The sequence below is a fragment of the Burkholderia sp. Ac-20345 genome (assembly GCF_017104825.1).
GTDB classification, from domain to species: Bacteria; Pseudomonadota; Gammaproteobacteria; order Burkholderiales; family Burkholderiaceae; genus Burkholderia; species Burkholderia lata_B.
Genome location: NZ_JAAGPO010000069.1, coordinates 1 through 50,226, shown reverse-complemented (window position 1 = coordinate 50,226; position 50,226 = coordinate 1). Strand labels below are relative to the sequence as shown.

Annotated in this window: 45 protein-coding genes, 3 pseudogenes and 1 other annotated feature; of the genes and pseudogenes, 25 read left to right on the top strand and 23 right to left on the bottom strand. The window is 63.6% G+C overall.

The window, feature by feature from the left end:
* From G3O06_RS24050 to G3O06_RS23995, 12 genes are all read left to right on the top strand, one after another.
* Nucleotides 1-1,032: thiamine pyrophosphate-dependent enzyme (locus G3O06_RS24050; RefSeq protein WP_241020218.1), on the top strand; the 1,032-nt coding region annotated here is incomplete at its 5' end.
* A complete protein-coding gene (locus G3O06_RS24045; RefSeq protein ID WP_205817746.1) occupies nucleotides 1,029-2,501 on the top strand; it encodes an aldehyde dehydrogenase family protein in 1,473 nt (490 codons plus the stop codon). The genes G3O06_RS24050 and G3O06_RS24045, both read left to right, overlap by 4 nt.
* A gap of 149 nt (nucleotides 2,502-2,650) precedes the next feature.
* Nucleotides 2,651-3,748: an extracellular solute-binding protein gene (locus G3O06_RS24040; protein ID WP_174987093.1), complete on the top strand. Its 1,098-nt coding sequence runs from the start codon at nucleotides 2,651-2,653 to the stop codon at nucleotides 3,746-3,748.
* Complete coding sequence (locus tag G3O06_RS24035) at nucleotides 3,678-4,676, top strand: ABC transporter permease (protein WP_205817745.1); 999 nt, start codon at nucleotides 3,678-3,680, stop codon at nucleotides 4,674-4,676. The genes G3O06_RS24040 and G3O06_RS24035 overlap by 71 nt, the downstream gene beginning before the upstream one ends.
* Complete coding sequence (locus G3O06_RS24030; RefSeq protein ID WP_205817744.1) at nucleotides 4,673-5,515, top strand: ABC transporter permease; 843 nt, start codon at nucleotides 4,673-4,675, stop codon at nucleotides 5,513-5,515. Before G3O06_RS24035 ends, G3O06_RS24030 begins: the two co-directional genes overlap by 4 nt.
* A gap of 40 nt (nucleotides 5,516-5,555) precedes the next feature.
* Nucleotides 5,556-6,626, top strand: coding sequence for an ABC transporter ATP-binding protein (locus G3O06_RS24025; RefSeq protein WP_174968738.1), 1,071 nt, complete (start codon nucleotides 5,556-5,558; stop codon nucleotides 6,624-6,626).
* A 40-nt stretch (nucleotides 6,627-6,666) separates the two neighbouring features.
* Entirely contained in the window at nucleotides 6,667-7,491 is an 825-nt protein-coding gene (locus tag G3O06_RS24020; RefSeq protein WP_205817743.1) for a transporter substrate-binding domain-containing protein, read from the top strand.
* Nucleotides 7,492-7,534: 43 nt separating this feature from the next.
* Complete coding sequence (locus G3O06_RS24015; protein WP_205817742.1) at nucleotides 7,535-8,299, top strand: amino acid ABC transporter permease; 765 nt, start codon at nucleotides 7,535-7,537, stop codon at nucleotides 8,297-8,299.
* Nucleotides 8,296-8,952, top strand: a complete 657-nt coding sequence (locus tag G3O06_RS24010; RefSeq protein WP_205817741.1) for an amino acid ABC transporter permease — start codon at nucleotides 8,296-8,298, stop codon at nucleotides 8,950-8,952. The genes G3O06_RS24015 and G3O06_RS24010 overlap by 4 nt, the downstream gene beginning before the upstream one ends.
* A 38-nt stretch (nucleotides 8,953-8,990) precedes the next feature.
* On the top strand, nucleotides 8,991-9,716 hold the full coding sequence (locus G3O06_RS24005) for an amino acid ABC transporter ATP-binding protein (protein WP_205817740.1): 726 nt from the start codon (nucleotides 8,991-8,993) through the stop codon (nucleotides 9,714-9,716).
* Nucleotides 9,717-9,765: 49 nt separating this feature from the next.
* Nucleotides 9,766-10,692: a LysR substrate-binding domain-containing protein gene (locus tag G3O06_RS24000; protein WP_205817739.1), complete on the top strand. Its 927-nt coding sequence runs from the start codon at nucleotides 9,766-9,768 to the stop codon at nucleotides 10,690-10,692.
* A 132-nt stretch (nucleotides 10,693-10,824) separates the two neighbouring features.
* Nucleotides 10,825-12,840: a glycoside hydrolase family 3 N-terminal domain-containing protein gene (locus G3O06_RS23995; protein WP_205817738.1), complete on the top strand. Its 2,016-nt coding sequence runs from the start codon at nucleotides 10,825-10,827 to the stop codon at nucleotides 12,838-12,840.
* A gap of 504 nt (nucleotides 12,841-13,344) precedes the next feature.
* Here the strand turns inward: G3O06_RS23995 and G3O06_RS23990 are convergent.
* The gene (locus G3O06_RS23990) at nucleotides 13,345-14,235 is read right to left on the bottom strand and encodes a LysR family transcriptional regulator (RefSeq protein ID WP_205817737.1); all 891 of its coding nucleotides are present in this window, start codon (nucleotides 14,233-14,235) and stop codon (nucleotides 13,345-13,347) included.
* Nucleotides 14,236-14,367: 132 nt separating this feature from the next.
* On the opposite strand from G3O06_RS23990, the gene G3O06_RS23985 reads away from it, so the two are divergent.
* Nucleotides 14,368-15,144 carry an alpha/beta hydrolase gene (locus G3O06_RS23985; RefSeq protein WP_205817736.1) on the top strand — a complete coding sequence of 259 codons (777 nt, stop codon included), beginning with the start codon at nucleotides 14,368-14,370 and terminating at the stop codon, nucleotides 15,142-15,144.
* 225 nt (nucleotides 15,145-15,369) lie between these two features.
* Here G3O06_RS23985 and G3O06_RS23980 read toward each other — a convergent pair whose 3' ends face one another.
* The 8 genes from G3O06_RS23980 to namA form a co-directional block, all read right to left on the bottom strand.
* Nucleotides 15,370-16,284, bottom strand: a complete 915-nt coding sequence (locus tag G3O06_RS23980) for a LysR family transcriptional regulator (protein ID WP_346779551.1) — start codon at nucleotides 16,282-16,284, stop codon at nucleotides 15,370-15,372.
* Between the two features lie 52 nt (nucleotides 16,285-16,336).
* Nucleotides 16,337-17,260 (bottom strand): LysR family transcriptional regulator, encoded by a 924-nt coding sequence (locus tag G3O06_RS23975; RefSeq protein WP_205817735.1) that lies wholly within the window; start codon nucleotides 17,258-17,260, stop codon nucleotides 16,337-16,339.
* A gap of 48 nt (nucleotides 17,261-17,308) precedes the next feature.
* On the bottom strand, nucleotides 17,309-18,283 hold the full coding sequence (locus G3O06_RS23970) for a quinone oxidoreductase (RefSeq protein ID WP_174987114.1): 975 nt from the start codon (nucleotides 18,281-18,283) through the stop codon (nucleotides 17,309-17,311).
* Between the two features lie 233 nt (nucleotides 18,284-18,516).
* Nucleotides 18,517-18,792, bottom strand: coding sequence for a YciI family protein (locus tag G3O06_RS23965; RefSeq protein WP_205817734.1), 276 nt, complete (start codon nucleotides 18,790-18,792; stop codon nucleotides 18,517-18,519).
* Between the two features lie 90 nt (nucleotides 18,793-18,882).
* The gene (locus G3O06_RS23960) at nucleotides 18,883-20,418 is read right to left on the bottom strand and encodes a CoA-acylating methylmalonate-semialdehyde dehydrogenase (protein WP_205817733.1); all 1,536 of its coding nucleotides are present in this window, start codon (nucleotides 20,416-20,418) and stop codon (nucleotides 18,883-18,885) included.
* Nucleotides 20,419-20,515: 97 nt separating this feature from the next.
* Nucleotides 20,516-22,129, bottom strand: a complete 1,614-nt coding sequence (locus tag G3O06_RS23955; protein WP_205817747.1) for an MFS transporter — start codon at nucleotides 22,127-22,129, stop codon at nucleotides 20,516-20,518.
* 231 nt (nucleotides 22,130-22,360) lie between these two features.
* Nucleotides 22,361-23,251: a 3-hydroxyisobutyrate dehydrogenase gene (mmsB, locus tag G3O06_RS23950; protein ID WP_205817732.1), complete on the bottom strand. Its 891-nt coding sequence runs from the start codon at nucleotides 23,249-23,251 to the stop codon at nucleotides 22,361-22,363.
* A 271-nt stretch (nucleotides 23,252-23,522) separates the two neighbouring features.
* The gene (namA, locus tag G3O06_RS23945) at nucleotides 23,523-24,569 is read right to left on the bottom strand and encodes an NADPH dehydrogenase NamA (RefSeq protein ID WP_205817731.1); all 1,047 of its coding nucleotides are present in this window, start codon (nucleotides 24,567-24,569) and stop codon (nucleotides 23,523-23,525) included.
* A gap of 125 nt (nucleotides 24,570-24,694) precedes the next feature.
* On the opposite strand from namA, the gene G3O06_RS23940 reads away from it, so the two are divergent.
* Entirely contained in the window at nucleotides 24,695-25,078 is a 384-nt protein-coding gene (locus tag G3O06_RS23940; RefSeq protein ID WP_205817730.1) for a helix-turn-helix domain-containing protein, read from the top strand.
* Complete coding sequence (locus G3O06_RS23935) at nucleotides 25,075-25,281, top strand: hypothetical protein (protein WP_205817729.1); 207 nt, start codon at nucleotides 25,075-25,077, stop codon at nucleotides 25,279-25,281. The genes G3O06_RS23940 and G3O06_RS23935 overlap by 4 nt, the downstream gene beginning before the upstream one ends.
* A gap of 120 nt (nucleotides 25,282-25,401) precedes the next feature.
* Here the strand turns inward: G3O06_RS23935 and G3O06_RS50020 are convergent.
* Nucleotides 25,402-25,494: pseudogene (locus G3O06_RS50020) on the bottom strand (hypothetical protein); the annotation flags it as partial.
* Between the two features lie 213 nt (nucleotides 25,495-25,707).
* Between G3O06_RS50020 and mmsB (G3O06_RS23930) the strand changes: the two are divergent.
* Nucleotides 25,708-26,613, top strand: a complete 906-nt coding sequence (mmsB, locus tag G3O06_RS23930; protein ID WP_205817728.1) for a 3-hydroxyisobutyrate dehydrogenase — start codon at nucleotides 25,708-25,710, stop codon at nucleotides 26,611-26,613.
* Between the two features lie 14 nt (nucleotides 26,614-26,627).
* Nucleotides 26,628-26,918 carry a DUF1330 domain-containing protein gene (locus G3O06_RS23925; protein ID WP_174987130.1) on the top strand — a complete coding sequence of 97 codons (291 nt, stop codon included), beginning with the start codon at nucleotides 26,628-26,630 and terminating at the stop codon, nucleotides 26,916-26,918.
* A gap of 267 nt (nucleotides 26,919-27,185) precedes the next feature.
* On the opposite strand, the gene G3O06_RS23920 is transcribed toward G3O06_RS23925, so the two are convergent.
* The 3 genes from G3O06_RS23920 to G3O06_RS23910 all read right to left on the bottom strand — a co-directional run bounded on the left by G3O06_RS23920 (nucleotide 27,186) and on the right by G3O06_RS23910 (nucleotide 29,698).
* Nucleotides 27,186-27,788: a TetR/AcrR family transcriptional regulator gene (locus tag G3O06_RS23920; RefSeq protein WP_205817727.1), complete on the bottom strand. Its 603-nt coding sequence runs from the start codon at nucleotides 27,786-27,788 to the stop codon at nucleotides 27,186-27,188.
* A 590-nt stretch (nucleotides 27,789-28,378) separates the two neighbouring features.
* Nucleotides 28,379-29,239: a hypothetical protein gene (locus G3O06_RS23915; RefSeq protein WP_205817726.1), complete on the bottom strand. Its 861-nt coding sequence runs from the start codon at nucleotides 29,237-29,239 to the stop codon at nucleotides 28,379-28,381.
* Nucleotides 29,240-29,326: 87 nt separating this feature from the next.
* Nucleotides 29,327-29,698, bottom strand: a complete 372-nt coding sequence (locus G3O06_RS23910) for a hypothetical protein (RefSeq protein WP_205817725.1) — start codon at nucleotides 29,696-29,698, stop codon at nucleotides 29,327-29,329.
* A 298-nt stretch (nucleotides 29,699-29,996) separates the two neighbouring features.
* On the opposite strand from G3O06_RS23910, the gene G3O06_RS23905 reads away from it, so the two are divergent.
* From G3O06_RS23905 to G3O06_RS23880, 6 genes are all read left to right on the top strand, one after another.
* Nucleotides 29,997-30,902, top strand: coding sequence for a hypothetical protein (locus tag G3O06_RS23905; protein ID WP_205817724.1), 906 nt, complete (start codon nucleotides 29,997-29,999; stop codon nucleotides 30,900-30,902).
* Nucleotides 30,893-31,723 (top strand): hypothetical protein, encoded by an 831-nt coding sequence (locus G3O06_RS23900; protein WP_205817723.1) that lies wholly within the window; start codon nucleotides 30,893-30,895, stop codon nucleotides 31,721-31,723. The genes G3O06_RS23905 and G3O06_RS23900 overlap by 10 nt, the downstream gene beginning before the upstream one ends.
* Before the next feature lie 173 nt (nucleotides 31,724-31,896).
* Nucleotides 31,897-33,768: a hypothetical protein gene (locus G3O06_RS23895; protein ID WP_205817722.1), complete on the top strand. Its 1,872-nt coding sequence runs from the start codon at nucleotides 31,897-31,899 to the stop codon at nucleotides 33,766-33,768.
* Between the two features lie 33 nt (nucleotides 33,769-33,801).
* A complete protein-coding gene (locus G3O06_RS23890) occupies nucleotides 33,802-34,638 on the top strand; it encodes a hypothetical protein (RefSeq protein WP_205817721.1) in 837 nt (278 codons plus the stop codon).
* 138 nt (nucleotides 34,639-34,776) lie between these two features.
* Nucleotides 34,777-35,661, top strand: a complete 885-nt coding sequence (locus tag G3O06_RS23885) for a lysozyme inhibitor LprI family protein (RefSeq protein ID WP_205817720.1) — start codon at nucleotides 34,777-34,779, stop codon at nucleotides 35,659-35,661.
* Between the two features lie 63 nt (nucleotides 35,662-35,724).
* Nucleotides 35,725-36,381 carry a hypothetical protein gene (locus tag G3O06_RS23880; RefSeq protein ID WP_205817719.1) on the top strand — a complete coding sequence of 219 codons (657 nt, stop codon included), beginning with the start codon at nucleotides 35,725-35,727 and terminating at the stop codon, nucleotides 36,379-36,381.
* A gap of 265 nt (nucleotides 36,382-36,646) precedes the next feature.
* On the opposite strand, the gene G3O06_RS23875 is transcribed toward G3O06_RS23880, so the two are convergent.
* Together G3O06_RS23875 and G3O06_RS23870 are read right to left on the bottom strand one after the other, a co-directional pair.
* Complete coding sequence (locus G3O06_RS23875) at nucleotides 36,647-36,847, bottom strand: hypothetical protein (protein ID WP_241020217.1); 201 nt, start codon at nucleotides 36,845-36,847, stop codon at nucleotides 36,647-36,649.
* Nucleotides 36,848-36,978: 131 nt separating this feature from the next.
* Nucleotides 36,979-37,460 (bottom strand): annotated as a pseudogene (locus tag G3O06_RS23870) (transposase); the annotation flags it as partial.
* Nucleotides 37,063-37,179 (bottom strand) — a sequence feature (AL1L pseudoknot). (Overlaps the previous pseudogene by 117 nt.)
* Nucleotides 37,461-37,705: 245 nt before the next feature.
* On the opposite strand from G3O06_RS23870, the gene G3O06_RS23865 reads away from it, so the two are divergent.
* On the top strand, nucleotides 37,706-38,134 hold the full coding sequence (locus tag G3O06_RS23865; RefSeq protein WP_205817718.1) for a hypothetical protein: 429 nt from the start codon (nucleotides 37,706-37,708) through the stop codon (nucleotides 38,132-38,134).
* Nucleotides 38,135-38,474: 340 nt separating this feature from the next.
* On the opposite strand, the gene G3O06_RS23860 is transcribed toward G3O06_RS23865, so the two are convergent.
* From G3O06_RS23860 to G3O06_RS23830, 7 genes are all read right to left on the bottom strand, one after another.
* On the bottom strand, nucleotides 38,475-39,989 hold the full coding sequence (locus G3O06_RS23860; protein ID WP_205817717.1) for a tryptophan 7-halogenase: 1,515 nt from the start codon (nucleotides 39,987-39,989) through the stop codon (nucleotides 38,475-38,477).
* Complete coding sequence (locus G3O06_RS23855) at nucleotides 39,986-41,398, bottom strand: radical SAM protein (protein WP_205817716.1); 1,413 nt, start codon at nucleotides 41,396-41,398, stop codon at nucleotides 39,986-39,988. Before G3O06_RS23855 ends, G3O06_RS23860 begins: the two co-directional genes overlap by 4 nt.
* Nucleotides 41,388-42,251, bottom strand: a complete 864-nt coding sequence (locus G3O06_RS23850) for a hypothetical protein (protein WP_174968764.1) — start codon at nucleotides 42,249-42,251, stop codon at nucleotides 41,388-41,390. Before G3O06_RS23850 ends, G3O06_RS23855 begins: the two co-directional genes overlap by 11 nt.
* A complete protein-coding gene (locus G3O06_RS23845) occupies nucleotides 42,241-43,677 on the bottom strand; it encodes a hypothetical protein (RefSeq protein ID WP_205817715.1) in 1,437 nt (478 codons plus the stop codon). The genes G3O06_RS23850 and G3O06_RS23845 overlap by 11 nt, the downstream gene beginning before the upstream one ends.
* A 9-nt stretch (nucleotides 43,678-43,686) precedes the next feature.
* Nucleotides 43,687-45,213: a ferritin-like domain-containing protein gene (locus G3O06_RS23840; RefSeq protein WP_205817714.1), complete on the bottom strand. Its 1,527-nt coding sequence runs from the start codon at nucleotides 45,211-45,213 to the stop codon at nucleotides 43,687-43,689.
* Between the two features lie 213 nt (nucleotides 45,214-45,426).
* Nucleotides 45,427-47,418: a hypothetical protein gene (locus G3O06_RS23835; RefSeq protein WP_205817713.1), complete on the bottom strand. Its 1,992-nt coding sequence runs from the start codon at nucleotides 47,416-47,418 to the stop codon at nucleotides 45,427-45,429.
* Nucleotides 47,419-47,451: 33 nt separating this feature from the next.
* Nucleotides 47,452-48,648: an FAD-dependent oxidoreductase gene (locus tag G3O06_RS23830; RefSeq protein ID WP_174968768.1), complete on the bottom strand. Its 1,197-nt coding sequence runs from the start codon at nucleotides 48,646-48,648 to the stop codon at nucleotides 47,452-47,454.
* A 355-nt stretch (nucleotides 48,649-49,003) separates the two neighbouring features.
* Here G3O06_RS23830 and G3O06_RS23825 point away from each other — a divergent pair.
* A pseudogene (locus tag G3O06_RS23825) lies at nucleotides 49,004-49,192 on the top strand (IS3 family transposase); the annotation flags it as partial.
* A 51-nt stretch (nucleotides 49,193-49,243) separates the two neighbouring features.
* On the opposite strand, the gene sctC reads toward G3O06_RS23825, so the two are convergent.
* On the bottom strand, nucleotides 49,244-50,226 hold a 983-nt coding region (gene sctC, locus G3O06_RS23820; RefSeq protein WP_205817712.1), incomplete at its 5' end, for a type III secretion system outer membrane ring subunit SctC.

The window sequence follows — 50,226 nt, the reverse complement described above, 5'->3', positions numbered from 1 at the left end:
CTCGCGCACGCGCGCCGGCCGCTGATCCTGGCAGGCGGCGGCGCCATCCACGCGGCGGCGGAATTGCGCGAGCTCGCCGAACGACTGCACGCGCCCGTCGCGCTGACGATCAACGCGAAAGGCCTGCTGCCGGCCGGCCACCCGTTGCTGATCGGCTCGACCCAGTCGCTGCCGGCCACCCGTGCGGCGATCCGCGATGCCGACGTGGTGCTCGCCGTCGGCACCGAGTTGGGCGAAACCGATTACGACGTCACGTTCGACGGCGGCTTCGCGATCGACGGCCGCCTGATCCGCATCGACATCGACGCGCAGCAGCTGATGCGCAACGCCCGCGCCGAAATCGCCATCGCCGGGGATGCACAGCTGGCGCTCGGCGCGCTGTCGACCCGCCTGCACGAAACGCCGGCCCCGACACCCGACGCCGACTGGGGCGCGCTGCGCGTGGCCGCCGTGCGCGCCGCGATCGCAGCCACGCATGACAGCGCCGCGCAGTCGCAGGCGCTGCTGATCGACACGATCGTCGCCACGCTGCCCGGCGCGATCATCGCCGGCGATTCGACGAGCCCCGTCTACGTCGGCAATTTCACCCACGATGCGCCGGCGCCGCGCAGCTGGTTCAACTCGTCGACCGGCTACGGCACGCTCGGCTACGGGCTGCCCGCCGCGATCGGTGCCAAGCTCGCCGCGCCCGCGCGCCCGGTCGTGTGCCTGATCGGCGACGGCGGCCTGCAGTTCACGTTGCCGGAGCTCGCGAGCGCGGTCGAGGCACGGCTGCCGGTGATCGTGATCGTCTGGAACAACCGCGGCTACGGCGAGATCCGCAAATACATGGTTGCGCGCGACATCACGCCGGTCGGCGTCGATCCGTATACGCCCGATTTCCAGGCGCTCGCACGCGGCTTCGGCTGCGCGGCGCACACGGCCGCGACACCCGGCGCGCTGGCCGCCGCGCTGCGCGATGCCGCGGCGCGCACGATCCCGACCGTGATCGAAATCGACGAGGCAACCTGGTTCGAACAGGTGCAGCGATGAGCACGACACCCGATCTCGCATTCGATCCGCCGCTGCACACGCGCCACTTCATCGACGGTACCTGGCGTGCGAGCGTCGACGGCGCGACGTTGCCCGTCGTCGATCCGTCGACGGAAGCCGTTCTCGCCAACGTCAGCGCAGGGGGCGAGGCAGACGTCGAACACGCCGTGCAAGCCGCGTCGCGCGCGTTTCCCGGCTGGAAACGCACGACGGGCGCCGCGCGTGCGGCGCTGCTCCGCGCGATCGCGCGCGGTGTCGACGCACGTCGCACGCGGCTCGCCACGCTGCAGTCGCTCAACAACGGCAAGCCGTTCACCGAAGCCGAGATCGACGTCGCGGACGTGATCGCCACCTTCGACTACTACGCGAGCCTCGCGGAGCGCCTCGACACCGACGGCGAAACCGAGATCGCGCTGCCCGACGCAGACCATCGCGCGTGGATCCGGCGCGAGCCGGCCGGCGTCGCCGCGCTGATCGTACCGTGGAATTTCCCGATGGTGACGACGGCATGGAAGCTCGCACCCGCGCTCGCGGCCGGCTGCACCGTCGTGCTGAAGCCGTCCGAGATCACGCCGCTGCCCGAGCTCGAACTCGCCGCGATCGCCACCGAAGCGGGGCTGCCGCCCGGCGTGCTGAACGTCGTGACCGGCACCGGCCACGACGTCGGCGCCCGCCTGTGCGCGCATCCGCTCGTCGCGAAGGTGTCGTTTACCGGCAGCACCGCGGTCGGTGCGCAGGTCATGAAGACGGCTGCGGACACCATCAAGGGCGTCGGCCTCGAACTCGGCGGCAAATCGTCGATTGTCGTGTTCGACGACGCCGATCTCGATCACGCGGTCGAACTCGTCACGGGCGGCGGCCTGTTCAACGCCGGGCAGATGTGTTCGGCGACCTCGCGTGTGCTCGTCGCCGCGCCGCTTGCCGGCGACCTGATCGCGCGCCTCGCGCAGCGCATCGACGCGATCGTCGTCGGCCCGCCGTTCGCCCCCGGCGTGCAAATGGGCCCGTTGACGAATCGCGCGCAATACGAGCGCGTGCAGCGCCACATCGCGCAGGGCCGTGCCGACGGCGCGCGGCTCGTGACGGGCGGCAATGCGCTCGACGGCCCCGGCTACTTCATCCGTCCCGCGCTGTTCGCCGACGTGCCGGCCGACAGCGCTCTATGGTGTGAAGAAATCTTCGGACCGGTGCTGTGCGTCCGCGCATTTGACACCGAGGACGATGCGATCGCGGCCGCCAACGACACCGAATACGGTCTCGTCGCAACCGTCGTCACGCGCGACACGGCACGCGCCAGGCGGGTGGCCGGCGCGCTCGAGGCGGGCGTCGTGTGGATCAATACGCCGCAACTGATCTATCCGCAAACCTCATGGGGCGGCTACAAGCGCAGCAGCATCGGACGCGAGCTGGGCCCGTTCGGGCTCGCCGCGTTCCAGGAGATCAAGCAGGTCATGATGCCGGCCGGCTGAGGTCGCCAGGCCATGCGTTTATGTCATGCCGCGCATGCGGATATTTCGTTTGTTGCGGAAATTTGACCTCCCTACAGTTCATCCACACCCCGCGCCGCAGTTCGGCGACCGGCATCGGACCACACGGCATCGTTCATCAGGAGACGGCCATGCAACACTTCAAGGCGGGAAGAAGGCAGGTGATCAAAACCCTCGGCACGGCACTCGCTGCATCCGCCCTTCCGATGCCATTCATCAGTACTGCGAAGGCACAGACGACCAGCTTCGCGGGCAAGACGCTGCGCCTGCTCACGTGGTCCGACGATACCGGCGCGGCCGCGCTGCGCAACATCGCGGAGAGTTTCAGCAAGCAGACCGGCGCACGCGTGATCGCCGATCGCGCGGACGGCACGTCGGGGATGGTCGCGAAGGTCAAGGCCGCGGGCGAGCGGCCGACCTACGACGTCATCACGCTCGCCGGCGTCGGCGCGGCCGGTCTCGCTGACGCGGGCCTGCTCGCGAAACCCGACCTGAACCGGCTGCCGAACCTGAAGGACGTCGCGCCGCAATACCGCACCGGCGCGAACGGCTTCGGCATCGGCTACCTGCTGTGGTCCGACGGGCTGATCTACAACACGGCGACCGTGAAGAGCGCACCGTCGAGCTACGAGGCCCTGTGGGATCCGAAGTATGCGGGCCGCCTGTTCCTGCCGCCGCCCGAGTGGGCCGAAGCGGTCGACCTCGCGATCATCGCGGCGAAGCTGGCCGGCGGCTCGCAGCAGAACATCGATCCGGGATTCAGGAAGCTCGCGCAATTGAAGGATCGCGTGATGACCCTCGGCGAAAACCCGAACCAGATCGCCGACCTGTTCCGCACGGGCTCGCTCGACATCGGCGGCATCTATTCGCCCGCGTTCTTCCCGGACCAGATCCGCAAGCCCGACTACAAGATGGGCGTGACGTACGGGATGAAGGAAGGCTTCGCGACGCAGCTGATGTTCACCGTGATCCCGAAGGCGCACCCGGGCGACCTCGACCTGATCCACGCGTTCATCAATCATTCGCTCGACGCGGGCGTACAGGGCCGGATGGCGGCCGACGTCCTGAACGGCCCCGTAAACGGCAAGGCCGTGATTCCGGCGGAAAGCCGCGCGTTCGTGCCGTCGCCGCAGCAGATCGCGGAGAAAGCCGTGCTGCATGACGACAAGGCGCTCGCGGCCGTCCAGCCGGCATGGATCAAGCGCTACACCGGCCTCTTCTCGGCATAACGACATGGCCTCCCTGTCCTCTCCCCACGATGCAGGGCCGGCCGTCGCAGGCGCGGCCGGCGCGGGTGCCGATGCGCCCGCGCTGCCCGGCGTACCGCCCTGGCTGCTGCTCGCGCCGATCCTCGCGTTCCTCGCGGTGCTCGCCGCCGCGACCGTCACGGTATTGCGCATGAGCGTCGGCGTGTCCGGCGACGAATGGCGGACCTTCACGCTGCAGAACTACCTCGACCTCGCGGACCCGTACTTCACGAAGTCGCTGTGGCTCACGCTGCGCCTCGCGTTCCAGAGCATGGTGTGTGCGGTGCTGCTCGCGATCCCGGTGGCGCTCGCGATGGCGCGGACCGAATCGCGGCTCGCGCGCCGGTTGCTGCTCGCCGGCGTCCTGTTGCCGCTGCTCGTGAACCTGCTGCTGCAAGGCTATGGCTGGCTCGTGATGCTCGGCCCGGCCGGGTTGCTCAACCGCGCGCTGCTGGCCACCGGCGTGATCGGGCGGCCACTGCAGTTGCTGTACCGCGAGCACGGCGTGCTGCTCGGACTGATCCAGACCGCGTTCCCGCTCGCCGTGCTGCCGCTGTCGAGCGCGCTGCGCGCGGTGTCCCGCGCGTACGACGAAGCCGCCGCGACGCTCGGCGCGAGCCGCTGGCAGACGCTGCGGCACGTCACGTTGCCGCTCGCGATGCCCGGCCTCGTCTCCGGCGCGCTGCTCGTGTTCGCATACAACGCCAGCGCGTTCGCGGTGCCGCTGCTGCTTGGCGGCCGGCGCGCGCCGATGCTCGCGGTGCTCGTGCACGACCAGGTCGCACCGCTGCTCAACTGGCCCGCCGCCTCGGCATCCGGCGTCGTGCTGATGGGCGCGACGCTCGTCGTGATGGCGGTGTCGCAGCGCCTCGTGCGCACCCTGCAACGTGCCGACGAGGTGAACCGATGAATGCCCTGCTCCTGCGCGCGCCGATGCCCGGCCGCCTCGGACGCGTGACCGGCGGGCTCGCGACGCTCGTGCTGTTGCTCGCGGCGCTGCCGATCCTGACGATGATCACGATGTCGTTCGGCGCATCGGGCACGCTCGAATTCCCGCCGCGCGAATTCAGCCTGCACTGGTATCGCGCTGCGTGGCAGACGTTCGTGTCGTCCGATGCGGGCAGTGCCCAATCGATGGGCGCCGCGTTGACGACGAGCCTCGTCGTCGCGGTCGCGACGATGCTGATCGCGACCGCCGTGTCGGTACCCGCGGCTTACGCGCTGTCCCGCTACCGCTTCCGCGGCAAGACGCTCGTCGAGCAGCTCGTCGCGTTGCCGATCGTCTACCCGCTCGTGATGCTCGGCCTCGCGCTGCTGATCGTGTTCAACGCGCTGCCGGTCGAGCTCGGCATCGTACGGCTCGTCGTCGCGCACGTGATCCTGACGCTGCCGTTCACGGTGAAGAACTGCGCGGCCTCGGTCGCGTCGATCGGCCCCGACTTCGAGGAAGCCGCGTGCCTGATGGGCGCGAGCCCGCGCCGCGCGCTCGTCGACGTCGTGCTGCCGCTGATGCGGCCCGGCATCCTCGCGGGGATGCTGTTCGCCTTCATCGTGTCGTTCAACGAATTCACGGTGACGTTCTTCCTGTACAGCATCGACACGATGACCCTGCCGGTCTGGCTCTACAGCCGCACCGTCTCGTCGCTCGACCCGACCGTGTTCTGCTTCGCCGTGTTCACTGTCGCGATCGATTTCGCGCTGATCTGGATGCTCGAAAAACTCGTCGGCGACAAGGGTGTCGCGCTCTGACGCGCACGCCGCCCCGCCCTCGCCCGTGCAAGGAACCCTCATGAACCAGCTCATCCTCCAGAACGTGACGAAGCGCTTCCATCAGGCGTATGCGGTCGATCACGTCGATCTGTCGGTACCGGACGGCAAGCTCGTCTGCTTTCTCGGCCCGTCCGGCTGCGGCAAGACCACGCTGATGCGGATCATCGCCGGCCTCGAAACGCCGACTTCCGGCACGCTGACGTTCGCCGGCCGCGACCTCACGCACGTGCCCGCCAACCGGCGCGACTTCGGCATGGTGTTCCAGTCGCTCGCGCTGTTTCCGCACATGACGGTCGCGCAGAACATCGCGTATCCGCTGCGGCTGCGCAAGACGGACAAGGCCGCGCAGGCACGGCGCGTGGCCGAGCTGCTGGAGTTGATCCAGCTGCCGCACATGGCCGACCGGCTCGTCACGCAACTGTCGGGCGGGCAGCGCCAGCGCGTCGCGATTGCGCGTGCGATCGCGTCGTCGCCGCGCCTGCTGCTGCTCGACGAGCCGTTGTCGGCACTCGACGCGAAGCTGCGCGAGGCGATGCAGGTCGAGATCCGGCTGCTCCAGCAACGGCTCGGCATCACGACGATCATGGTCACGCACGACCAGCGCGAAGCGATGACGATGGCCGACGAGATCGTCGTGATGGAGAAAGGCCGGATCCAGCAGGTCGGCCGGCCGCTCGACATCTATCGCGATCCGGTCAACGAATTCGTCGCCGACTTCATCGGCCTCGGCAACATCCTGCCGGTCGCGTGCGACGGCGACGACGCCATCGTCCTGCCGGGCGGGCAGCGTCTCGCGATCCGGCGCGCGCCGGACACGCCACGCGCGACCGACGACGTGCGTCTGCTGATTCGTCCCGAGGATGTCTGCGTGCGTCCTGGCCAGCCGGCTTCGGCACCGAATACGCTGGCCGGCACGATCACGTTCGTGCGCGACGTCGGCGCGTCGATCGAAGCGACGATCGACTGCCGGGGCTTCACGCTGACGGCCGCGACGACGCCGCGCGAGACGCCCGACCTCCATGTCGGCATGCCGGTACTCGCGGAACTGCCTGCCCATGCCTGCAAGCTCATCGCCGCCCGCGGCGCCTGATGTCTGTTCCTTTCTCCAGCGCAGCAACGAGGATCTCACCATGAACGCAACGTCCCAAGCCACCCGCCACGTGCAGCGCCTGCTCGCCCGTACCGCCCTCCTCTGCGCCTGTGCCGGCACCGCGGCCCTGGCCGCGTTCGCGCCGCTCGCGCATGCCGATGCACTCGACACGATCGCGAAATCGGGCGTCGTACGCATCGGCGTGTTCGAGGATTACCCGCCGTTCGGCTCGATCGGCCCCGACATGAAGCCGCAAGGCTACGACATCGACATGGCGAACCTCATCGGCAAGGCGCTCAACGCGAAAGTCGAACTCGTGCAGGTCACCGGCGACAACCGGATGGCCTATCTCGCCGACCGCAAGACCGACATGTTGCTGTCGGTCGGACAGACGCCGGAACGCGCGAAGGTGATCGACTTCTCGAACGCGTATGCACCGTACTACCTCGCCGTGTTCGGCCCGAAGTCGCTGGCCGTGAAGGGCAACGCCGATCTCGCCGGCAAGTCGGTCGCGGTCGCGCGCGGCACGCTCGAGGACCTGAGCGTCAGCAAGGTCGCGCCGCCGAGCGCGACGATCAAGCGCTTCGACGACCCGAACGGCGCGATCGCCGCGTTCCTGTCGGGACAGGCGCAGTTGCTCGTGGTCGGCAACGACGTCGGCGCAACGATCATCGCGCGCCATCCGTCGATCGACCCGGAGCAGAAGTTCTCGCTGTTCAGCTCGCCCGATCACGTCGGCCTGAACAAGAACGAGCCGCGCCTGATGCAGAAGGTCAACGACGCGATCGCCGGCGCCCGGAAGAGCGGCACGCTGAATACGCTGTCGCAGAAGTGGCTGCACGCGGCACTGCCGGCCGACCTGTAATGCGCACCGCCCCCGCCCCGCATTCACGACGAAAGGCATCGCGATGACCTACGTGTTCGACTTCAGCGATTTCGGCCTGTACGCCGGCATGCTCGCGCGCGGCATCGCCGTGACGCTCGGCCTCACCGCGGCCTCCACCGTGCTGGGCGGCCTGATCGGCACCGCCGGCGCGTGGGCCGCGCTCGCCGGGCCGCGGTGGGCGCGCGCGCTCGTCGCGTCCTACGTCGAGCTGATCCGCAATACGCCGTTCCTGGTCCAGCTGTTCTTCATCTTCTTCGGGCTGCCCGGGATCGGCGTGCACATCGACGAAGCACAGGCAGCCGTGCTGGCGATGACGGTCAACCTCGGCGCGTACGCGGTCGAGATCCTGCGCGCCGGCATCGAATCGGTGCCGCACGGGCAAGTGCAGGCCGCGCGCGCGCTCGGGCTGCACGGCCGGCAGGTGTTCGGTCACGTCGTGCTGCCGCAGGCGCTCGCGAACGTGTACCCCGCGCTGCTCGGGCAGGTGCTGATCGTGATGCTCGGCTCGGCCGTCGTCTCGCAGATCTCGGTACCCGACCTGACCTACGCGGCGAACTTCATCCAGTCGCGCAATTTCCGTGCGTTCGAGATCTACATCGTCGTGACCGCGATCTACCTGCTGCTGTCGATCGCGCTGCGCATGCTGCTCAATCGCGTCGGCCGGCGGCTGTTCTCGGGCCGCACGCAGCGCGGCGCGGCAGCCACACCGCCGCGCACCCGGTTTGCGCGCTTCACGTGGCGCGCCCGCTCTCCTGACACCCGCCTTCCCACGGAGCGTGCACGATGATCGAATTCACCTTCCAGGACATTGCGTGGAACCTGCTGCTCGCCGCGCGCTGGACCGTGCTGCTGTCGCTGATCACGTTCGTCGGCGGCAGCGTCGCCGGGTTCGCGCTGCTGGCGATGCGCATCTCGGCGTCGGCCGCGCTGCGCCGCTTCGTGATCCTGTACGTCGAGCTGTTTCAGGGCACGCCGCTGCTGATGCAGCTGTTCCTCGGCTTCTTCGGACTGCCGCTCGTCGGCATCGACGTGACGCCATGGGTTGCCGCGTCGGTCGTGCTGACGCTGAACGCGAGCGCGTACCTGACCGAAATCTGGCGCGGCTGCGTCGACGCGGTACCGCGCGGCCAGTGGAACGCGGCGGCCAGCCTCGGCATGACGTGGACCCAGCAATTGCGCTACGTGGTGTGGCCGCAGGCGTGGAAGATCGCGCTGCCGCCGACCGTCGGCTTCCTCGTGCAGGCGGTGAAGAGCACCGCGCTGACGTCGATCATCGGGCTGACCGAGCTGACCAAGACGGGCAACATCATCACCAACGCGGTATTCAAGCCGTTTCCGATCTACGCGACGGTCGCACTGCTCTACTTCGCGATGTGCTTCCCGCTGACGTGGTACGCCCGCGTGCTCGAACGTCGCTATCGCGTCGCGAAGGCACGCTGAACCGGCGCCGCGCGCGTCATTACGATCCAGGGATTCCCATGATTTCCATCAGCAACGTTTCGAAGTGGTACGGCCAGTTTCAGGTCCTCACCGACTGCACGACCGAGGTCAGGAAAGGCGAAGTGGTCGTCGTGTGCGGCCCGTCGGGCTCGGGCAAGTCGACGCTGATCAAGACCGTGAACGGCCTCGAGCCGTTCCAGCAGGGCGGGATCCTCGTGAACGGCCAGTCGGTTGGCGACAGGAAGACGAACCTGTCGAAGCTGCGCTCGAAGGTCGGGATGGTGTTCCAGCATTTCGAGCTGTTCCCGCACCTGTCGATCACCGAGAACCTGACGCTCGCGCAGGTCAAGGTGCTCGGCCGCGGCAAGGACGAGGCGAACGAGAAGGGCCTGAAACTGCTCGACCGCGTCGGCCTGAAGGCGCATGCGCACAAGTTCCCGGGCCAGCTGTCGGGCGGCCAGCAGCAGCGTGTCGCGATTGCGCGCGCGCTGTCGATGGATCCGATCGCGATGCTGTTCGACGAGCCGACGTCGGCGCTCGACCCCGAGATGATCAACGAAGTGCTCGACGTGATGGTCGAACTCGCGCAGGAAGGGATGACGATGATGGTCGTCACGCACGAGATGGGCTTCGCGAAGAAGGTGGCCCATCGCGTGATCTTCATGGACAAGGGCGCGATCGTCGAGGACGACCGCAAGGACGATTTCTTCTCGAATCCGAAATCGGAACGCGCGAAGGATTTCCTCGCGAAGATCCTGCACTGAGCGATACCGCGGCGCGCAATCACGCGCCCGTTCCACCCCGACTCTCCCGATGAAACGACTTCCTTCCCTCAACGCGCTGCAGGTCTTCGACATCGTTGCCCGTCACGGCAGCTTCACGCGCGCCGCCGAGCACCTGTGCCTGACCCAGGGGGCCGTGAGCCGGCAGATCCTCGCGCTCGAGAGCTTCTATCAGTTCGCGCTGTTCAAGCGCACGCCCAAGGGGCTGACGCTGACGGCCGAAGGCGAACTCCTGTTGCCGACCGTGCGTGAAAGCTTCGCGCGCATCGAGGAGGTATCGATGCGCCTCTCGCGCAGGCGTACCGAACTCGCGCTGAAGGTGCCGACCTGCATGATGCAGTGGATGCTGCCGCGCATCATGCGGTTCCAGGCCGAGCATCCCGAACTCCAGGTGCAGATCACCACCACCTGGGATCATCAGGTCGACTTCCGCATGGAGCCGTTCGACGCCGCGGTGATCTACGCGGCCGGCGCCGGCCCCGACATGCATGCGATCCCGTTGTTCGAAGAACGACTGACGCCGGTCTGCGCCCCGAGCCTGCCGGACCGGCAGCCGCTCGCGAGTCTCGACGACCTGGCCGGTCACACGTTGCTGCATCCGACCCGCGATCACCGGGACTGGAAACGATGGCTCGACCATGCGGGCGCACCGCACGTCGACTCGACGCGCGGCTTGAGCTTCGAAACGCTGGATCTTGCGACGCATGCGGCGATCGACGGCTACGGCGTCGCGATCGGCGACAGGACGCTCGCGGACGAAAGCGTGGCGGCGCACCGGCTGGTGATGCCGTTCGACATCTCGTTGCCGACGGGAATGGGCTATTACTTCGTGTATCCGGACGGGGCCGAACAGCAGCAGAAGATCCAGCTGTTCGGCGGCTGGATCTCGGACGAACGCAAGGGCGCGTCGAGTGGCGCGCCGGCCAGCCTTGAAATCCCGACGCCCCGCATTGCCTGACACATCGTGCTCCATCGGGGCAAAAACTGCACCCGGCGGCAAAACGTCTCCTGAAGCAGATCGGTAAAGTGGCCAGCGGCTATTTGTAATGCATCACGGCCGCGCCTAAAACAACCGATTCAGGAGACATGAATGCAACGCTTCACGAGATCCGCCATGCGCCGGTCGGCATTGACCGCGTCGGGCACCGCGCTCACCCTGGGGCTGTTTGCCTGCGGCGGCGTCGACTCGCCTTCCACGCCGGTCACGCAACAGGACTTCGGCCATACGACGTTGAACCTGATCGCCAAAGACGGCCTGAAGTTCAAGGACATGAACAAGAGCGGACAGCTCGAACCGTACGAAGACTGGCGACTGAGTGCCGAAGTGCGGGCGCGGGACCTGGTCGGCCGCCTCACGCTGGCCGAGAAAGCAGGCCTGATGATGCACGGCACCGCACCGGTGCTGAACGACACGACCGGTTCAGGCACCGGCTCCGCGTACGATCTGGCAGCGCTCAAGACGCTCATCAATCAGCGAGGCGTCAACACCTATATCACGCGCATGAGTGCCGATGCGCACACCATGGCCGACCAGGCCAACCAGATTCAGACGCTGGCGGAGCAGTCCCGGCTCGGCATCCCGGTGTCGATCAGTTCCGACCCGCGCAACCATTTCCAGTACACGCTCGGCGCAAGCGCAGGCGGCAGCGGTTTCTCGCAGTGGCCTGAAACGCTCGGTTTCGCCGCGATCGGCGACGCGGCACTCACACGAAAATTCGGCGATATCGCGCGCCAGGAGTATCGCGCGGTCGGCATGACCGAAGCGCTGTCGCCGCAAGCCGACCTGGCGACCGAGCCGCGCTGGTCACGCATCAACGGCACCTTCGGCGAAGATGCCGATCTCGCGCGCACGCAGGTTCAGGCCTATATCGAAGGCTTCCAGGGCGGCAGCAACGGCATTCAGGCCAATAGCGTCATCGCCGTCGTCAAGCACTGGGCCGGATATGGCGCGCAGAAACTCGGCTTCGACAGCCACAATTACTACGGCCGCTACGCGACCTACCCGGGCAACAATTTTGCCTATCACCTGAAGCCGTTCGAAGGCGCGTTCGCCGCCAACGTCGGCTCGGTCATGCCGACCTATTCCGAACCGGACATGACGGTAACGATCGACGGCATCACGCTGGAGCCCGTCGGCGGCGCTTACGACAAGGCGTTGCTGACCGACCTGCTGCGCGGGAAATACGGCTTCAAGGGCGTGATCGTGTCCGACTGGCTGATCGCCGACGACTGCGACGCGAATTGCATCAACGGCGTGTCGTCAGGGTCCCCGTCGTTCATCGGACTGGGCATGCCCTGGGGGATGGAAGGCGCGACCCGCGTGCAGCGTTTCGCGCGGGCAGTCACCGCCGGCATCGACCAGTTCGGTGGAGACGACGATCCGAGCGACCTCATCGACGCCGTCAATCGCGGGCAGCTGTCGGAAGCCCGCCTGTCGGAATCGGCCTATCGCGTCCTGCTGCAAAAATTCCAGCAAGGCTTGTTCGACCATCCGTATGTCGATGCGGACGCAGCCGGCAAGATCGTCGGAAACGCCGATTTCCAGGCCCAGGCACTCGATGCGCAGCGCCGCTCGATGGTGCTGCTGCAAAACAACGGCAAGCTGCTGCCGATGACGGCGTCCGGCAAGAAAGCCTGGCTGTACGGCATCGATCCCGCGGTCGCACGGCAATATGGGTATCAGGTCGTCGATACGCCGCAAGCCGCGGACATTGCAATTCTCCGCGTGAGCACGCCCTATCAAACGCTGCACCCGAACTACATGTTCGGCTCGATGCAACATGAAGGCAGTCTCGCGTTCGTCGACGGTAGTGCGGACTACGAGGCAATCAAGCAGGCCGCGCTTGCGCCGAAGTCGATCGTCTCCGTGTACATGGATCGCCCCGCGATCCTGACCAACGTTCAGGACAAGGCCACCGCGATCCTCGCCAACTTCGGCGTGACCGATGCCGCGTTGTTCGACGTGCTGACGGGGAAAGGTCAACCGCAAGGGAAGCTGCCGTTCGAGTTGCCGTCGTCGATGGCGGAAGTCGCGGCGCAGCTGGAAGACGTGCCGCACGATACCGCGCATCCGTTGTATCCGTTTGGATACGGTTTGACGTATTGACGTATTGATGCGTTGTCGATGCCGGCTTGCTGAGTGTGGCCGGCATCGACCGCCTCGACGACTGGCGCACGCACAACGCCCGATCGACCTTCGATACGACATCACGGTTTCGCGACAGCTCGTAGCCGCTCGAAGGCGGTGCGCCCGTCGCTACGACGACAGAGATCGATCCACACTGTGACTCGGCGTTCAGCGCAGCGTTGGAAAGCGCCGCGCTACTGCCACGGATAGTTGACCACGCCGCCAACCATCACATTTCATTTAACCAAGGGTTGCCCCGCAGACCGGGAGCCAATATCGGCACGCCCATTCGATCTGCCCCTTCGAGGATGATTTTCGTCCGCCAGCACAATCACTAAATAGACACCAAGTAGCGGAAACAGTGAGCGCTGGCGAAAGTCCGCGAGATTTCAAGGCCTGCTACGCCGCAGTGCCTCGTCGCCAATCCTCTATTGCGGATAAAAAGGCAGCCCCAACTCGAATACGGCCACGCAGTCCTTGCGGCTACCGTCTCTCGCCGAACCGTTGAACCGCAAACTCCAGAAAGCTCCGCAGCTTCGGCGTCATCTGCCGGTCTGACGCGTACAGCGCATGCAGCGCACGAGCCGGCGGCTCGTACTCGGGCAGAAGCCGTACCAGTCGTCCGGCCGCAATTTCATCCGCCACCAGTTCATACGGCTGCAGCAGGATGCCCATGCCTGCGACTGCCGTCGAGCGCAGCGCTTCTCCGCTATTGGTGGAGAAGCGGCCTTTGATCGGCACGGACACCCGCCCATCCGGGCCGTCGAAGGTCCACTGGGTACGCAGCGCAGTGTGCGAGAACACGAGACATTCGTGCTTCGCAAGATCATCCGGACTGCGTATCTTTTCCGCAGACCTGATGTAATCGGGTGCCGCACAGAGCACCAGGCGATACCAACCCAGGCGCCTCGCAATCAAGCTGCTGTCGGGAAGATCGCCCGTTCGGAAGACGACATCGAAACCTTCTTCCACCAGGTCGACCGTGCGATTGGAAAGGTTGAGGTCCACCGAAACCTCCGGATGTTGTCGGAGGTATTCGGGAATCTCGGGCGCGAGCCCATGACTCCCGAAGGTGATGGGCGCGCTGATGCGCAGCCTGCCTCTCGGTTCCGATCGCGTTTCCGCCATGAGCGCCTCGGCCGCTTCCATCTCGGCGAGGATGCTCTTCGCACGCTCGTAAAACAGCTGGCCACTGTCGGTAAGGCTTTGCCGACGTGTCGTTCTACTCAGCAGTTTGATACCCAGCCCTTCTTCCAGCGCGCGTATCTGTTTGCCGGCCAGTTGCGGCGACATATTCATTTCGTTGGCGGCTGACGAGATCGAACCCGCTTCGACGGCCCTGACGAAGACCTTCATGCATGCCAGTCTGTCCATTAGAAATATTTTGTTTCTAGTATGGAAATGATACGCAAATTGTACTCAATTTGTTTCATGTCTAAAGTGCAATCTCGCTGTCGGCGCGATGTTGCCCGGCGGCTTCCTCAGACCACTCTCCAAGGAAATCAGATGTCCATCTCAAAGGCAGCGATCGTCGCTGCCGCGCTCGGGAGCGCAGCAGCCGTTTCGAATTCCGCATCCGCCGTTGCGGCAGAAGTACAGAAACCCACCGTCGTACTCGTTCACGGGGCGTTTGCGGACGGTTCGACATGGAACAAGGTCATTCCCCTGCTTCAGGAAAAAGGACTGAACGTCGTTGCCGTGCAAAATCCGCTGAGTTCGCTGGCCGACGACGTCAAGGCAACGCAACGCGTTCTCGACCAGCAAACGGGCCCGGTCGTTCTCGTGGCTCATTCGTGGGGCGGTGCGGTCATTACTCAGGCAGGAGAGCGGGACAACGTCAAAGCCCTCGTCTATGTCGCTGCATTCGCTCCGTCCGAAGGACAGTCGGTTGCCGATGTTTCGAAGGACTACCCGACTCCGTCCGGCTTCAGCCACATCGTTGCGGATAAGGACGGGTTTCTGACCTTGAGCCTGGAGGGCGTGCAAAAGCATCTCGCGCAGGACGTTCCGGCGGAACAAACGAGGCTGATGTATGCAACGCAAACGCCTACCCGCGGCAAGAACTTCGAGGAGAAGGTGACGGCCGCGGCCTGGAAAACGAAGCCGTCCTGGTACGTGGTCAGCGAGCAAGACCACATGCTTGACCCGGCTTTGCAGGTTGCCATGGCGAAGAAGATTTCGGCGCATGTCACGACGCTGCGCGCAAGCCATGCGCCGCACTTGTCGCAGCCGTCCGACATCGCCAAAGTGATCCTCGACGCGACCGCAGCCGTTTCGAAGTAAATGTCGCTCCTGCGGCAAAACGGACAGGCGCGAAGCCGCGCAGTCGTCGACATCGCCGCAGCCGCGCCGCGACATCCCCGGATCCCGGAGATGTCCGGTCACGGTCGCGGAGGATGTCCGCGAACGAGCAACGACGTCGCGACTTCAGCCCGGAAATCCGCGAAATGTCACGCCCCCGCGAAGTCGAGGTGGCTCGAAGCCTCACCATCGCGCCAGGCACCACGGCTATGCATCTCGCATGAACAGTGCTGCGTTTTCCTGGACCGCCTTCGCGATAAAGTTGGCCACCACTCGAATATGCGCGGCCTTGCGATGATCGTCATGCACGTGCATGTGGAACGAACGCGTCAGGCTGAACTCGGCGGGAAGCACCGCCACGAGATTCGGAAGCGACTCGGCAACATAGGCCGGCAGGACCCCGAGGCCGTGCCCGGCCGCGGTTGCGAAGACTTGGGGTAACAGTGCCGAGCTCCGTATACGTGGCTGAATATCTGCATCCATGACGTGCAGATAGTTCAGCTCCGGCGCGAAGAGGCCCTCTTCGACGTAGCCGATAAAGGGATGCTTCCTGAAGTCCTGGATTGCGTTGATTGGCTCCGCACGATCGAGGTAGGTGCTGGCACCGTACACGAACATCCGGTAATCGGTGAGCCGCCGTGACGCCACCCGGAGATGCTGCGCGCCGGACAGGCTGACCGCAATGTCCGCTTCCTGCTTCCACAAGCTGAAGATCCTTGGCGCGGCGAGGATTTCAATCTCCAGGCGCGGGTGCAGTGCGGTCAGTTCATGAACGCGCGGCGCAAGGAAGATCGAACCGAAGCCATCGGGAGCGCCGATACGCACGATCCCTTCCACCCCATCGGTATCGGCAGCCGCGATCGCGCGCGAGGCATGAAACGCACGCTCGATTCCCTGCACGACCTCGAGTACGCGCGCCCCTTCCGGCGTGAGAACATAACCTGTCGTGCTTTTGTGAAACAGCCGGCTGTTCAGTACGGTTTCCAGCGCGCGAATTCTTCGGGACACCGTTGTGTGCTCCGTGCCGAGTCGCTCCGCAGCGGCGGAAAGCGTTCCGGTTTGCGCGACGGCAAGAAAGTAGCGATAGTCGTCCCAGTTTTCCGATAACTTTCTGGCTGCCACGATGCACCTTCGTCGACTACGCGGTCGTTCACGAGGCAGCGTCCCGCCGCTTTCACACCGATGCCCACGGCGGCTTTGGCGTGAACTGCGCCTCGATCCATTGCTTGAAAAGCTTCAACTTCGCCGGCGTGTGCTTGATCGACGGCGTCACCAGGTACACGCCCGAACGCTCGTCGAGATGCCATTGCGGCAGCACCCTGACGAGCCGCCCCGATGCAAGATCTCTGCTCATCAGCCAGTCGCCGCCAGCCACGATGCCCACCCCTCGCACCGCGGCGAGAAGCAACGTCGAGTTCTCGTTGCTGGAGAGGTTGCCGCGCACGGTGACCGTCTCCGTCTGGCTTCCGTTCGAGAGTTTCCACGCGGGATAGGTGGCAAGACCGGTGAACCCGAGACAATTGTGGCGACTCAGATCACGCGGCGCTTCCGGTACACCGCGTGCCCGCAAATACGCCGGCGAAGCACAGAGGATCCGTTGGTGGTCGCAGAGCTTCCTGGCGCGTAGAAGGCTGTCGCTCAGGCTGCCTACACGAATCGCCGCGTCGAAACCCTCGCCGATGATGTCCGCGAACTGCTCCGAGTATTCCACGTGAACGATCAGATCGGGATTGGCCAACGCAAACTCGGCGATCAATGGCGCCAGCCACATCCGCCCGAGTGCGCTCGGGACGGCGAGACGAAGCGACCCCGTCGCCCGTATCGCCAATTCAGAGACTTCCCGTTCAGCGTCAGTCAGTACGGCCTCCGCTTCGCGCAATCGCTGCATGAAGCGCTCGCCCGCTTCGGTAAAGCGGACATGCCGTGTCGATCGCTCGACCAGCCGGACGCCAAGCCTCGCCTCGAGCTCCGAGACACGCTTCGAAATCACGGTCGGATGTCGTTGCAGAATCTTCCCGGCCTGCGCAAACGTACCGCCGTCATGCAAGGCCAGCAGCGCTCCGATTTGATCCGCGTACTGACTTCCGAATGCACTCATCGTTGTGGCAGATGTCATACGTCGCCGTTGAATCGGCTCCCGGTAATTTCAGGGTTTCAGTATAACGGCCCCTTCCGTCTTACCCTGCTGCAGCAATGCGTGGGCTTTCCGCACGTCGGCGAGCGGGAATAGGTGCCGCGGATTGGCGTGGATGAATCCCGCCCGGATCGCATCGAGTACCGCATGCGCACGCTGGCGATACACGTCGGCCGACGCCGTATGCGCTGCCAGCGATGGGCGAGTCAGGTACAGGGAACCCTTTGCGTTCAACGTCGACACGCTGACGGGCGACGGTGCACCGGAGGTCGCGCCGAACGAAACCATGAGCCCTCGCGGACGAAGGCAGTCGAGCGATGCATCGAAAGACACCTTCCCCACACCGTCGTACACCACCTCCGCTTTCCGGCCTTCGGTGAGGTCGGTCACCTGTTCGCCCAGCGTTGCCGCGTCGAACACCAGCACATGATCGCAACCGGCCTGGCGCGCACGCTCGACACTCCCGGGTCGCGACACGACGCCAATGACATGCGCGCCCAGATGCTTGGCCCAAGGCACCATGATCTGGCCGAGCGCTCCGGCTGCGCCGTAGATGACGACGACACTGCCGTCGCGAACCGGAAAGGTCGTGGTCAGCAGATACTGCGCGGTGATCCCCTTGAACAGCACGGCAGCCGCGTCGTCAAAACTGACGGCGTCCGGAAGCGCGACCAGTCGCTCCGCCGGATATCGTCTGCCGCTTGCATAGGCGCCCAGCGGGCCGGTTGCATAACCGACACGGTCCCCCACGCGGAAATCGACGACGCCATCGCCCACCGCAGCAACGATGCCGGCCCCCTCGAGACCGAGGCCCGACGGAAGCGTCACCGGCGCATCTCCCCGGCGTTGACTGAGATCGAGCGGGTTGACGCCGATCGCCTCTTGCTCGAGCCAGACTTCGCCCGGCCCCGGGCTCTCGCGGCCGACCTCGAGACATTCCAGCACTTCCACGTCGCCTGTTCCAGCGATCCGAACCGTCACTGCCATTCGTCTGCTCCTTGTATTCCGTGAATGAAGCCATCTGCATCTACAGTAAGCACTCGAACCGCGATGATCAATAGCAGTCCATGCAGGGTTGTGCTGCATGTGTTGCAGGAATGCCGCTCGAGTCGGGCGCGCGGGAGCACGCCGTCGTATCCGTCCCGAGTCTGATCGAAGAGCCGGGATGCCGGCAGGCGTCGCGAGACGATTACGGTTCGCGCGATACCCGCCGAAATGGCTCAGATCGCCTTGATGAACGGATGCACGGCGACGTCTTTCCAGACCTGGTTGACGTGGAACGGGTCGCCAGCCGCAAAGGCACGCGCCTCATCGAGATCGCGCGCGTCGACCAGCAGCATGCTGCCGATCCGTCGCTCACCTGCCACGTCGGTCAGCGGTCCGGCAACAACGATCGGAATGGATGCTGACGACAGGTAGGCACGATGCGCCGCATAGTGCTGGTCACGTGCGTACGGCTTCGCCGGATCATCCAGGCAATAGATGACGAAATGCATGATGTCGCTCCTTTTCGCAGCAGCGGGCCGGGCAACGCGACCCGCGCGAAAGCGGTTCGTTCGCCCGCCCCCCGGCCGTGCTGCGTTCCGTTATTTCAGTGCAATGGTGGTGTTCACGCCTTCGCTGACCGTCGCGTCGTCGAACCAGCGCGCCGTCACGGTCTTCGTCTGCGTATAGAAGTGGATCACCTGCTTGCCGTATGCGCCCAGATCGCCGAGTTTCGAGCCGCGCGATCCCGTAAAGCTGAAGATCGGCACCGGCACGGGAATGGGAAGATTGATGCCGACCTGCCCGACATCGATCTCGCTCTGGAACTTGCGCGCCGCCGCACCGCTTTGCGTGAATATGCTGACGCCATTTCCCATCGGATTGCGATTGATCAGATCGATGGCGCTGTCCAGCGAATCCGCCTCCATGATGCAGATCACCGGGCCGAAGATCTCCGTCTCGTAGATCGTCATGCCCGGCGTCACATCCGAGAAGATCGTCGGGCCGATGAAGTTACCGTCCCCGTAGCCTTCGACTGCAATATCGCGCCCGTCGAGCGCGAGCGTCGCGCCTTCCTTCACGCCGGCCTCGATCAAGCCGAGGATCCGCGCTTTGGCCGCACGGGATACGACCGGCCCGACGTCGGTACCCGGAACCGTGCCGGCATTGACCTTGAGCTGACGCGCGCGATCCACGAGCTCCGGCAGCCATTCTTTCGATGCCCCGACCAGCACCACCACTGACGTAGCCATGCACCGCTGTCCTGCCGCACCAAAGCCGGCGCCTGCCAGCGCATTGAGCGCATGTTCCTTGTTTGCGTCCGGCAGAACCACGGCGTGGTTCTTCGCGCCCATCATCGACTGGACACGTTTTCCGTGCTGGCTGCCGAGGCGATAGACATGCGTACCGACGTGAGTGGATCCCACGAACGAAATCGCCTTGATGTCGGGATGCGTGCAAATGGCGTTCACCACATCCTTCCCGCCATGAACCACATTGAGGACGCCCGCCGGAACGCCCGCCTCGATCGCAAGCTCCACCAGCTCCATCGTGGAAAGGGGATCCTGCTCCGACGGCTTGAGGACGAAGGTATTGCCGCAGACGATCGCCATCGGGAACATCCACAACGGAATCATCGCCGGAAAGTTGAACGGCGTAATGCCTGCACATACGCCGATCGGTTGCCGCAGCGTATACGTGTCCACCTTGCCCGCGACGTTCTCCGCGAACTCCCCCAGTTGCAGCGTGCCGATGGAGCATGCGTGCTCGACGACTTCGAGGCCACGGAAGATGTCGCCCTCGGCATCGGCGAGCGTCTTGCCTTGTTCGGCAGTCAGCGTCTGCGCAATGCGCTTCATGTTCTGGCGAACCAGCTCCTGGAATTTCAGCATCAGCCGCATACGCGCGCCGATCGGCGTCACGCTCCACGTACGGAACGCCTTCTTTGCGGCCGCTACCGCATCGTTCAGTTCGTCCGTGGTAGCGAACGGCACACGACCAATGACCTCCTGCGTCGCCGGGTTGACGATGTCGTGCCATTCGTCGCTTTTCGATTCGACGAACACGCCGTCGATCAGCAGCTTTGCGCTGCGCAGGCCTTGCGCGGCACGGTGGTTGGTTTCAACAGCGATATTCACGACGCACTCCTTATGATGAACTCTCGGTCAGGCTCGTGACGAAACCGGCACGGGCAAGCGCCCCCGCTGGTCTGCACGGGCCGCTAATACGGCGCACCTAGTCGATACTCGCGCCACGTGTCTCGCGAACGAAGAACAGGCAAACGACGCAGCTCATCGCAGCGATCACGATCGGGTACCACAATCCCGAATAGACGTTGCCTCGCGCCGCGACGATTGCAAATGCCGATGCAGGCAGGAAGCCGCCGAACCAGCCGTTGCCGATGTGATACGGCACGGACAGGCAGGTGTAGCGAATGCGTGCAGGGAAGCACTCGACCAGCATGGCGGCCATCGGCCCGTAGACCATCGTGCCGTACAGCATGAGCACCACGAGCACGAGAATGGTCATCGGCACGTTCACACGCGCCGGATCTGCCGCATGGGGATAGCCGGCGTCGGTCAACGCGCTTCGAAGTGCGGAGTTGAACGCATCCGCCCTGGCCTTGGCATTCGCGGACGTCGCGTCATAGGATTCAATCCGGACGGAGCCCACCACGATCACGGCCGGCTGGTTTGCCGGCGCTACCTGGTTCTCATAGCTCACCCCCGCTTTCGACAACGCTGCCTTTGCCACATCGCAAGCGCTCGTGAACTTCGCGGTACCGACCGGATTGAACTGGAACGAACACGCCTTCGGATCGGAGATGAGGACAATCGGCGAACGCGTCTGCGCGGCTTCCAGTGCAGGATTGACGTAGTGCGTCAACGCCTTGAACAACGGCATGTAAGTCAGCACGGCAAGGAGGCAACCGACGAACATGATCGGCTTGCGGCCAATCCGATCGGAAAGCGCCCCGGCAACGACATAGAACGGTGCGGAAATCAGGAGCGCGGCAATGAGGATGGTGTTCGTCATCGCCCCATGCAGCTTCAACGTTTCGGTCAGGAAGAACAGCGTGTAGAACTGCCCGGTGTACCACACCACGGCTTCCCCCGCCGTGACGCCGAACAGGGCAATGAGCATCAACCGGACGTTTTTCCACTGGCCGAAGGCCTCCTTGACGGGAGCCTTTGACGTCTTGCCTTCGTTCACCATCTTCTGGAATGCAGGTGACTCGCTGAGCTTCATGCGAATCCATACCGAGATGCCCAGCAATGCGATCGAAAGCAGGAACGGAATGCGCCAACCCCAGGCACCGAATCGCTCCTCTCCGATCAGGGTGCGCACGCCAAGAATCACGAGCAACGAAAGGAACAGGCCCAGCGTCGCGGTCATCTGAATCCATGACGTCCAGGTGCCCCGCTTATTCGCCGGCGCGTGCTCGGCCACGTACGTTGCCGCGCCGCCGTACTCTCCACCCAGTGCCAGCCCCTGCACGAGCCGCATGGCAACGAAGAGGATCGGCGCCAGAATGCCGATCGTGGCGTACCCCGGCAGCAGCCCCACGAAGAACGTTGACGCCCCCATCAGCAGGATGGTCACCAGGAACGTATATTTGCGACCCAGCTTGTCGCCCAGACGACCGAACACGACTGCGCCGAGCGGCCGTACGGCAAAGCCTGCGGCGAAGCTGAGCAGCGTGAAGATGAAAGCAGCCGACGGGCTGACTCCGGAAAATATGGCCTTGCTGATGAACGGCGCAAGCGCGCCCGCCAGGAAGAAGTCATACCACTCGAAGATGGTCCCCAACGATGACGCGAACACTACGGTTCGGCTGCGGACCGTCATCGCTTCGGGCCGTGCCGACCTGTCGATTGCCGTGCTTATCATGGTATGTCTCCGTATTGGAAGTGACTTTCATGAGCCACTTTCCTTTAGATGTCGCGTCGCGGCCTGTGCGCAACGGCTTGCATCAGGCGTGCAAACGGGCTGACGCAGCCCGCCTGATGCTCGCGGAATCTCAGCGTCGACGGCGGACGGCGCTTGGCGCCGATCGCCGCCGTTGGCGCTTGAAGATCGCTAGGCGCTTTTGGACAAGTGAAGAACGAGCGATGTCGCGTCGAGATCGGCACCGCCAGTTTCCGCATGCCTCGTCATCAGCGCGTATGCGGTTTCTGCGGTTTCGAGGCGCGCACCGACCTCGCGCCCCGCTTCGACGGCAAGGCTCAGATCCTTGGCGAGCAGCCAGGTCTTGAAGCCCGCTTTGTACCCGTTCGACGCAGGTGATGCATCGACGACACCGGGTGCGGGGTTCCACAGACGGAAAGACCAGTTGTCGGCAGACGAACGCGTCGCGATCTCGAAAAATGCCTTCATGTCGAGACCGAGCCGCTGTCCCAGTGCCGTTGCCTCGCAGTTGACCGTGACGCTGACCGCCATGATGAGATTGTTCACCACCTTGGCGGCTTGACCTGCGCCCGGGCCACCGACGTACGCGATGTAGTCGCCAAGTGGTTGCAGCAATTCGGCGGCCTGCCCCGCATACGCGTTGTCGCAGCCGATCATGAACGTGAGCGTACCGTCGCGCGCGCCCTCGGTTCCACCCGATACCGGCGCCTCGACGAAGACGATACCGGCCTTTGCCGCGGCGGCATGCAGCTTGCGCGCGTAGTCGATGCCGATCGTCGAGCAGTCGATCACGATCGTGCCGGGACGCGCGCTTGCAAATACACCATCGGCAGCCGTCATGACATCGTGGACGTCTGCGCCCGAAGGCAGCATGGTGTACACCACGTCGGCGTCCTTGCATGCGTCCGCGATCGATTCGCTTACCTGCACGCCATTGGCGGCGGCGTTCCGGCGCGCAGTGGCATCGATGTCTACACCGCGAACGGTATAGCCCGATCTGACCATGTGTCTGGACATGGGGTTACCCATCAGGCCGAGGCCGATCCACGCAATAGTGGGCATGACGGTGCTCCTTTTCTAACGATATGGGTAGTCGCAACGAAGTCTGAATCGCTCGGTCCCTGCGTCTCCTGGACAAGGGCATGCTCCGAGACTGTGAGGAATCTTAGGATCGGGAATACGGGGTGCACAGCGCACGAGCGGCCAACGGCTGTGCAGAAATGCCGGAAGTGGCGGCTCGATTCGTCGATGGCCGCGCGGGTAAAAAAAAATGGCCCGCCAGTTCTCAGGCGAGCCATTTGGAGTACCGATCTTGTCTCGGTCGCTGCCGGCGTTACGCAGCCTCTCTGGTATTCAGCCACACCGACCCGTATCGGGTGTATGGACGAGGAATTTCTATGTACTCCTTCAAATCATCCGCAGCACTACGCACCCAGAACGGATCTCGCAGCATCTCCCGACCGACGAAAACGAGATCGGCTCGCCCGTTCCGCAGGATCTCTTCAGCTTGCCGGCCGTTCGTGATCATCCCGACCGCTCCGGTGGCAATACCGACCTCCTTGCGAAGCAGCTCGGCAGCCGGCACTTGATATCCGGGATAGGTCTGCACCTTGACCATCTTGATACCGCCGGAACTGCAATCGATGAGATCCACACCCTGTTCCTTCATCCAGCGACCATATTCAAGGAACGACTCCGGGGTGTTGCCACCGTCGGTGTAGTCGGTACTGGAAATTCGGACAAACAGCGGACGATCACCCCAATGAAGCTTCACCTCTTCGATGATCTCGCGCACGATCCGATAGCGCCGCTGCGCATCGCCACCGTATTCGTCATCCCGTGTGTTTGCCAGTGGCGAAAGGAATTCGTTGAGCAGATAGCCATGCGCGGTGTGGAGTTCCAGCACATCGAAACCGGCTTCGCGGGCGCGCCGCGCCGCACGGCCGAACGACTTGACGAGATCCGGAATTTCATCGAGCGCGATCTGGCGCGGAACCGGACTTTCCGGCGTAAAGGGAATGGACGAAGGGGCGATACGAACCACGCCCGGCAAATCCGCATTTCGGCCCGCGTGTCCGATCTGGGCACCGACCTTGGCGCCGTATCCATGCAGCAGATCAACCAGGTCGCGCAACCCGGCGACATGATCGTCGCTCCAGATTCCGAGATCCCCGGGACCGATGCGGGCGTCCTTGTGCACGGCCAGGGTTTCGAAAAAGATCAGGCCGGCCTGACCCAACGCGCGGGCGCCATAGTGAACGTGATGCCATGCGGTGACCAACCCGTCTTCCCCGGCACTATGCATGCACATCGGGGACATAACGACGCGATTCTTCAGCTTCAGACCTTTGATTTCAAAGGGCGATAACAACAAACTCATCTCGACGACTCCGTCAGGTTTTGATGTGGAGCCGATGCTAAACTTAACCCGCAGTTTTCGTAAGTACGCACAGTTTTGTGCAGTAGGCACAGTTTGGATACCACTAGTCACGTGAGGCACGTCAGATGAAGCTCGGAATTCCGCATGGAGAGGTTGAGGCATTCGCCTGTCCCGTTACGTTTACCGTCGAGGTCATCGGCGGGAAGTGGAAGTCCCTGATCCTCTATCATCTCATGTCGGGTACGCGCCGATTCAACGAGTTGAGGCGTTTGATGCCCGAGGTGACGCAGCGGATGTTGACCCTGCAACTGCGTGAACTCGAAGCCGACAACGTCGTTGCACGAGAGGTCTATCGGGAAGTACCGCCGAAGGTCGAGTACTCGCTGACGCCGCTCGGCCAGACGCTGGCTCCGCTGATCAGCGCGATGCGCGACTGGGGTGCCGCGCATGAGCAAGCGATCCTGGAATACCGGCAAACCGGCAAGGGCGACAGCAGTAGCGACGCTTGACCCGCGACACTCGGCAGCGCGAACGGATGGCGGGAGCGATCCGCGACTCATCGCAGCAGCGGATGTCGATCGCGCCGAGCGTCATGACGCAACATTCGCCAGACCTTTTTGGATCTTCGGATGTTTCGCCGTTCGGCGTGCGCCGTGATCCGGTCGCTTTTCCGAATCGCAACGACGTCGATCCACCCCCTGATTTCCGATGAAGGCAGACTTGCCTCCACCGCTACACACGTCCGCTCCCTGTCTTCCACTTTCGCGAGCAGTGCAGCTCCGGTTTCCGTGAGCTCATGGCCGCTTGCCTCGCGGGCAAAAAGCGGTCGTTCGAGCACCTTTTCCAACGCCTGAATTCGCCGCGCCAGCGGCGTGTGCTCTATACCAAGGTGAGCTTCCCGGTGCGCGCCGGCTCCAGAAAGCATCCGAGGTCATCCCGATTCAACGCACGTTCCACATGAGGCGGTGTGCAATTCTGCACATCGAGTGTGCACGCTACCCATCTGCCTCCGACGTTTTTCTCATGATACGTTTAATCACATGACGGAAATACGGGCTGATATGCGCAGTACAGAATGTAGATACGTACTGCAATTTTGTCGCGCCAGTCGATAAATTCAACATACGGAGACGAATCCATGTCGGACATCGGGTTCATTGGACTTGGCAATATGGGACTGCCGATGGCAAAGAACTTGCTCAAGGCTAACCATCGTTTGAAGGTGTTCGATCTGAATCCGGTGGCATTGGAAGCGGCCGCAGAATATGGCGCCGAGGTCGCGGCACATGCCATCGATGCATCGCAGGATGTGGACGCCGTGATCACCATGCTGCCGAACGGCAACATCGTCGAGTCGACCTACCTCGGCGAAAACGGAATACTGCGGACTGCGAACCGCAATCCGGTCTATATCGACTGCTCGACGATCGACCCGAGCTCGTCGAAGACGATCGCAGACGCAGCAAATCGGCACGGCCGCGAGGTAGTCGACGCGCCCGTGTCCGGCGGGATCATGGGCGCCCGGGAAGGAACGCTATGTTTCATCGTCGGCGGCAAAACGGAAACCATAGCGAAAATCGATCCGATCCTTCGTGCAATGGGCAAGACCGTGATCCATGCAGGCGAGCATGGCGCAGGACAGCTGGCGAAAATCTGCAACAACCTGCTCGCAGCCGTCTCGATGGTCGGCACCGCCGAGGCGTTGGCATTGGGCGCCAGGAATGGTCTCTCGCCTCGCATCCTGTCGGATGTGATCCGGAATAGCAGCGGTCGCAACTTCATGGTGGACCGGTGGAATCCGTGGCCCGGCGTACTGCCGGACGTGCCGTCCAGTCATGCATACAACGGCGGCTTCCAGGTCAATCTCATGCTCAAGGATCTCGGTCTGGCATTGAACTGCGCGCAGACAGCACAGGCGAGCGTTCCGCTTGGGGCATTGGCACGAAACCTGTTTGCATTGCATGACGAAGCGAATGACGAAAACGCGCTTCTCGACATATCCAGCATCCAGAATTTTTACTACAGAAACCCACAACCCGACTAAGCAAGGAGACTGTCATGGCCAAGGCCTACTGGATTGCGCATGTGGAGGTTTTCGACGCCGAATCCTATGCGATCTACGCAAAGGGAGCGACGGAGAGTTTTGAGAAATATGGCGGGAAGCCGTTGGCGAGAGGAGGATTCACTCGGCATCTGGAAGGACAGCAGCGGCCGCGAAACGTGGTGATCGAGTTTGACAGCATGGAAACTGCGTTGGCGTGCTACAACTCGCCTGAATATCAAGCGGCAAAGTCTTATCGTGATGGCAAGGCGGTCGCCGATCTGATGATCGTGGAAGGATTTGAATGAACTGCGTTCGCCGCAGGAAATGAAAGGTCGGGACGCGGCACGAACACACCGTTGCGTTGCCCGGTTCGAGCACTAAAAGGCAGACGCGACACGTTCTGGGCGATGGAGCAAGCCCCCGCATCCCGATGAAAATCCGTGGCGCTTGCTTCGGCCTCAGCGCCCCTGGCGCCACGACGTCTGTCGACGTGCCGCCTACGGCGACTGCTTCTCTGACACAGAGGTTGTGACGCGTCGCTTGCTAAAGCTAAAGGCAGGGTCTACAAACGATCAAGCCTGACGGCTACGGGCTTTGCGCATGCTTTCAGCTGCGACTTTGGACTCGTTCAGCAGCATCTCCGCCGCCTGCCATGCCCTTGCGGCAGCACGCGGATCCCCGATCGCACGCGCATCCGCGGTCGCCCCGCTCAGCAGCATCACGTACACGCCTGCAAGCTGACGCGCCCGGCGACGCGGAATGATCTCGGAGAGCAGTTGCTCCATGAGGGCCAGCAAGTCATCCCGATAGCGCACCGCCACGTCGGTCACCTTGGGGCAGGTCGCACCGAACTCGGCCAGCGCGCGCTCGAACAGGCAGCCCGCAAACTCCGGGCTACTGAACCAGGTGCCGTACCAGTCGAAAATCCCCTTCAGGCGCGCAGTGGCGTGCGGCATGGGGCCGAGCTTGGCAGCGATGCTCTCCATGATGAAGGTGTAGCGCTGTTCCAGCACTGCCTTGATGAGATCGTCCTTGCCCGCGAAGTGATGGTAGAGCGTCATGCGGGCAACGTCCGCTTCGGCGATGATCCAGTCGATGCCGACCGGATGAAAACCATGGAGGGAAAACAACTCACCTGCCTTGTCGACCACCTGCTGGCGTTTGCTCGCGCGCATTCATGCATCTCCTGACTACAGGGCGGCATCTTAGCACCGCCGCCAATACGGCTCCTTTCAGCCTGTAGGGCAAGCATTGCCGACTGCCGGATACGATCTCGCTCTTCAGCGCGGTGAATGCTGCGTCCTCCACGCCCCTCTCATTCGTCTTGCGCCAGACAAGAACCGGAGCGTTCAGGAATCCCCGCAAAAAGTTGTACGCGGCAACGTTAGTGCCTGTTCGTGCGATACGGCGGGGCGTGGGATAGACAGCAAGCAGTCGGCTCCGAGTACTCGGGAAACGCTATCACGCACGATGTCCGGAGGGTCCGCGGGCAGGAGCGCTGCGACATGACGTTCCGGGTGACTCGGCAGACATCGTCAGCCACCACGAAGTCAAAGGAAACTGCCGGCTTCGGCAACACGGGATCACTTCACCGCGACGGCGTCAACGGATCAAGACACGCAACCGATACGCCGTCAGCGAACATCGTCACCCGAGCCGACACACCCATCGAGTACGGGTTTTGAAGCAGATGACTCCACGCGGAAGTGTGCGCCAGCCCGGCTGGCATCCAATCGGGCCGCAATTGCCGCTGCTCGCAGCGGTTTCAGCAAGGCACCCGGCCACCGCCCATCATGCACCATCGCTGCGTCTCCTGTGGCGGGGGCGCATACGGTAGTCCCGTCCTCGGATCGATGTGATCATACTGACCCGTGAGGTGTCGAGCCCGCCACGCGGCTTGCTCGGCATACTGTTGCTCGATCGCGGCGTGCTCTCGTGCCAGATCTGCCTTCTGCGCATCGTCCAGTTTCTTCGTCATGGTCACGAGCCGCGCGAACTTTGGATCGCGAACATCCTGCAGGGGCGGAAACGGCGGCGCAGGCGGCATGATGAGCACAGGGCCGGTGTATTTCGGTATCGGCAACCTGGATGGCCGGCCAAAGTTCGCCGCCATATCCATCTCCCACAAGGCGGCGTCCATTCCGAGCACATATTCGTAGTCGCGATTGACGACCGCCAGCGTGACCGGCCCCGACGGCGCCGGCAATGGCTGCAGGGAAGGAGGAAGCGTCTGTCGAGCCTCGGGATAGATGGTGCGGGCATAGGCGATTGCGGCGACGGAGTACTGCTGCAGCACCGCCTCGTACGCTTCCAGTATCTGCGCTCGAGCATAGCCGCCAGGATTCTCGAACATCGGCTTATATGCCAACACCTTCCGGCTATACAACGCATTCGCATTCCGCTGCTCTGCGGCAAACTGTTGTTGAGGATCCGCCGGCGCAGACGCCGACAGGGGCGCACACCCCGAAAGCACGCTGGCGACAAGCAATAGCCCGACTGTCGCGCGCACAGCCGACGGGCATTGACGCGACATATCCGCGATCGCCTGGGTGACCAAGGCGAACAAAACAGTGGGGTTCTTGATTGCTCTTGTCTGCATGGCACGGTGTCTGGAAGGCTTGGTCATTTTTAGCTAGGCCCTGATCGCGACTGTAAATGCGATGCGTCGCAGTAAAAATGAAATCGGCACAAAGCGCTCATAGAGCGCTGAACATCAATCCCGCGTACATCGCGCGAGGATGCCCCGATCGACGAGCGACGTCAGCAACCCCGTGTATGTCGGACATGCGGCGATCGCATTTCGTGCAAGCACATCGTCGATTTCTGCCCTGTCGTTGCGCACGCACTCGTACTGCCGCTCAGTGGATGGATGCAGCAATGCGTACGCGCCGCACAAATGCACGAACGCAACGACTTCCTCGAACATTTTCGTATTGATCTCGATGGCAACCATCATGTCGGAACCATATCCGCATTCCGAATCCACCTTTGCCGCATAGGCACGCATGTCGTAGGCGGGCAACCAGGATGGGCCCAGCCCGTCCAGGCTGCGGGCGATCTCATCGATACCGGCTGTCAGGGTCATTGTGAAATTCCTGCCCGAACCACACTCGACGCCCCGGCACCGCGTGGCATCAGATCCACATCTTTACGAAGCGAGAAGAACGATATGATGAATGTATACTAGTCGATCTACTTTGACTAGAATCGCGATCAGTGAGGTCGAAGCAATCGGCGCAGGCACAACGGTCGCCGTGCTTTTGCTTCGCGATATATTTCCCGTTCCTAATATTTGGGAAATGAACGCGTTTCACAAAAGCGCTGCTCGGCGGTTAATGCACACTCGCGATGCCAGCGACAGGCAAGCACAGGCGCGCCGTACGTTGAAGCGCGCATCCACCGACCTCACCGGATCTTCCGCTATGCCGCGTGCCGATTTTCTGCCGCTTGTCGCCGCATCTTTCGCATCTAAGGGTCTGTGCGGTGCCGGCCTGGTGCTTGGCCTCGCGCTCACGGTGCCGGCCGCCGCACAAACGAATGCACCCGCGCCACGCGTGGTGTCCGAGTTGAAGGACATCCGCATGAAGGCGCTCACGAATCTGCCCAGGGCAGCGAGCCCCGTCGATCGCGACAGTTGCTCGCAATGGGTCATCCAGCCGAAGTCGGCAGCAGCCAAACTGGTCGCAGCGCAAGGTTGGGCCATCTTGTCGGACGTGCCGCTGGGGCCCTACCGCGCGGTCAGCTTCGCAGGCCAGATGGAGCCCGCAACCAGCGGCACCTGCAGCATCACGCAAGGCAACGTAGCCGTGTTCGAGAACGGCAAGCTGATCGCGCTGGCCTACGGCAAATCGGCGGACGATACCGCCATCGGCAGACTGGCCCCGCTCGAAGGCGGCGCCGTACGCATTTGGGATGGCGACATCGCCCCCTCGCCCGCCGGCGACCTGCGCGTTGACGCCGACGGCACGCTGCGCCTGTCCAAGGTGGCCGACGAAGACTCCGTCTGCAAAGGCCGCGCCAAGGTGCCCAACGTCTACAACATGCCGATCGACAAGGCCCGCAAGGTGCTGGTCGCCCATGGATGGAATCCGGTGCGAGGCGGCGCCAGCGGAGAGCCTCGGCAGTCCGCTCTGGTCAGGCGCGGCATTGTCGAGACCGAATCCTGCGCGGGCACCGGCCTCGGCTTTTGCGACTTCGGGTACGCGGCCCCTGCCGGCAGGCTGACGTTGACCACCGTAGGCGACGGCGACCTCCCATCCGTCACGGGTTACGACGTCAAGTGCCGCTGATCACTCATCGTTGGCTGCGTCGCCCTGCCCACCACAAAAACCGTGAGCGACTCATGCAACGTCTGCCGATGCGAACCCCGCCCCACATCTGGCGTGCGCTCTCCGCCGGCGTCCTGCTGATCGGCCTGAACGCGTGCGAGCGCGCCACGCCGCCCGCCAGCCCGACGGCGGCACCCGCGTCCGCTGCGTCTTTGTCGGCCGCCCATGTGCCGGAAACGGCGGCAGCATCGCCGCTGCAAACGCTGTTGGGCGTATTCGGAGGGACGAAGCCGGCAACCTGGCAGGCGTTCGACAACGTGCACGGCGTGCACTGGAGCGACGCGAAGCCGCTAGGCAATCCCGACAGCCATTCCCCCGAGGCCACGCACTACCGTGGCGGCAACATGCTGCTCACCGGCTTCGGCGACGTGGATGTGCCTGACGGCAAGGTCGGCGACGAAGCCGGCGTCAAGAAGGACAACGAAGGCCGCGTCGGCGTCGTACTCAACGGCAATGCAGCTGCCGTCCTGTCGATTGCGCTGCGGAAGTTCTACCCGAGCGACGACACGCAGGACATTCTGCTGCGCCAGTTCGGCGGCAATGCCGCGGTCAAGCGCATCGCCGGCAGATGCGCGCTCGACTACGGCACCACTGCACCGAACACGCAAAGGAACGTGTTCTACCGGGTCAGCATCGACAACGCTGCCGTGCCGGTGTTCGCGGAAACCTACGTCGATGAAGATGGCGGCAATCAGGGGCCGGGGGCGACTAACTTCGTGTTCTACCGCACCAGGCCGGACCAACGTATCGCGAGCATGCAGTGCAAGGGCGCCGACGCCTGAGCACGAGCGCTTCGGCATCAGGACGCTCGCACGAGCAGCGCATACCAGGGCCTGCTTGCCGCCGCAAAGGCAGCCGAAGCAGTGAGGTTTCGGGTACTCCACCGCCCTTCCGGACTGCTGATCGAATGGAAGACATCGACTCGACACCATCACTACACGGGAGAAGCAGCATCATGAGTTCCGCACACCTGCGCCTGGCCGTCCTCGGGCTGATGCTCGGTCTCGGCTCGCACCACGCCGCGGCCGCGGCCGGCTGCGAGGCCAATTTCAAGAGTGAAGCCGACACCGGTGCCGGGACACGCTTCTCGACGTTCACCACGGTGCCGGGCCTGGACGCACGCAACGCCATCGCGCAACTCAAGCAGATTGCCACGGGCGACGGCTTCCTGATCGGCGACGAGAACTACACCGGTTCGGCCGGCCAGCTGACGATCCAGCAAAAGCAAAGTGACCGCGCCCGCGGATTCGCCATTACGCTGACGGCCAACCAGGACACGAAGACCATTTCCGTGGCGACGACGTTGCCCCCAGGCATGCAGGCAGCACCCGAAGCCATCCGGGGCGGCATGTGCGGCATGCTCGGCCGCGTCGACATGAGCCGCAACGCAGTGAGCACCGGCGTGGCGGCCACGGCGCCCGCGTCGTCCAACGACGCCTTTCCGGGGGCGCCCGCCTTTACCACCTGCACCTACAACTTCCGCCCCGCGCTGGATGGCGTCACCGGCCGCCACTACACCACGTGGTTGCCGATCAAGGCGCTGAACCCGGCCGACGCGGCCTCCCGGCTGACACAGGCTGCCACCGCAGCAAAGCTGAGCGTGACGTCGAACGAACGACACGGCACGCTGACCGAAGTCACGATCGTCCAGCCGCTCCCGGACCAGGGGGAGAAGCGCTCGTTCCCGATCCGCTTCATGCTGGAGGAGTCGCTGGGCGTGATCTCCGTGGTCGCCCGACTCAACCCGAAGCAGGAGATGGACGACGAAACGCTGCGCAAGGAAATCTGCTCGCTTGTCGCGGCCGCAACCGCGGCACCACCGGGAGAATCGAAAGAGCCCCCGGCGCTGCCTCGCGAGCGCAAGCTGGCAAGCTGGCACGCCGGCATCGACTGGTTGATCAACCGCGCCGTGGTGGCCGGCAAGTCCCTCGTGATCGTGCCCGCCATCAACCTCGACAGAAAGTACACCGGCGACGAAGCCGTCAGCCAAAAGAAATGGGCGTTCCGTACCGACGTGACGGCCACCACCATCTGGCAAAACAAGGCCAATGCTCATGACGTGATACGAGTGGGGCCGGACGAACCATTCAACGAAGTGGGGCTGCACGGCTATGTATCGACCTTCGTGGCGGGCAACGCCCAGTACTTCGTCTACATCGTCAATCCGGGTACCTACACCGTCGCCGGCAACACCTACGAGACGACCTCCGACGCGATGTCGCAACTCGGCACCCGGCAGAAGCCGGGGCGTTCACCGCTGGGGCAGATCTCGTTGCTGCCCAAGAAGAACACCGACTTCATCGAGTCGCAGGAATGGTTCAACGCACAGTATCGTGACCGCGAGGTCACGGATACGTACTGCTCGTCGATCTTCGTCCAGGGCGGCGGCTGCGCATTCTGGGCGACGGAGAAGAGAACGGTATCGGAGATGACCGAGCCTGCCGGATGGAAGTCCGTCACCCGGGAGAAGTCCGTCGACGGGCTGGCGGTCTCGACCAGGCTCAAGCGCGAGTTTGCTTCGTTCAGCGTCGCACCGGGCGAAGCCATCGTGATTGATGGGCTGTACCCCACGCCGCCCAACGCGGACTACGACAAGCAAGCCTGCGAGATCGTCAGCGGCCAGATCCAGTGCGACCTGACGCGCTATACCCTCACTCGCATCCCGGCCGACATGGCGCACGTACAGGGGCTCGCATCCGACCCGGGGTTCTACCCGCGCGCCACGCGCATTCTGTCCAACGCCAGGTATCGCCCGCTCAAGCTCCTGGGCAAGCCGGGTGAACTTCGCTCGGTGTACGGCCAGGACTATTCGCTCGGCGTGCGTTGAGCCCACGCCCCGAACCTCGCTCCGGAAATTGCCATGACCGCCAAACCGTCCATTGCACGCAGCCTGTTCCTGATGGCCTCGCTGATGCTCAATGCACAGGCTGCGCGTGCCGACAGCGATACGTGCGGCAATCGCGCCGCCGCCATCGTGCGCAGCGCGTACCCGAGCGCCAGGCCAAGCAACGGCAACTTTACGCTCGATGGCCTGACCATCGTGACGCCCGCAGGCGACCCCGACGGCGAAACCGCACACATCGTGTGCCGCATCTGGCCCGACCACCCCGAATTGATGCTCGCCGCAGTGCCCTTCGTCAAGGATGCGACGCTCGGCGAATCGGAAGGCCGTCTCGATCTGCTCGTGCTCGACAAGACCGGCCTGACCCTGCGGCAGCGGTTGCGCCTGAACACCGGGACCGCAGGCGGCCAGCTCGGACTCCGTTCAGTCCGGTTCGACAGTGCCCGCTACCCGCTCGCGCCACGGCAAAACGCCGTGGGCCTGCTGGTGATGCGCGGGCGTCAGGTAGATCCGAAGAACTTCTCGGAAGACGCGTTGTGGCTCTATGCGTTCGATGGCAATCAGGTCAGCCCCGTCGTCGACGGCCTGGTCGTCCAGGCAGACACCACCGTCATGGGTGAGCAGTGCTCGGACACCTCTGTCGGGGGAAAACGCACGCTGGCCGTGGTTCCGTCGCCGCGCAGCGGTTTCGCGGACATCGTCGTCACGGAGAAAGTGCTGTCGCGTCGCATGACGAAGGGCAAGGACGGCATGTGCGCACTGCGCCCGACCAGGTCGGAAACGTCCACGCATCGGCTGGTCTATGACGGCACGCGATACGACGTGCCCAAGGCGCTCCTCAGGCCGCTGGAGTAACCCGGCCCGGCACGCTCGCCATCGTCGCTCCCGGCCGTTTGATCGGCACGACGATGCTGGCCGTCCGGCGCTGCGTCACGTCGTGAAACCCGCGCGCGAGTATCGCCGAAAGGTCACGACTGCGCGGACGAGTCGCACATGAAGCGCGGCCTCACCCGGGCCTTGAACAACCGAATCAGCACGGAAACCAGCATGAAACCCACCATCCAGCACGTCGCCTGTGTCGCCCTGCTCGTCACCGCGGCTTCTGCACATGCAATCGACTGCAAGAAGGCCAGTAACCGCGTCGAGCACACGATCTGTGCCGACGAAAAACTCAAGGCCGCCGACGCGGAAATGGGCAAAACCTATACGGCCATCATGCAGCAAGCGGGCAACGATGGTGAATTGCGCGCGATGCTGGTACGCAGTCAGAAACGCTGGCTCGCGGCGCGTGACAAGCGCTTCGCGGATCCGGTCGATTTTCCCGGCGCACCGAATACCAAGGCCCTGCGTGCGAGCCTGCTCCAGGCGATCCGCCAGCGCACCGAGACATTGAGCGAACGCGGCAAGGCCGCACCGCGCCTGCTTGAAACGGCTCTTGCGCAGCGCAAGTTTCTGACGCAATTCACGGGCGGCCCGTTCGCCGGGTTCGAGACCCGATGCGACTTCCTGCCCCACGATGGTCAACTGAGCTACGGATGCTTCAGCGAACGCCGCTATCAGAACCAGGACAGGATCTGCACCCTGCAAGACGATTGGGCGAGCGGCGGCTATTACGAGACGCGCTTGGTCGGCAACGTCGTCCAGGGCAGGCTGGAAACCGTTGCAACTTGCGGCGACGGCTCCGAAGGCGGCAGCCCGTGTCCGGATGCGGATGAGCCGCGCAAGTCGACCGCCGGCTGGAATCTCCATCCAGGCCGCCCGGCCCTGGCGCCAACGGCGCTACCCAAGCTGGATGCCGAAGCCGAACTTGGCACGGAAGACACGGGCTGGCTACGTGCCTGCCTGACCGACAGCCGCTACCCTCGCGCGGCGCGCTGAGAACCGCGCGCATCGGGCGCGTCCGTCGGCGTTGAGAAACGAAAACCATGACAAGGATTCGGCATGACGCAGACACGAAGCAAAATTCTCGAATTTGCAGTCCGGCGCACTGGCAGCATGTTCGTCACGCTGCGGATTGTCGTGGCAGCATTGAGTTTATGCATGCCGTTTGGCAGCGTGCACGGACAGCCTGCGGGCGCGGCCACGCCGGACCGCGCAGGCAAATCGCCTGTCGAATCTCAAGCGCCAGCAAACCTGAGCACGACGCAAGCGCTACAACGCATGCTGGCGCTGATTCAGGCAAGCAGCCAAGTTACCGACATCACGCCCGAAACGGTACACCGCATCTTTGGCGTGCAGACCACAGCGATTGGCAAGGATCAGTTCGGCTATGGTCAACGCTTGCCGGGCAACTGGGCATTCAGTATCCAGCGGGTGACGATCGGTGAGATCGATCCGCGTGTGGATCTGATGTTTGATCCGATTCCCGGAACGCAGGCATCTCCGTTGACGACGTGTGAACCCACTTTCGCTCAGTTCACGGAGGCACTGGAATCGATGGGGTTCAGTCGCCACACCCATTATGGTGAACACAGTCGGTGGATCTTCGATTCTTTCGAGCGGCAACGCATGCATGTCGAGGTATACCCTCTCCGGGCGTTCTCCGATAGCGGCGAGCCACTGGGGCCGGCCTGCGTGAAGGCGGTATTGGTGCGATAGGGCAAACCGCCCGCTTTGCGCCGGCAGTGAACGTATTGAATACACGTCGGGCCGCTCGCGCAGTTCTGCTTCTTCAGAACCTCGCAAGTCCTTGCCTCCCAAGCAGAGCCCCCACACCACGAACACTACAGAGATAAAAAAAGTCGCGGCTCGTGGAGGATTTCATCGAAAGCAGGAGGGACGAGGCTGATCGCTTACCCAGCTTCGTAGCGCACGCCGCGCATGCGCTTCGGCTGCACGTCGCCGCAATCCCGGCTCACCAGCGTCAATGCTCGTCGGCGAACTCGGCCCACGCCTCACTCTCCGATACGCAGCGATGCTGCTCGGCCGTGAGCGCGATCGCTACCAACACATCGTCGACGCGCCGGCCGATCGCGTCGTCGTTCTCGAACGGCACCTGCAGTACCGTCACGCCGTCGCGGGTCGGTGTTCGGGCGACCCCGGCCAGCACTTCGCGCCCCAGCACGCGGGTCCGGTCGCGACCGCCGGCGCGCGTCGGCTAGACCTTCAGGGTCACGTGCACGGCCACCATCGGTGCCCCGCCGGCGGGATCCGCGTCGACGGCGTGCGACACCACGCTCGGCGCAGCGAGCGGAGTGGCCGCAGACGTTCATCGCGGATTGCGCGAACGAAGCGCCGCGACGGATCACGAAGCTGCGCGGCATGGCATCGGTAACCCGACGGGGCAATCCGCAAGGCCTGGCAGATCGGCTCGACCCCGAAGGTGTCGCGATGCTGATCGATGAAGGCCTTCAGGACTTGAAACGGCGGTCGGGCTCCGCCTGGGCGAAAAACGCGCTCGCGACCTTGAGAATCTCGTTGGCGCGATGCAACTCCTTGACTTCGCGCTCCAAGGCCTTGAGGCGCTCGCGCTCGTTTGTGGTTACGCCATCGCGCTCACCGTGGTCGACCTGGTCGCGCTTGACCCACTCGTGCAGTGTCTGCGGTGTGCAGCCGATCATCGGCGCAATCGATTCGATCGCCGCCCACATCGACGGATGTTCGCTACGCTGCTCGCGCATCAGGCGAACCGCGCGCACTCGGACTTCCGGAGAAAACTTGGTTGCCTTCTTGTTCATCGCTCAAATCTCTCAAGAGTTGGAGCCTCCATAAAATCCGGGGCGGTTCATACCGCACAGCGAACTGTAATCACGTGTAATCGATTCGCGCGTCAATCCTTCCTATGCTGCAAGCACTCTTCCTCAAGCCTTGAATTCTCTGAAGGTGACGCTTTGCTAGCTGGAAGACGTGAGGACGCCACTGGCGTCATCACTTAGCACATCGATTCTTTAATTTCATTCTGGAATTAACCACGGAGATAAAAATGGACCTTCGCTACGTCATCCACCTTGCCGGACAGCCCAACTGGGTCATTGCAGCTTCTGACACATACGTTGGCGCCCCTATCGTCTTGCGCAACAAAGATAATGCTGACTCGTCCCTCTACACCTGGACATTTCGAACCGAAGACAACTCAATTGCACTAGCATCCACCAGCAATACCCTTGTTCTGGATGGCCAAAGCTTAACTGACAATACGAATTTTGTTCTTGCAGCATACACCGGCGCTGCAACGGCTACTCAACAATGGAGATATGACGCCCCCTATCTTCGAAATGTGACCGACCATTCGTACGTCATCGACAATTACGGTGGTTACCTGACGGACGGCAACAGTATTATCGTCTTTCAATTCAATGGCAGAGCGAGCTCCCAACAGTGGGAACGAAGCCCGGCCGACTCCTTTAAGTGATAGTTGCAAGATTTTCTCTGTTCTATCACGAGGGCAGAAATATCTGCCCTCGTAAAGCCGGCAGCGGCCCGGTTTGCAATATCGAGCCGTCGAGCCTTACCCTGCACTGGGCTGGCCGAGCAATGGCCTGCAAGCACAACTTTAGGGCTACGTCTCCTGGGATCCTTATATCACCGTCAAAAGCGGAGCTCGAACCGGCGCCTCGAACACGACCGATGCCAGTCTTCGGCAAATTAAGTCGTGTTCCCGCAACAGACGAGCGATAGTCCGGGAAGCATTGCTGCACGACGGGACAAGCGGTCACGAAGCGAGCGTGCTCGCGCCGCCCAATAACAGGTATTCACGCACCGAAGACAGCGGGCTCGACCATTTGCTTGCTCCACAGCCATTCGAGCAGCTGTTGCGCCCTGGCCACTTCCATCGATCTGCCGAGAAACGCAATCAGCTCGAGCGGATGCGTTGCCCGCGTCAACATGTCGAGGAGCGGAAACAGCGCCACGCCATTCCAGAACGCGACGGGTCGATCAAGACTCGGATGCTGCAAGGCGGGATGCGCGGTGACGCGGTCGCCGGTCGCGCAAGGCACCACGACAATGCCGGTATTGCGGGCAAAGCGGATCGGACTGTGCAAGGGCAACGGAGGCACGGGCTCGCTCGGCTGGGGCTGGTTCGACGGTACGTGCGCCAATTCGTCTTGCAGCGCGTGCGTCATGAGGTCTACGCGCGCCGCGGCTTCGTCGCCGAGCGAGGACGTCGCAACCGTATCGGACGTCAATGCAGGCGTCGAGCGCAGGCGCCAGAAAGGCGCTTCGGCGCACCATGCCTGACGGTAGTACCCGGCGGTCCATGCGAGGTGACGCGCCGCGCTTTCGATCAGGCGCGATTCGTAAAAGCGCTGCGCCAGTTCGCGCTCCGAGGCATCGCTTGCCCGGCACCACGTGTTGATCGCGATAGCGGCCTGGAGCGAGAAGCGCATCGCCTTCTCGACGCCCGAGGACGAGATCGGGTCGAGCGCGAAGGCCGCGTCGCCGAGCTTGATGCGTCCGTCCTGCCAGGAGAGCGCGTCGACGTAGGGCGTCGATACGCACATGCGCGGCGAATCGCACCAACGCACACCTGCCATGTCCTTGAACAAGGCACTTCGCGTGCAGGCGCTGCGCAAGACAGACTCCGGCTCGCGTTCGAGCGCATCGTCCCGCGTGGAGGGATCGAACGTGAACATCACGCGGTAACGGCCGCCCGGCAGCGCGGCGCCCCACATCCATCCGTCATCGAGCGCTTCCACGCGCGTGGCGGCATCGGCATGCGCAGCCGGTGTTTCCATCGCGGCTTCGGCCCATACCGTGGACAGCCGAGGCGCTTGCAAGCGCTGCGGCTCACGCCGGCTCTGCCGGCCCTGGGCATCGAGCAGCACATGCGCCTCGATGTTCCGCAGCCCGTCGGGCGTAGCGATTTGCACACGCCAGGCACCGGGCGCTCCGGCGACTTGCGCGAGGCTCGCCGGCCGCAGCACTTCCACGCCGCGCGCCACGGCCAGGCGCAGCAGCGCCGCATCGAATGCGGCGCGCTCCACGACGGCGCCGTCGTGCGCCACCGTCTCGATCGATTCGCTCGTCCAACGTACGCTCGTGGGCTTGCCTGCGAGGATGGGAACGGATTCGAGCACCTCGTCCGCGTCGAGGTAGCCGATGATGTTTCTGACACCCGGCGTCAGCGCTTCCCCGATCTGCGGACGAGGCCATAGCGGGCTTCGCTCGACGAGCAGCACGCGATGCCCGAGATGGTTCAAGCGAAGCGCCACGCACAGGCCAGCGGGACCGGCGCCAGTCACGAGCATGTCGAACGTGCGATTCACGCCGCTCCCGCACCACTGGACGACGCGCCGGGCGAACCGGCAAACCAGGCCGGCGCATAGCGCGCGAGCCTGCCGTGCGCGCCGATCGCATAGTGCAGCCAGCCGCGGATGTAATCGCAGGCGCTGCGTCCGCGCTCGAGGACTTCGTGATGGCATCCGCCACCGCAAAGATAGCGCGCCCAGCATCCATTGCAGGGCTGTTGCTGGTGCACGTGACGCTCGGCGAGCCAGATCGTCTGGCGCGCCTGATCGACGCCCGTGGAAAGATGCCCCATGACGCCGGCCTCGTCGCCGACGAAGCGGTGACACGCCGCCAGTTCGCCATCGGCGGAGACGCCGAAATACCCCGCCCCTGCGCCGCACGGATACGGCCGATGCGTGCCGCGCTGGATTTCGCGCAGCGCGTTCTGCATGTTCGAGAACGGGTAGCGCTCGCCGCGCATGACCTTTTGCTCGAACGCGAGCCCGCAGGCGATCATCCCCTGCAGCATGTCTGCCATATCGTCCGGGCCCATTTCCGCGCGGCCGTTCGAAGCGCGCAGCAGCGGCGAGAAGCCGACGCTGTGGAACCCCATGTCGACGAAAGTATCGAGCGTGCTCGGCAAGTCGAGATTGAACGGCGTGACGGTCACGCGCGCCGAGACCTGCATGTGCCGCTGGCGCGCAAGCAACGGCGTCACGCGCTCGACGATGTGATCGAACGAGCCCATGCCGCCCTTGAACGGACGCAAGCGGTCATGCACGGGCGCGGGGCCGTCGAGGCTGACGGTGACAGCGAAGCCGTGCTCTTCGAAGAACGCCCCGTCGTCTTCCTGCAGCAGACTGCCGTTCGTCGTCACTGAAAATTGGCATCGGATTCCGCGGGCATCGGCACGCTCCCGCGCGTGGACAGTCGCCGCGCGCAGCACCGCGCGATTGGCGAGCGGCTCACCGCCCATGAATGCAAGATTGATCTTGCCGCCCTCACTCGCCTGCTCGATCAGCAGGTCGACTGCCGCAAGCGCGGTTTCGAGCGGCATGTTCTTCGCCTTGCCGCCAAATTCCCCTTGCTGGGCGTAGCAATAGGTGCAGCCGAGATTGCATTTCTGCGCGACGGCAAGCGACAACGCGTGCACCGGCATCTCGGTCAAAGGCTCGTCGTCGATCGCCGGGCGCATGTCGAGCCCGCGGCTCGCGACCAGCGAGGCGACGGCCTGCGCATCCCCGTCCTCGAGCGCTGCCTGAAACGCGTCATGCAGATCGTGCGGCACGTGAAACAGGCGGCTTCCGTTCACGAGCAACAGCTGCGCGCCCTCCGCATCCTCGACCACGTGGATTCCGGGATGCCGCGGGCGCGACGCCTTGACGATGCGCGCCGCCATCGCCGATGCCAGCGGCGCGAGCGGCTCGACGGCGAGGTCAGGTTTCATCGGCATCCTTGCCGCGGATCACGAACTGCAGATCCTCCTGCCAGGACCGGAACAGATCGTCGTAGGACCACAACCGCGTGTCGACGCGATTGTCCGGCACGTACGTGCCCGTGCGGCGCTTGGAGAGCCACATGTCGCCGCGCGCCAGCCCGTCGTCGCCCGGCTCGACATTGACGAAGTCGGGTCGCGACGCGGCCCAGTAGTAGCACGCGCATTCGCGATAGTCGTTCTGCCAGGGCGCGCAGAGGCCTTGCGTCAGCTCGCCCGGCTTCAGCATCTCGAGGTTGAAGCTGGCGGTGTCGCCCTCGAAAAAGCGCCTCAGCGTGAGTGTCGCCTTCAGGGTCTCGGTTTTGCCGTGGTCGTAGTACACCTCTTCCAGGGCGTTCTCGTGAGCCGTGAATTCGCATTCGACCGACTTGCCCTGCAAATGCACGATGCGTGCGATGGAGTTCGACCACTCCATGAACGACACCGCATTCGGATTGGGCTTGCTCGCCAGCGTGACAGGATCCCCGTCCGGCAGCACCGGCCCTTTCGTGAGGACCATCGTGCCGACCTTGTGGCCGTCGAAGCTCAGCAGGCGGCGCGTCTTGAGATGTTCGTAGCCCGGCTCCGCATCGACGACGTAGTTGTTGTTCTCGACCAGGGTGATGCCTACGAATGCGCGCCGCCAGAGATTGCGGAAATCGAACTCCAGGCCCGGGAAGCAATTCGAAATCGCCGTGCGCGGCATCACCGAGGCCGGGTTGCCCACGCCGCGATGGTGAATCTGCGCGGTCAGGTTGGACGCGCGGATCTCCCCGTTGCCGGGCTGCTCGAGGTCTTTCGGAACGTTCGGATCGTTAGCCGACATGCTTGTCTCCCTTCGGATCAGGTTGTCCGAACATCGCGTCTCGCGCCGCCTTGATCACAAGGTTGATGTGGCGGCGCGTGAGCGTCAGGCTACGGCCATCCGCCCCGCGCATCAGGGCCGGCATCTTGCGCAAGCCCTCGGCGGTCAGGTCGCCGATGTCCTCGGGCTGGCGCAGCAGCTTGGCGAACCACGGCGCGCCACCCGCCGCCAGCGTGCTGAACACGCGCTCGTGCAGCGCACGCAGCGCGAGATTGTCGACGATCGATTCGGCGGCGATCGGCTCGTAATAGCGCTCGAAGTCGGCCGTGTTCTGCCGCACCATCGTGCTCGCGACGTTGAGCCTTCCGTTGACCGGGTTGCCGTTCATCACGGCGGTGTTCATGAGGCGGATCGTTTCGAGCGCACGCAGGACGATCTCCGTGGCTTCGTCGATCGATACGCTCTCTTCCGGGACGTGGATGCCGTGGAGAATCTGCTCCATCTCGTCAGACACCACGCGCACCGGCATGGTATCGGGCGCATAGGCCGGCGGCCCGGCACCGATATAGCCGTGCGCGCGCAGCGTGGAGCCGTCCTTCCTCGTCAGCACGACTTGCACGTGGCCATCGCATTCGTCGTCGAGATAGCCCCAGCTGACTTGATTGCCATCCTTGTCGGCGTATCCGGCAAAAATCTGCGCGGGGTTGGTCGGCGCGGGATGCGCCTTCGTGGGGCCGCCCGCCTCCCTGAAGCCGAGCCACTTGCCCGGCGTCTCGGCGTAGAGCAGGAGATGGTCGCGATCGATGACGGGATCGAGCTCCAGCTTGTCTTCGCGTTCCTTGTCCGAGGTGCGGCGCACCAGCCGCGTGCCGTACACGATACCAGCGGCAGGGGTGTAGCGCAGGCGGATCTCGGGGAACTGCGCCGTCGGCTTCACGAACTGGACGTGGCCGAGCGGAAGATGCCGCCCCGGGCGAAAGTGCTCGCAATGGCCTTGCATCGCGTGCCGCTTGTGATCCTTGAGGCCGGTCAGGTTCGCGTGGATCTTGTCGTTCGTGTCGTTGGTGCGGCGGTAGATCTTGATGTTGCCCAGATGGATATCCCAATGCAGGGCATCGAGATCGAGTTGTTCCGCCGCGAGCAATTGCAGCGTGAGCGGCTGCAGCGTATGGGGCGCCTCGCTCGTGCGCGCAAACACTTCGAGAAAAGGCGCGACAGGCCGCACCTTCCTGTTCGCGTCCTTGAAGCGAATCGTGTCGGGCACATAGGCCTTCACGATCTCGCCGCTTTCGGGATCCACCTCCAGCGTGGTGCACGGCACGATGCGTCGAAAGTCGAGCGGGTTGTCGGGATCGACGACGAGGTCGAACGCTTCCAGCGGCGTCGCCGCGGCGCCCAGCCTGCCGACCGCGATGGGCGGCAAAATCCGGAGTTCCAGTATCGGCATGTGCGGCTCCTAGAGTAGCGCCAGATCGACGTCGCCGGACAGGATGCGCCTGGCGACAGCGGCCAGGCTCTTGTCGGCTTCGCGCAGACTGAGCAAATACGGATGGCGCCCGGCATCGGTGTTGGCCAGCAAGTCCACCACGAGGCTCTCCGATGCCGCGAGCAGATCGAGGTGCCCGCGCCAGCGGTTTGCCTCTCCGAACGGGCTGTTGAGCGTATAGGGCATCTGGAACGGCGGCCCCGCGAGCGACGCGTCCGGCTCGATCGACACGCGCGACTGCATCAGGATCTCCGAGAGCGCGCGCAGGTTGTACATCTCGCCGAACGCCGCATTGACGATCGTGCCGCGCGGCGTGAACTGCCCGGCCGCATTGAGCCCGCCGTAGAGCGTGAAGCTGTGGATCAGGTACTGCAGCAGCATGCGGTAGCGCAGGTTGAACAGCGACGCCCACAGCTGGGTCACCGGCTCGGTGATGGGCGTCACGGGTGCACCGCCCTGCTCCGGCTCGAGCTCGGGGTCGAGCGCCACGTAGGGATTGACCGCAACGGGCCGCGAAGGCCGCCAGGTGTCGTCTACCTTCGCCGCGTGCAGCTCGGCCGCCGCTGCCGGATAGGCTTCCGTCCAGGCTTCTTCGAGAAAGTCGTCGGGGCGTGCGGCAAGCCAGATGTCGGCGCCGCACAGCTCGCCTTCGAGGACCGCAAGCATCTCGACATAGATCCGCAAAAAGCGCACGAAATGCGAGGGATCCTTGCCGTGGGGCGCCTCCCCCTGCTTGGAGATCTTTTCCAGCGCGTCCACCGCGTCGTCGCGCGAGGTGGCGGGCATCACGAGCACGTCCGGCGTTCCGCCTAGAGAGCGACCGCCGCCGCCCCTGTGGCCGCCCTTATACCCGCGTCCCCATTCGGCAAAATCCGCCTGGCAGCGGTAGGTGTCGGCCTGGAAGACATCATCGGGCAGGTGGTCCCTGACGAGCGGAATCAGCGTATGAAACAGCTCGGCGACCTGATGAGGATTGGATGCCTGCTCGCCGACGCGCCGGCGGATATCCTTGCCCAGCTCGCCGCCGTCCCAATCGAGCGGCGCCTCCGTATAGACGTATTTCGCGAGCGAATCGAGCGTCAGCGGTTCGAGCATGAAAGGGAACGGATAGAACGGCGTATCCCACGGGTAATCGTCACGCTCGAAATGCAAGGGCGAGCCGATCAGGCGCAGCACGTTCTGCACCGTGATCAGGTGGCCCATCTCCTCCTTGGCGATGCCGAGGATGGTCTCCTGCCAATTGCGGACCGTGTCGCGAAACGCCTCCGGCACCTGCGGCCCGCCCAGCGAATAACCGGCGTACAGGTACTGCACCATCAGGCAATGCTCGATTTCCGCATCGATGGACAGCAGGTAGGTGACGTAGTCGCGCGTCGATAGCTCATTGTTGAGCACAGGCTTGGTGGAAGGGCCTTCGGCGGCCAGCTTGCCACGCGCAAGCCGCCCTGGGGATGAACCGCCGGGCGCGAGATGCCGCCACAGTCTGAGAGATTGCATTGCCGCTCCTTATTACCTACGTCTGAAATAGAGGGTCGTGCAGTACTGCAGGGAATGGCTGGTATTTCGGTACTGATGCGCGCCAAACGTCGTTCGACCCGCCGCGCGGTCATTCGAGCGGGCGCGGCGCCACCCCGCCCGCTCGTCTTTCCCGGCTTCGGCTCTCCGTGGAGATCTGCGGCACGTTCAACTGCGACCGCAGGCGCCGGACAATCAGATCGGCTGGCAGATGAACGGGTATTCGGAATCGTCAATCAACGGCTCGATGTCGAAGAAATCGTTGAGCACCGATTCCGCCGTGCAATAGGCGCCTTCCACCCAGGCCTGATCGTTTGAGTAGCACTCCCCCACGATAAAGATGGGCGCATCCTTGCCGTCGATCAGCTGCGACGGCTTGCGTATTTTTTGCTGGACGTCGGCAACGTCGTAGTGCGCGGCCCACGCGTGGTAGCCCGCACGGAACGGCGGCAGCGACCAGTCGACATAGGCCGCCTCGAGCGGCTCGGGCACGTCCGCAAAGTCCGAGTTCGGCCCAAAGTGCAATTCCGCCAGCTGCTTTCGCAGCATCTTGACCATTCTGTCGGGCACCTTGCGCGGCCCGATCAGGGGTTGGATATCGTCGGCGATCGGCACATGCCGCTCTTCCTTCGGCCCAAGCTCCAACTCGCGCCAAAACGTGGTGAAGGTTTCATCGTCGTAGGAAGCCAGCAGGCCGTAGACCGGCTTTGCATTCTTGTCAGCCGCGTTATTGCCGAAGTAGACCACCATGCGGATCGGCGTGTCGGTCACGCTCGGTCCCATGGTGTTGCGCTTTGCGACGGCGAGCAGCAACGTTTCCTGTTTGACGGTCATCCGCTCGCCGGCAGCCTCTTCCACAGCCTTGACCAGCGCGTCGGCGCTCGCGAACTGGACATTCAGGATCGTGTCCGAATCGGACATCGCCTGCACGAACACTGGCGGAAAATCCTGCTCCTTGAGCGACGCGATCACGGCATCCGTTACTACGTAGCCTTCGATCTTTGGCGGATAGGGTGTAGCCGGGTCCAACCACCACGCCTTCTCGAAGAACATGCCGACCTTGTAAGACGGCTGCATGATGGCCGACTCGAGATAAAGTTTGACCTTCTGGTCGTTCAGGACGTCCAGTTCGCCCCGATCGTCATAGCGGGAGCCTTGGGCAACCTGTTCGAGCGCCGCGCGCGGCATGGCCAGCCAGGCGGCCGCCGTGGCCCGACGGGCAGCCTCCCGGTAGGGATCTTCCCGCGTCGCGATCGTGTAATGGACGACGCCGTTCTCGACATGGATGGAGCGCAGCCGCTGGTTCGGGTAATACTGAAGCGTGACGCCCCGCTGCCTCGCCAACTGCTCGATGGCCGCAAACAATGCGTGAAACATGCCCGAGTAGCCGGTCGTCAGCGTCATGTACTGATTGCCCGGCGTGAATTCGTTGTTCGCCTCGAAGGCGACCGCGGTATTCCAGTTGATCACGTTGGACGAGTATCCGTTGCCGTCCGCGGCGTACTGATAGCCTTCCGAGCCGAGCTGGTCGTACATCAGGTTCCAATAGCCGATGTCCTTGAGCAAATCGCCTTTCTGGAAGATGGAGCTCGACGGCAGTTCGGCCGTGATGCGGCCATGCTGATAAAACGCGTCCCACTGCTTGCGTGTGCTCGGACCACTGGCGCTCGTGACCGCCACCGCTTCGACGACGGCGAAGCCCTGGTCGGGCGTGGTCGCGGCACCAAAGTTGTTGGCCGCGTACGGCGCCGGATTGCGCGAAGAAATATCGCTTTGATAGAGATTCCTGGCGCGCAGGTAATAGAGGGGATCGCTCGATTCGTTGAAAGGCACGGCATAGCGGTCGAGCCCGAGCTTGGCGATCACCGTCGTGACCAGCCGGTGGCCCTGCGCTTTACCATCATTTTGGCCGTTCCATTGCGAATAGCGCATGCCGCCCAACTCGAGGTACGAATGGTCGGGATTGTTCTGGTAGTGCCAGGTGCAGACCCGGGCACCGGGTGCACGGGTGCCCTGAAATTCCTTCGAAAAATCGTACTTGCCCCAGTCGAAGAGTTCCAGGACGTCGCCCTGCTGCAACTGCCGATGCGGATCGCCCCCCGCTCGCGTCTGGCCATTCAACAGTCGCCAGGCCGTGTATAGACCGGCCGCACCGCACCCGAAGATCGAGTAGGTCTTGCTTGCCATGGTGTCCTGCTCCCGTAGATGCGCGGCCTGCGCTCAGGCCAGCTTGTTGAAATAGCGGCTACCGGTGGAGAAGTGCGAGATGTCGAATGGGGTATGACCGTCCAGGGTCAACTGGCAAAGAATTTCGCCTAGCAGCGGAACGAACTTTCCGGCCCAGCCGGTCGCATAGATGACGATGTCGCGGTGGTTCGGCACATAGTCGGGCGCGAAGTCGATCAGCAATTCCTTGTTCGCGATCTTGCTGAGTGCAACGAGGCAGGTCGACGTGAAGCGCGGAACCGGCTCGAGACCCTCCATGTGCTCACCGACCCATTCGGCCGTGAACGCGAGTTCCTGAGGATTCGGAATGGGCGTGCGCTGATCGGGGGACGTCAGCGGCGCGAGGACAAAATCGGAAGCGACACGGATATAGCCCGGGTAATTCCAGGCGACCTCCGGGAAGCCGTAGAACTGGTTGCCGTTGTCGCCCACCGGGTTCTGGAAAACGAACCAGGTGGGGTACTGGATATCCGGCCGGGTCTTGCGGTAGTAGGCCGAGGCCATATTCCAGTAGGTCGCCGCGATACGGAACCCCAGCAGCTTGAACACGTCGTCGGCATAGGGGCCCGGCGTCAGCACCAGTTTTTCGGCACTGAAGGTCCCAAGCGGAGTCTTCACTTCAAAGAGGCCCTGCCGACGCTCGATGCCGATGACCGGCGCCTCCTGCAACAGCTGCACGAAGGGAGAGCGCTGATTCCAGTCGAGCAGCGTCCGCTGCGTGGCCGCGAGATCGATGCTGGCGCCCTGGGCCTGAAATAGTCCCGTATACGTCGACGGCAGATTGCGAAAGTGAAAACGCTTCTCCAACTCGTGCGCATCCAGCGTTTCATAGGCAACCCCTTCGGCCTTCAGCGCTTGCTCGGCGGCGGGGATATTGCCCTCTGTCGACTTGACTGACGGATCGCCGAACCACAAGGTGCCGACCGTGTCCATGAGCGGCAGCGGCGTCAAGCCTTGCAACTCGTCCCAATAGGGGATCGACTGCTTGACCAGCTTGACCATGTAGGCGTCGGGATAGGGAATGCGGAACTGGCGCGACACGCCGGCCGAGCTGCCAAGCTGGTTCACGAAGGTGAACTGCTCGAGCACCAGCGTCCTGGCCTTGCGCTTGCCGAGATGGTAGGCGGTCGACAGGCCCATGGGCCCTCCACCGACAACGATAACGTCATAGCGATGCGTTGCGTCGTGCATGTTGGGGCTCCAGGGCATCCGGAAGCAAATCGATTTCAGCGATCCGCGAGATCACGGTCCCGATCGATGCAGCAATGGCCGAGTTGCTAAGTCGAGCTTCAGAGAGGCTTTGAAAAGCGGAATTGATTACACCGATTTCATGCCTGGCGATGCGTCGTCGTCCGTATCACGCTTAGCCAGCCGCTGCGGTCAAATTACATGCCGAGTGACGGTATGTGAGCAAGCTGGCAATCTTGACAGGAGGTTGAGATCTCAATCCCGGTTCGTCGCGACGAATCAGGGTTTCTTCCTATGTTCTTATGGCCGATGTAGATGTGGTACATGACCTCGGACCGGATCGATAAGGTTCCACCGATCCTTCTGGGGAACGCCGACGAACGAGCTGATCTATCATCAACGCTTCGCTACGCGCGAACAGGCACGCCTTGCCAACAGCGAATACATCGAAATCTTCTACAACCGGCAACGCACGAAGGCGCGTCTGAATTACCAATCGCCTGTCGCGTTCGCGCAGCGCTTCTATCTGAATCAGATCGCAGCTTAACCCGTTGGCCTCCACGAACTCCGTCCGACCTCACACCCGGCCGCCGCCCGTTCAAGGCTCGATCACACGCGGCGTCACGAGAAAGAGCCGCTCACTATGTCCGTCCTGTCTGTCGGTCGCGCGGAACAGCGCGCCGACGAGCGGCAGCTTCGACAGCACCGGTATGCCCGATTGCGTGCTCGAGCGCGCATCCACCTTGTAGCCGGCGATCAGCAATGCCTGCCCCTGCTCGATGAACGCCTGCGTGTTGATCTCGTTCGATTCGATCACCGGAATGTTGTCGACCGTTTGCCGCGACAGCTCGCCGTCGACGATCCGCACGTCGAGCTTGATCTGCGTGCGCCCGCCCTCCTCGACGACCATCGGCAGCACGCGCAGCGACACGCCCGTCGAGATGCTGTACAGGTCGGCCGACGTGTAGCCCGCGACGCGCACGAAGAACTGCTTCTTGTTGTCCATCACCGCTTCGACGTTGTCGAGCGTCGTGACTTTCGGGCTCGCGTCGGTGCGCGCCTGGTTCGACGATTCGAGCGCGTTGATGCGCGCGAGCAGATAGCGGCCCGCGTCGCCGAGCACGGCCGTCAGTGACAAACCGAGCGGGCTCGCCGGCAGGCCAACCGAATCGTTGCCAGGCAGCGTGATCGAACCGAATGTCGGATTCAGCGAACCATTCGCATACGAGTTCTGCGACGTGAGCCCCGTGCCCGTCTGCAGATCGATATGGCTGTTGTGCGCGCGCCAGTCGACGCCGAGCTGCTTGAGCGCGCCTTCGTCGATCTGGATGATGCGCGCCTCGATCTCGATCAAACGCGGCTTGACGTCGAGGAGCGCGATCAGGTCCGGATACTGCGTCATGTGTTCCGGCACGTCGCGCACGAGAATCGAGTTCGTGCGCGGATCGGCCTGGATCACCGGCAGGTCGGTCGAATCGCTCGCGCCCGCCGGTACGCCGTTCGCACCGCCGCTCGCGTCGGGCCAGCCGGCGCCCGACACGCGCGCCGCGCCCGGATTGGCGATCGCGGCGGCAACCATGA

Excerpts from the sequence above, each read along its gene's own strand:
- G3O06_RS23920 (WP_205817727.1), bottom strand. The coding sequence starts at position 27,788 with ATGCGCGCGAGCAAACGCCAGCAGGTGGTCGACAAGGCAGGTGAGTTG.
- G3O06_RS23865 (WP_205817718.1), top strand. The coding sequence starts at position 37,706 with ATGGACCTTCGCTACGTCATCCACCTTGCCGGACAGCCCAACTGGGTC.
- G3O06_RS23910 (WP_205817725.1), bottom strand. The coding sequence starts at position 29,698 with ATGACCCTGACAGCCGGTATCGATGAGATCGCCCGCAGCCTGGACGGG.
- G3O06_RS23845 (WP_205817715.1), bottom strand. The coding sequence starts at position 43,677 with ATGCCGATACTGGAACTCCGGATTTTGCCGCCCATCGCGGTCGGCAGG.
- G3O06_RS23955 (WP_205817747.1), bottom strand. The coding sequence starts at position 22,129 with ATGACGGTCCGCAGCCGAACCGTAGTGTTCGCGTCATCGTTGGGGACC.
- G3O06_RS23880 (WP_205817719.1), top strand. The coding sequence starts at position 35,725 with ATGACGCAGACACGAAGCAAAATTCTCGAATTTGCAGTCCGGCGCACT.
- G3O06_RS24005 (WP_205817740.1), top strand. The coding sequence starts at position 8,991 with ATGATTTCCATCAGCAACGTTTCGAAGTGGTACGGCCAGTTTCAGGTC.
- G3O06_RS24000 (WP_205817739.1), top strand. The coding sequence starts at position 9,766 with ATGAAACGACTTCCTTCCCTCAACGCGCTGCAGGTCTTCGACATCGTT.
- G3O06_RS24020 (WP_205817743.1), top strand. The coding sequence starts at position 6,667 with ATGAACGCAACGTCCCAAGCCACCCGCCACGTGCAGCGCCTGCTCGCC.
- G3O06_RS23835 (WP_205817713.1), bottom strand. The coding sequence starts at position 47,418 with ATGGCAAGCAAGACCTACTCGATCTTCGGGTGCGGTGCGGCCGGTCTA.
- G3O06_RS23885 (WP_205817720.1), top strand. The coding sequence starts at position 34,777 with ATGAAGCGCGGCCTCACCCGGGCCTTGAACAACCGAATCAGCACGGAA.
- G3O06_RS24045 (WP_205817746.1), top strand. The coding sequence starts at position 1,029 with ATGAGCACGACACCCGATCTCGCATTCGATCCGCCGCTGCACACGCGC.
- G3O06_RS24035 (WP_205817745.1), top strand. The coding sequence starts at position 3,678 with ATGACGACAAGGCGCTCGCGGCCGTCCAGCCGGCATGGATCAAGCGCT.
- mmsB (WP_205817728.1), top strand. The coding sequence starts at position 25,708 with ATGTCGGACATCGGGTTCATTGGACTTGGCAATATGGGACTGCCGATG.
- G3O06_RS23970 (WP_174987114.1), bottom strand. The coding sequence starts at position 18,283 with ATGGCAGTGACGGTTCGGATCGCTGGAACAGGCGACGTGGAAGTGCTG.
- G3O06_RS24010 (WP_205817741.1), top strand. The coding sequence starts at position 8,296 with ATGATCGAATTCACCTTCCAGGACATTGCGTGGAACCTGCTGCTCGCC.
- G3O06_RS23855 (WP_205817716.1), bottom strand. The coding sequence starts at position 41,398 with ATGAAACCTGACCTCGCCGTCGAGCCGCTCGCGCCGCTGGCATCGGCG.
- G3O06_RS23830 (WP_174968768.1), bottom strand. The coding sequence starts at position 48,648 with ATGCACGACGCAACGCATCGCTATGACGTTATCGTTGTCGGTGGAGGG.
- G3O06_RS23940 (WP_205817730.1), top strand. The coding sequence starts at position 24,695 with ATGAAGCTCGGAATTCCGCATGGAGAGGTTGAGGCATTCGCCTGTCCC.
- G3O06_RS23890 (WP_205817721.1), top strand. The coding sequence starts at position 33,802 with ATGACCGCCAAACCGTCCATTGCACGCAGCCTGTTCCTGATGGCCTCG.
- G3O06_RS23840 (WP_205817714.1), bottom strand. The coding sequence starts at position 45,213 with ATGCAATCTCTCAGACTGTGGCGGCATCTCGCGCCCGGCGGTTCATCC.
- G3O06_RS23925 (WP_174987130.1), top strand. The coding sequence starts at position 26,628 with ATGGCCAAGGCCTACTGGATTGCGCATGTGGAGGTTTTCGACGCCGAA.
- G3O06_RS23975 (WP_205817735.1), bottom strand. The coding sequence starts at position 17,260 with ATGAGTGCATTCGGAAGTCAGTACGCGGATCAAATCGGAGCGCTGCTG.
- G3O06_RS23895 (WP_205817722.1), top strand. The coding sequence starts at position 31,897 with ATGAGTTCCGCACACCTGCGCCTGGCCGTCCTCGGGCTGATGCTCGGT.
- G3O06_RS23990 (WP_205817737.1), bottom strand. The coding sequence starts at position 14,235 with ATGGACAGACTGGCATGCATGAAGGTCTTCGTCAGGGCCGTCGAAGCG.
- G3O06_RS23995 (WP_205817738.1), top strand. The coding sequence starts at position 10,825 with ATGCAACGCTTCACGAGATCCGCCATGCGCCGGTCGGCATTGACCGCG.
- G3O06_RS24040 (WP_174987093.1), top strand. The coding sequence starts at position 2,651 with ATGCAACACTTCAAGGCGGGAAGAAGGCAGGTGATCAAAACCCTCGGC.
- namA (WP_205817731.1), bottom strand. The coding sequence starts at position 24,569 with ATGAGTTTGTTGTTATCGCCCTTTGAAATCAAAGGTCTGAAGCTGAAG.
- G3O06_RS23915 (WP_205817726.1), bottom strand. The coding sequence starts at position 29,239 with ATGACCAAGCCTTCCAGACACCGTGCCATGCAGACAAGAGCAATCAAG.
- G3O06_RS24025 (WP_174968738.1), top strand. The coding sequence starts at position 5,556 with ATGAACCAGCTCATCCTCCAGAACGTGACGAAGCGCTTCCATCAGGCG.
- G3O06_RS23985 (WP_205817736.1), top strand. The coding sequence starts at position 14,368 with ATGTCCATCTCAAAGGCAGCGATCGTCGCTGCCGCGCTCGGGAGCGCA.
- G3O06_RS24030 (WP_205817744.1), top strand. The coding sequence starts at position 4,673 with ATGAATGCCCTGCTCCTGCGCGCGCCGATGCCCGGCCGCCTCGGACGC.
- mmsB (WP_205817732.1), bottom strand. The coding sequence starts at position 23,251 with ATGCCCACTATTGCGTGGATCGGCCTCGGCCTGATGGGTAACCCCATG.
- G3O06_RS24015 (WP_205817742.1), top strand. The coding sequence starts at position 7,535 with ATGACCTACGTGTTCGACTTCAGCGATTTCGGCCTGTACGCCGGCATG.
- G3O06_RS23850 (WP_174968764.1), bottom strand. The coding sequence starts at position 42,251 with ATGTCGGCTAACGATCCGAACGTTCCGAAAGACCTCGAGCAGCCCGGC.
- G3O06_RS23965 (WP_205817734.1), bottom strand. The coding sequence starts at position 18,792 with ATGCATTTCGTCATCTATTGCCTGGATGATCCGGCGAAGCCGTACGCA.